General features: G+C 30.2%; 43 protein-coding genes (2 of these 43 cut by a window edge). 28 read left to right on the plus strand and 15 right to left on the minus strand.

Going from position 1 to position 57,671, the window contains the following annotated elements; genetic code table 11:
* The 3 genes from OD91_RS02085 to OD91_RS02095 form a co-directional block, all read left to right on the plus strand.
* Nucleotides 1–837: the 3' portion of a phosphoethanolamine transferase gene (locus tag OD91_RS02085; protein WP_144894747.1), read on the plus strand. Its footprint begins 855 nt before the window's first position; the window shows 837 of its 1,692 coding nt (coding positions 856–1,692); its start codon lies off the left edge, out of view; the stop codon is at nt 835–837.
* Complete coding sequence (gene arsC / locus OD91_RS02090; RefSeq protein WP_144894748.1) at nt 834–1,175, plus strand: arsenate reductase (glutaredoxin); 342 nt, start codon at nt 834–836, stop codon at nt 1,173–1,175. Before OD91_RS02085 ends, arsC begins: the two co-directional genes overlap by 4 nt.
* An 84-nt stretch (nt 1,176–1,259) precedes the next feature.
* Complete coding sequence (locus tag OD91_RS02095) at nt 1,260–3,713, plus strand: outer membrane beta-barrel family protein (protein ID WP_144894749.1); 2,454 nt, start codon at nt 1,260–1,262, stop codon at nt 3,711–3,713.
* A 61-nt stretch (nt 3,714–3,774) separates the two neighbouring features.
* Here the strand turns inward: OD91_RS02095 and OD91_RS13415 are convergent, their stop codons facing one another.
* Nucleotides 3,775–3,948, minus strand: coding sequence for a hypothetical protein (locus tag OD91_RS13415; RefSeq protein WP_186434377.1), 174 nt, complete (start codon nt 3,946–3,948; stop codon nt 3,775–3,777).
* 157 nt (nt 3,949–4,105) lie between these two features.
* Between OD91_RS13415 and fumC the strand changes: the two genes are divergently transcribed.
* Nucleotides 4,106–5,506, plus strand: a complete 1,401-nt coding sequence (gene fumC / locus OD91_RS02100; RefSeq protein WP_144894750.1) for a class II fumarate hydratase — start codon at nt 4,106–4,108, stop codon at nt 5,504–5,506.
* An 89-nt stretch (nt 5,507–5,595) separates the two neighbouring features.
* Complete coding sequence (hutI, locus tag OD91_RS02105) at nt 5,596–6,831, plus strand: imidazolonepropionase (protein WP_144894751.1); 1,236 nt, start codon at nt 5,596–5,598, stop codon at nt 6,829–6,831.
* Here hutI and OD91_RS02110 read toward each other — a convergent pair.
* The 3 genes from OD91_RS02110 to OD91_RS02120 are packed head-to-tail and all read right to left on the minus strand — an operon-like array spanning nt 6,824 to nt 10,684.
* Nucleotides 6,824–7,402 (minus strand): sugar transferase, encoded by a 579-nt coding sequence (locus tag OD91_RS02110; RefSeq protein WP_144894752.1) that lies wholly within the window; start codon nt 7,400–7,402, stop codon nt 6,824–6,826. The two genes, hutI and OD91_RS02110, sit on opposite strands and share 8 nt — an antisense overlap.
* The gene (locus OD91_RS02115; protein ID WP_144894753.1) at nt 7,402–9,873 is read right to left on the minus strand and encodes a polysaccharide biosynthesis tyrosine autokinase; all 2,472 of its coding nucleotides are present in this window, start codon (nt 9,871–9,873) and stop codon (nt 7,402–7,404) included. The genes OD91_RS02110 and OD91_RS02115 overlap by 1 nt, the downstream gene beginning before the upstream one ends.
* Before the next feature lie 4 nt (nt 9,874–9,877).
* Nucleotides 9,878–10,684 carry a polysaccharide biosynthesis/export family protein gene (locus OD91_RS02120; protein ID WP_144894754.1) on the minus strand — a complete coding sequence of 269 codons (807 nt, stop codon included), beginning with the start codon at nt 10,682–10,684 and terminating at the stop codon, nt 9,878–9,880.
* Between the two features lie 88 nt (nt 10,685–10,772).
* Here OD91_RS02120 and OD91_RS02125 point away from each other — a divergent pair, with 88 nt between their 5' ends.
* The 4 genes from OD91_RS02125 to secA all read left to right on the plus strand — a co-directional run bounded on the left by OD91_RS02125 (nt 10,773) and on the right by secA (nt 16,028).
* Nucleotides 10,773–11,552: an O-methyltransferase gene (locus tag OD91_RS02125; protein ID WP_144894755.1), complete on the plus strand. Its 780-nt coding sequence runs from the start codon at nt 10,773–10,775 to the stop codon at nt 11,550–11,552.
* A gap of 96 nt (nt 11,553–11,648) precedes the next feature.
* Nucleotides 11,649–12,224, plus strand: a complete 576-nt coding sequence (locus OD91_RS02130; RefSeq protein WP_144894756.1) for a cob(I)yrinic acid a,c-diamide adenosyltransferase — start codon at nt 11,649–11,651, stop codon at nt 12,222–12,224.
* A gap of 89 nt (nt 12,225–12,313) precedes the next feature.
* Nucleotides 12,314–12,535 carry a DUF2795 domain-containing protein gene (locus tag OD91_RS02135; protein ID WP_036785931.1) on the plus strand — a complete coding sequence of 74 codons (222 nt, stop codon included), beginning with the start codon at nt 12,314–12,316 and terminating at the stop codon, nt 12,533–12,535.
* Between the two features lie 163 nt (nt 12,536–12,698).
* On the plus strand, nt 12,699–16,028 hold the full coding sequence (gene secA, locus OD91_RS02140; RefSeq protein WP_144894757.1) for a preprotein translocase subunit SecA: 3,330 nt from the start codon (nt 12,699–12,701) through the stop codon (nt 16,026–16,028).
* A 77-nt stretch (nt 16,029–16,105) separates the two neighbouring features.
* On the opposite strand, the gene OD91_RS02145 is transcribed toward secA, so the two are convergent.
* Nucleotides 16,106–17,548: a glyceraldehyde-3-phosphate dehydrogenase gene (locus OD91_RS02145; RefSeq protein WP_144894758.1), complete on the minus strand. Its 1,443-nt coding sequence runs from the start codon at nt 17,546–17,548 to the stop codon at nt 16,106–16,108.
* 143 nt (nt 17,549–17,691) lie between these two features.
* On the minus strand, nt 17,692–19,065 hold the full coding sequence (locus OD91_RS02150; protein WP_144894759.1) for a S1C family serine protease: 1,374 nt from the start codon (nt 19,063–19,065) through the stop codon (nt 17,692–17,694).
* A gap of 131 nt (nt 19,066–19,196) precedes the next feature.
* On the opposite strand from OD91_RS02150, the gene dapF reads away from it, so the two are divergent.
* The 6 genes from dapF (at nt 19,197) to OD91_RS02180 (ending at nt 23,565) form a co-directional block, all read left to right on the plus strand.
* The gene (gene dapF, locus OD91_RS02155; RefSeq protein WP_144894760.1) at nt 19,197–19,973 is read left to right on the plus strand and encodes a diaminopimelate epimerase; all 777 of its coding nucleotides are present in this window, start codon (nt 19,197–19,199) and stop codon (nt 19,971–19,973) included.
* Nucleotides 19,974–19,999: 26 nt separating this feature from the next.
* Entirely contained in the window at nt 20,000–20,416 is a 417-nt protein-coding gene (locus tag OD91_RS02160) for a GxxExxY protein (protein ID WP_144894761.1), read from the plus strand.
* A gap of 11 nt (nt 20,417–20,427) precedes the next feature.
* Nucleotides 20,428–20,949, plus strand: a complete 522-nt coding sequence (locus OD91_RS02165) for a GNAT family N-acetyltransferase (RefSeq protein WP_144896907.1) — start codon at nt 20,428–20,430, stop codon at nt 20,947–20,949.
* On the plus strand, nt 20,942–21,970 hold the full coding sequence (mltG, locus tag OD91_RS02170; protein ID WP_144894762.1) for an endolytic transglycosylase MltG: 1,029 nt from the start codon (nt 20,942–20,944) through the stop codon (nt 21,968–21,970). Before OD91_RS02165 ends, mltG begins: the two co-directional genes overlap by 8 nt.
* A 4-nt stretch (nt 21,971–21,974) precedes the next feature.
* A complete protein-coding gene (locus OD91_RS02175; RefSeq protein ID WP_255513142.1) occupies nt 21,975–22,907 on the plus strand; it encodes a DUF2279 domain-containing protein in 933 nt (310 codons plus the stop codon).
* 76 nt (nt 22,908–22,983) lie between these two features.
* Nucleotides 22,984–23,565, plus strand: coding sequence for a peptidoglycan-binding protein LysM (locus OD91_RS02180; RefSeq protein WP_144894763.1), 582 nt, complete (start codon nt 22,984–22,986; stop codon nt 23,563–23,565).
* Here the strand turns inward: OD91_RS02180 and OD91_RS02185 are convergent, their stop codons facing one another.
* From OD91_RS02185 to dnaA, 3 genes are read right to left on the minus strand one after another with little or no spacing between them, the layout of a single operon-like run.
* Nucleotides 23,566–24,270, minus strand: coding sequence for an SAM-dependent methyltransferase (locus OD91_RS02185; RefSeq protein ID WP_144894764.1), 705 nt, complete (start codon nt 24,268–24,270; stop codon nt 23,566–23,568).
* Complete coding sequence (locus tag OD91_RS02190) at nt 24,260–24,721, minus strand: low molecular weight protein-tyrosine-phosphatase (RefSeq protein WP_144894765.1); 462 nt, start codon at nt 24,719–24,721, stop codon at nt 24,260–24,262. Before OD91_RS02190 ends, OD91_RS02185 begins: the two co-directional genes overlap by 11 nt.
* Before the next feature lie 10 nt (nt 24,722–24,731).
* Nucleotides 24,732–26,159 carry a chromosomal replication initiator protein DnaA gene (gene dnaA / locus OD91_RS02195; RefSeq protein ID WP_144894766.1) on the minus strand — a complete coding sequence of 476 codons (1,428 nt, stop codon included), beginning with the start codon at nt 26,157–26,159 and terminating at the stop codon, nt 24,732–24,734.
* Nucleotides 26,160–26,331: 172 nt separating this feature from the next.
* Here dnaA and OD91_RS02200 point away from each other — a divergent pair, with 172 nt between their 5' ends.
* Nucleotides 26,332–26,730, plus strand: a complete 399-nt coding sequence (locus OD91_RS02200) for a thioesterase family protein (protein ID WP_144894767.1) — start codon at nt 26,332–26,334, stop codon at nt 26,728–26,730.
* Between the two features lie 48 nt (nt 26,731–26,778).
* On the opposite strand, the gene OD91_RS02205 is transcribed toward OD91_RS02200, so the two are convergent.
* The 6 genes from OD91_RS02205 to OD91_RS02230 all read right to left on the minus strand — a co-directional run bounded on the left by OD91_RS02205 (nt 26,779) and on the right by OD91_RS02230 (nt 32,099).
* Nucleotides 26,779–28,350, minus strand: coding sequence for a PQQ-dependent sugar dehydrogenase (locus OD91_RS02205; RefSeq protein WP_144894768.1), 1,572 nt, complete (start codon nt 28,348–28,350; stop codon nt 26,779–26,781).
* 100 nt (nt 28,351–28,450) lie between these two features.
* Entirely contained in the window at nt 28,451–29,062 is a 612-nt protein-coding gene (locus tag OD91_RS02210) for a YigZ family protein (protein ID WP_144894769.1), read from the minus strand.
* 3 nt (nt 29,063–29,065) lie between these two features.
* Entirely contained in the window at nt 29,066–29,926 is an 861-nt protein-coding gene (locus OD91_RS02215) for an EamA family transporter (protein WP_144894770.1), read from the minus strand.
* On the minus strand, nt 29,923–30,534 hold the full coding sequence (locus OD91_RS02220; protein ID WP_144894771.1) for an HAD-IA family hydrolase: 612 nt from the start codon (nt 30,532–30,534) through the stop codon (nt 29,923–29,925). Before OD91_RS02220 ends, OD91_RS02215 begins: the two co-directional genes overlap by 4 nt.
* The gene (gene ribD / locus OD91_RS02225; protein ID WP_255513143.1) at nt 30,527–31,633 is read right to left on the minus strand and encodes a bifunctional diaminohydroxyphosphoribosylaminopyrimidine deaminase/5-amino-6-(5-phosphoribosylamino)uracil reductase RibD; all 1,107 of its coding nucleotides are present in this window, start codon (nt 31,631–31,633) and stop codon (nt 30,527–30,529) included. The genes OD91_RS02220 and ribD overlap by 8 nt, the downstream gene beginning before the upstream one ends.
* A 7-nt stretch (nt 31,634–31,640) precedes the next feature.
* Entirely contained in the window at nt 31,641–32,099 is a 459-nt protein-coding gene (locus tag OD91_RS02230; protein WP_144894772.1) for an LEA type 2 family protein, read from the minus strand.
* A 54-nt stretch (nt 32,100–32,153) separates the two neighbouring features.
* On the opposite strand from OD91_RS02230, the gene OD91_RS02235 reads away from it, so the two are divergent.
* The 12 genes from OD91_RS02235 to OD91_RS02290 form a co-directional block, all read left to right on the plus strand.
* Nucleotides 32,154–32,645: a GNAT family N-acetyltransferase gene (locus tag OD91_RS02235; protein ID WP_144894773.1), complete on the plus strand. Its 492-nt coding sequence runs from the start codon at nt 32,154–32,156 to the stop codon at nt 32,643–32,645.
* Nucleotides 32,642–33,604 carry a peptide chain release factor N(5)-glutamine methyltransferase gene (gene prmC, locus OD91_RS02240; RefSeq protein WP_144894774.1) on the plus strand — a complete coding sequence of 321 codons (963 nt, stop codon included), beginning with the start codon at nt 32,642–32,644 and terminating at the stop codon, nt 33,602–33,604. The genes OD91_RS02235 and prmC overlap by 4 nt, the downstream gene beginning before the upstream one ends.
* Before the next feature lie 183 nt (nt 33,605–33,787).
* On the plus strand, nt 33,788–35,236 hold the full coding sequence (locus OD91_RS02245; RefSeq protein WP_144894775.1) for a LuxR C-terminal-related transcriptional regulator: 1,449 nt from the start codon (nt 33,788–33,790) through the stop codon (nt 35,234–35,236).
* A gap of 432 nt (nt 35,237–35,668) precedes the next feature.
* A complete protein-coding gene (locus tag OD91_RS02250; protein ID WP_144894776.1) occupies nt 35,669–43,603 on the plus strand; it encodes a LamG-like jellyroll fold domain-containing protein in 7,935 nt (2,644 codons plus the stop codon).
* Between the two features lie 631 nt (nt 43,604–44,234).
* The gene (locus tag OD91_RS02255; RefSeq protein ID WP_144894777.1) at nt 44,235–49,016 is read left to right on the plus strand and encodes a T9SS type A sorting domain-containing protein; all 4,782 of its coding nucleotides are present in this window, start codon (nt 44,235–44,237) and stop codon (nt 49,014–49,016) included.
* 124 nt (nt 49,017–49,140) lie between these two features.
* Entirely contained in the window at nt 49,141–50,697 is a 1,557-nt protein-coding gene (locus tag OD91_RS02260) for an NAD(P)/FAD-dependent oxidoreductase (protein ID WP_144894778.1), read from the plus strand.
* Between the two features lie 42 nt (nt 50,698–50,739).
* Nucleotides 50,740–51,345 (plus strand): hypothetical protein, encoded by a 606-nt coding sequence (locus tag OD91_RS02265; RefSeq protein ID WP_144894779.1) that lies wholly within the window; start codon nt 50,740–50,742, stop codon nt 51,343–51,345.
* A gap of 59 nt (nt 51,346–51,404) precedes the next feature.
* Nucleotides 51,405–52,850, plus strand: a complete 1,446-nt coding sequence (locus tag OD91_RS02270; protein WP_144894780.1) for an energy transducer TonB — start codon at nt 51,405–51,407, stop codon at nt 52,848–52,850.
* A 38-nt stretch (nt 52,851–52,888) separates the two neighbouring features.
* Nucleotides 52,889–53,572 (plus strand): tRNA (guanosine(37)-N1)-methyltransferase TrmD, encoded by a 684-nt coding sequence (gene trmD, locus OD91_RS02275; protein WP_144894781.1) that lies wholly within the window; start codon nt 52,889–52,891, stop codon nt 53,570–53,572.
* Nucleotides 53,565–55,046: a glycosyltransferase family 39 protein gene (locus tag OD91_RS02280; protein ID WP_144894782.1), complete on the plus strand. Its 1,482-nt coding sequence runs from the start codon at nt 53,565–53,567 to the stop codon at nt 55,044–55,046. Before trmD ends, OD91_RS02280 begins: the two co-directional genes overlap by 8 nt.
* A gap of 105 nt (nt 55,047–55,151) precedes the next feature.
* Nucleotides 55,152–55,502, plus strand: a complete 351-nt coding sequence (rplS, locus tag OD91_RS02285) for a 50S ribosomal protein L19 (RefSeq protein ID WP_144894783.1) — start codon at nt 55,152–55,154, stop codon at nt 55,500–55,502.
* 844 nt (nt 55,503–56,346) lie between these two features.
* A protein-coding gene (locus OD91_RS02290; protein ID WP_144894784.1) for an NADP-dependent isocitrate dehydrogenase crosses the window boundary here: on the plus strand, nt 56,347–57,671 show its 5' portion. 895 nt of this gene lie beyond the right edge of the window; 1,325 of the gene's 2,220 nt are visible here — the first part of the coding sequence; it begins with the start codon at nt 56,347–56,349; its stop codon lies off the right edge, out of view.

The following is a 57,671-nucleotide window of genomic DNA, read 5'->3' on the forward strand; positions in this document are numbered from 1 at the left end:
ATTCCATTTATGGTTACAAGGGCTACCCCAAGTAATTTGAATCCAAAATTTAATGAACCAGCAATTTTAAATGGTTTTAAAGAAGCAGGATTTAAGACTTATTGGTTAAGTAATCAAGCAATTGGAGTTGGAAGTGTTTTTGGCTTTTATTCTAGTCTAGCTGATGTTTATAAAAATACTTCTGCATCTTTAGATGTAGCAAATTATGATGAAAAGTTATTTCCAGAACTAAAAAATGTATTAGAAGATTCAACTAGTTCTAAAAAATTTATTGTAATTCACCTTTTAGGTAGTCATTTTAGATATAACTACAGATATCCAAAACAATTTAATTTCTTTAATCCTTCAATGTCGAAGGGATTATCTATACAAAACAGTAGTAGTATTTCTAAAAAAAATGAACTCATAAATAGCTATGATAATTCAATTTTGTATACAGATTATGTTATTAATAATTTCATAAATCAATTAAAACAACAAAATGCAGTTTCTTACTTATATTACATTTCTGATCATGGAGAAAATTTATATGATGATGACAGAAATAAACTTTTACACGGTTTTAACAAGCCAACAAAATATGAAATTGATATACCATTAGTTATTTGGTTATCAAAAAAATACAAAAATCAATATAAAGAAAAAGCGTTTCAATTATTATTTAATAAAAATAGTCAAATATCAACAGTTAATACGTTTCACACTTTGCTAAATATGTCTAATATAAAATATAGGACTGAAGATTTAAAACAAAGTTTTGCTAACAAAATGTTTGATTCTATTCAATCAAGATATTTTTATACTGCTGATAAAAACATAATAAAATTAGATAAATGATAAAAATATACCACAATCCACGTTGTTCAAAGTCTAGACAAGGTTTAGCTGTTATAGAAGAATCTGGTAAAGAATTTGAAATTGTAAAATATTTAGAAAATAATCTAACGGAAAAAGAATTAGCTAAAATTCTACAATTGCTAAACATTTCTCCTATTCAACTTGTTAGGAAAAATGAAAAAATCTGGAAAGAAAATTATAAAGGAAAAGAATTAAGTGATTCACAAATCATTAATTCAATGATTGAAAATCCAAAATTAATTGAACGTCCTATAGTTATTAATAAAGACAAAGCTGCAATCGGAAGACCATTAGAAAACATTATTGCTATTTTATAATTTTTCTTTAACAAAACATTAACTTAATGCTATTAAACTTAATAGGAAGTTTGTTGTCTTAACTCGAAGAATAATTCAATTTAAATGAGAAAAATAATATCCCTCCTACTTTTGTTATGCACTTTAGTTGCATTCGGACAAAGACCACAAAAACCAATGGTTACTATTACTGGGAAAGTAATAGATAAACTAAGCAATCAGCCTTTAGAATACGCAACTGTAGTTTTAAAAAATAGTAGAACAAAAAAAGTTAGTGGTGGAATTACTAATGAAAAAGGAGTATTTTCCATAAAAACATCGAAAGGTATTTACGATATAAGTTTTGAATTCATTTCATTCAAGACCAAAAAATTACCTAAAACAAAAATTTTAAGTGATAAAAATTTCGGTACTATTATTTTAGCTGAAGATTCAGAAAGTCTTGATGAAATAAGTATTATTGCAGAAAAGTCTACTGTAGAAATTCGCTTAGACAAAAAGATTTATAATGTTGGTAAGGACATGACAGTTAAAGGTGGAACTGCTTCTGATGTACTAGATAATGTTCCTTCAGTAAATGTAGATGTTGATGGCGCTGTAAGTCTTCGTGGAAATGAAAACGTTAGAATTCTTATCGACGGAAAACCTTCTGCTTTAGCTGGTTTAGGAGGAACTGATGCACTACGAAATTTACCCGCAGATGCTATAGAAAAAGTAGAAGTTATTACCTCACCATCCGCTAGATACGATGCAGAAGGAACGGCAGGAATATTAAATATCATTCTTAGAAAAGGAAAAATAACAGGGTTTAATGGTTCTGTAAATGTTTCAGTAGGAAATCCCGATATGTTTAGAATTGCTCCAAATTTGAATTTCAGAACTAAAAAAATAAATCTATTTTCTAACATTGGCTATTCGTACAGAAATGGTCCTGGAAATGCAGATATAGATATCACTAATTTTAATAATGGTGTTATTACTGATTTTAGAACTGAAGACAGAATTTACCAGCGAAAGAGAAATGGTTTTAATGGTTCTTTAGGACTAGAATATTATCTTACTAAAAACAGTTCAATTACTGGGCAATTTGTTTACAGAAACTCAGATGGAGATGATTTAGCAACAAATTTTATTCAGAATTTAGATCCTAATAAAACGATACTTGAAACTTTTAATAGGGTTGAAAATGAGTTGGAAGATGATATTACAAAACAATATTCTATAAACTACACCAACAATTTTAAACAGAAAGGAAAAAAGTTGACAATTGATTTGCAATATAGTGACAGTAACGAAAGTGAGCTTGCTACAATTACAAGTAATGCTGTATTAGCAGAAAACAATTCGCAAATTACAACAGAAAAAAGAACATTGTTTCAGATAGATTATGTGCTACCTATTGGAGAAGATAGTCAGTTTGAAATTGGACAACGTACTAATTTAGAAGATGTTTCATCTGATTTTAGAGTAAGAGATAGCAATGGAAATCCATTTGTTTTTGATCCTTCAAATAACATTAATTTTAAACAGAATATCTATGCGTTTTATGCGCAATATGGTAGTAAAATTAATAAGTTCTCATATTTATTAGGATTACGTTCGGAAACAACAAATTTCGATTTACTACTAATTAACACTAACGAACTTTCTAAAAAGAATTACACAGAATTTTTTCCTACTGTAAACTTTGGATATGAAATTAATGATTCAGATAATTTAACATTCGGTATTAGCAGACGATTAAGAAGACCAAGATCTTGGTTTTTAAATCCTTTCGAAACACGTAATTCTGATACGTATATATTTAAAGGAAATCCAGATTTAAATCCAACTTTCACAAGTTCTTTTGATTTAGGATATACTACAAAAATCAATAAACTAACGTTAAATTCATCAATCTATTATCAACGGTCTAAAAATAACTTTCAGTTTGTAACTAGGGAAGAAATTAGGGATATTGGAGGTGTAAATACTCCTGTACAGCTTAGACAACCCATAAATTTATCTTCCGAAGATAGATATGGTTTTGAATTTACGTCAAATTATAACCCTTCCAGAAAAGTAAGATTAACTGGTAGTTTTAATTTTTTCAACTTTAAAACTGACGGAGATTTCACTTATACTAATTCTATTGGACAAGTTAAAACTCAAAATTTTGACGCTAAAAACAGTAGTTGGTTTACACGATTTAATGCAAGAATAACGCTGCCTGCTAAAATACAATGGCAAACAAGTTTTATGTTTCGTGGATCGCAAGAAACAGCACAGAGCAATCGAAAAGGTGTGCCTTCTATTAGTTTAGCTTTAAGCAAAGATCTATTTAAAGAAAAAGCTTCTTTAGTTTTAAATGTAAGTGATTTATTAAATTCTAGAAAAAGAATTTCTGAGACTTTTATTCCAGATAGAGATAATCCAAATAGTATTACAAACCAAGAATTTCAATGGAGACAGCGTCAAATAACGTTAAGTTTTACTTATAGATTTAATCAAAAGAAAAAAAGAGAACGCTCGAGAGGAAGAAATTATGATGATGGAGGTGGCGGAGAATTTGGAGGCTAAAAATAATATCAACAAAAAAAGGATCGCAATTGCGATCCTTTTTTATTTTATGTTGTAAAAACTACTTTCCTTGAGCAGCTTTTTTAGCTTCTTTTTTTAATTTCCAATTTTCCCAAATAGTTCCACCAATCCAATATGGAACTACAAATGTTAATAAGAATATTAACAACCAAAATCCTGTTGTAAAAATAAACATGAATAATACTAATCCTGAAAATTCTGAAAAATCTAACATTTGTTTCTCTTTGTAAAAATTATAACGCAAAAATAATACATATTTTCAATTCTAACTATCAAAACAAAAATTATTTCAACAACAATAAAGTTGATTTTGTTAATAACCGATTGTGCTAGATTTTGTAAATTTGAAACTTCTAAATTCATTCAATAAAATGACTAAATACAGAATAGAAAAAGACACCATGGGACAAGTTAATGTTCCTGCTGATAAATATTGGGGAGCTCAAACAGAACGTTCTCGTAATAATTTTAAAATTGGACCTTCTGGTTCTATGCCATTAGAAGTGGTCTACGGCTTTGCATGCCTTAAGAAAGCTGCTGCATTTACAAATTGTGAATTAGGTGTTTTATCTTCAGAAAAAAGAGATTTAATTGCTCAAGTTTGTGATGAAATTTTAGAAGGAAAATTAGATGATCAGTTTCCGTTAGTTATTTGGCAAACAGGTTCTGGTACGCAATCTAACATGAATGTAAATGAAGTAATTGCCAATAGAGCTCATGAAATTGCTGGAAAAGTAATTGGAGAAGGCGATAAAACCATTCAACCCAATGATGATGTAAACAAATCACAATCATCAAATGATACCTTTCCAACAGGAATGCATATTGCTGCTTATAAAAAAATTGTAGAAAACACAATTCCTGGAATTGAGCAATTAAGAAATACTTTAAAAGCAAAATCAGAAGCATTTAAAGACGTTGTAAAAATTGGACGTACACATTTAATGGATGCTACTCCCCTAACCTTAGGGCAAGAATTTTCTGGATATGTAGCGCAATTAAACTTCGGATTAAAAGCATTAAAAAATACTTTAGAACATTTATCTCAATTAGCTTTGGGAGGGACTGCAGTTGGAACTGGATTAAATACACCTGCTGGATATGATGTTTTAGTAGCAAAATATATTGCAGAATTTACTGAATTACCTTTTGTTACTGCCGAAAATAAATTTGAAGCATTAGCAGCACATGATGCTTTGGTAGAAACTCACGGAGCATTAAAACAAATAGCTGTTTCTTTAAATAAAATTGCAAACGACATTCGATTAATGGCTTCTGGACCTCGTTCTGGTATTGGAGAATTAATTATTCCTGCCAATGAACCTGGATCGTCTATTATGCCTGGAAAAGTAAATCCTACGCAGGCAGAAGCAATTACAATGGTTTGTGCGCAAGTGATGGGAAATGATGTTGCAGTTACTGTTGGTGGAACTCAAGGACATTATGAATTAAATGTTTTTAAACCAATGATGGCGGCTAATGTGTTACAATCTGCACAATTAATTGGTGATGCTTGTGTTTCTTTTGATGAAAATTGTGCTGCTGGAATTGAGCCAAACCATACTAGAATAATTGAGTTAGTAAATAATTCGTTAATGTTAGTTACTGCTTTAAATACTAAAATTGGGTATTATAAAGCTGCTGAAATAGCTAATACTGCACACACAAACGGAACAACCTTAAAAGAAGAAGCTGTTCGTTTAGGATATGTAACTTCAGAACAATATGATGATTGGGTAAAACCAGAAGATATGACAGGAAGTTTAAAATAAACTTTTACAGAATAAAATTGAAAACCATTTTAAATTTATTTAAAGTGGTTTTTTTTTTGCTTAATTTTGATGTAACTCAAAACTAAATAATGACAACAATATTCATCAACATAAAAGAATTAATTCAGGTTAGAGATATTAGTATAAAAAAAGTTTCCGGTAAAGAAATGAGTGATTTACCAAGCATAAAGGATGCTTTTTTAGTAATTAAAAAAGATGTTATTATTGAATTTGGCACTATGAAAGATGTATCTTTTTCGGCAGATAAAACAATAGATTGTTCAGGTAAAATAATTTTACCGACTTGGTGCGATTCACACACACATATTGTCTATGCTGGTAATAGAGAGCAGGAGTTTGTTGATAGAATTAAAGGTTTAACTTATGAGGAAATTGCAAATAATGGTGGCGGAATTCTAAATTCTGCTAAAAAATTACAAGAAATTTCTGAAGATGAATTATATACACAATCTGCAAAACGACTAGAAGAAGTTATGACTATGGGTACTGGCGCAGTAGAAATTAAATCAGGTTATGGATTAACTGTTGAGGCTGAATTAAAGATGTTGAGAGTCATAAAAAAACTCAAAGAAAATTATTCCATTCCGATTAAAGCAACATTTTTGGGAGCGCATGCGTTTCCTCAAGAATACAAAAATAATAAAGAAGCCTATATCAATTTAATAATTGAAGAAATGCTTCCTAGAATTGTCAAAGAGAATTTAGCTGAGTTTATTGATGCTTTTTGTGAAACTGGTTATTTTTCTGTTGATGATACTGATAAAATTTTGACTGCAGGAAAAAAATATGGATTAATACCTAAAGTACACGTAAATCAATTTACAAGTATTGGAGGTGTACAAATTAGTGTAAAACACAAGGCGTTATCTATAGATCATTTAGAAATTATGACTGATAAAGATATTGATAGTTTAAAAAACACTGAAACAATGCCTGTAGCATTGCCATCATGTTCTTACTTTTTAGGTATTCCTTATACTCCTGCTAGAAAAATTATTGGTGCTAATTTACCTTTAGCTTTAGCTACTGATTTTAATCCAGGCTCTACTCCTTCTGGGAATATGAATTTTGTAGTAGCAACAGCATGTATAAAAATGAAAATGACTCCGGAAGAAGTAATTAATGCCGCAACTATAAACGGAGCTTACGCCATGAATTTATCGGATAAAGTCGGATCGATAACTAAAGGGAAAAAAGCTAATTTTATTATTACAAAAGAAATTCCTTCTTATGGTTTTATCCCCTATAGTTTTGGATCTAATTTAATAGATGAAGTATATATTTCTGGAGAAAAGGTTAATTGAAAATAATTTTTATCGTTTTTAAGATAATCTTAAAGTCGTTTTTTAAACTCCAATTTTGAACGTACTCTTTATTTAATTCCACTTTTTTAGGCCAAAGAACTTCATCATTATATTTTAATGGATTTTCTTGTTTACTCAATAAACTTTCTTCATCAGAAAAAAATAATGCAGCTGGAGATGTTAAACCAGGTTTTACAGATAAAATAATTCTATCTTCGCCTTGTAATTCATCAGCATAACCTTTAATATCAGGTCTCGGACCAACAATACTCATCTGTCCAAATAGTACATTAAATAATTGTGGAAATTCGTCTAACTTTGTTATTCTAAGGAATTTTCCAAAAGAAGAAATAGAATCTTCTTTTCCTAACTTCATCGTTTTAATCTTAAAAATGGTAAAAACAACACCTTTCTCTCCTACTCTTTTTTGAAAGAAAATTCCAAATTCATTATTAATAATCGTAGAAAGTAAAACTAATATTGAAATTGGTATAATTAAAAGGGTAATTCCAGATAAAGAAAAGATGATATCAATAAATCTTTTAATAACTTTTTGCTTTACAGAAAGCATTATTTCTTAGGCTTAAAAAATCCTAAAACTTTAGAAAACATTGATTTTTTGACTTCATTTTCATGATATCCATTACCATATTTCCCATAACCATATCCGTAGCCATAACCATATCCGTAGCCATAACCATATCCGTAACCATATTTACTTTTAATAGAGAAATCATTTAAAACATAACTAATATTAGAGACTTCTTTATTACTATATTTATCATCAATCATTTTCATCATTCCTTTTTCAGAATAGCCTTGACGGATTACATAAATGATTGCATCTGAATATTTAAATAATTCCAAAGCATCAGAAACCAAACCAATAGGCGGTGTATCTATAATTACGTAATCATAGTTTTCTTTTAAATGCTTCATCATATTATCTGCATTCTTATTTAAAAGCAATTCAGATGGGTTTGGTGGAATTGGCCCAGATAATATAATGTCTAAATTAGGAACTTTTGTTTTACTAGTAACCTCATCAATCGTTTTTTGATTAATTAAATAATTAACAACCCCAACATCATTGGTTAAATCGAAATCTGAATAAATTTTTGGTTTTCTTAAATCTAACCCTACTAAAATAACTTTTTTTCCACTCAAAGCAAATACAGTTGCCATATTAATAGAAATCATCGTTTTCCCTTCTCCGCTTACAGAAGAAGTCAATACCAACGTTTTAGAATCATTTTTAGCTTCATCATTACTTTTAAAAAGAAACTGAATATTAGACCTTAAGGCTCTAAAAGATTCAGCCACAGAAGATTTAGGTCGTTCGAAAACAGCTAAATTATTTTTTCCTGTATTTCTACCAATCACCCCTAAAACAGGAATTCTATAATTGTTTTCAATTTCTTCTACTGTATGTATTTTATTGTCTAATAACTCTCTTATTACAATATAAACTAGAGGCAGAATTACACCGAATATTAACGCTAGAATATAATTAAATTGAGTTTGAGGATAAATAGCTCCTTGTCCTAAATCTTTTGCGGTATCAATGACCTTTACATCAGATACATTTGCTTTTATCGCGGTTCCAGCCTCATATCCTTTCTGTTTTAAATAATTATAATTAAGTTCTGATAAAGCAAAATTTCTTTGAAACTTGATTAAACCTTGTTCTTTTCTTGGGAGTTGTTTTAGTTTAGAATTTGAATCAGAAAGCCTTCTATTTAATCTAGTTTCTTTTCCTTTAATATTACTCCTTAAATCATTAATATTTTCTAATAATACACTTCGAGAAATATTAATATCATTTTTTAGTTTTTTTATTGAAGGATGATTATCTGTTACAGATAACTTAGCTCTTTCTAAAAGTGCAGAATGCTGAATTAAATTATTTACTTCAGTTGGAATTTTAGGATCAATAACGTCTAAAATGGCAGGTGCAGGAATAACCTGATCATATTTACTATTATTCTTTAAATAGGTTTCTAAACTATTATAATATCCCATTGCTTCAGAAAGCCTTCTTTTTTCATCATCGTATTTAGTTACTTCTTCAAATATTTTACCACCTTCTGCCGATAAATCAAAAATGTTATTTTTTTGTCTATATGCTCCTAAATCTTTTTCATACCCATCCAGCTTCCTTGATTCTTCCCTAAATAAGGTATCTATATAATCTCTAGTACTTACAGCATATTCTATCTTTTGAGCTTTTTTATCTCTAATTAAAACTTGAACTGTTTCATTAAGGTAATCAACAATTCTATTTTTATTAGAACCCTGTTTCTGAAGCTTTAACATAGATGCTCCACTAGCAATATCAGTTACTCTTAAATACCTATTACTACCAACGGTTCCATCAAAACTTTTAAAACGAATTAAATACTCCTCACCAATTTCAAGTGATTTTTTAGTCTTTACTGTAAAATTTATATGTTCTGTATTAATAGACTCATTAATATAAAAATCTTGAGAAAAAGTTGGTGTCTCTGATTTTACATAAGCTACTGAATCTTTATCGTAAATTATAAGTGGATTTGATGATTCTGTATTAAAATCAAATGAAAGATTAAATTTATTAAAATCTATTGCTTTAATTTTAATTAACTTATTATATAATTGCGGTTTATCTGTCTGTAAATCAATTTTAAAGGGAGTTTTGCCATAAACATCTTCTTGCCTATACTTTCCTTCTTTAAGATAATCTATATAAAACTGTAAACTTCTTACAACTTTTTCATTATGTGTTCTTGAAGTTAAAATTATTTTAGAAGTTTCTACCAAATCACTTGCACCACCCCAATTAAAAGCAATATTAGTTCCTGTAGAAAATAAAGGATTGTTTTCTTCCTTTACTGAAATTGTAGTATCTAAACTAAATATTCTTTGCTGATATCCATTTACAAATTTGGCAATCATAAAAGCAATAAATAACGCTATTGCGAAAAGCTTCCAATAAGCAATAACCTTATATACATAAGACTTTAAATCTATACTTACATTATTGTTATTATTGTTAGTACTCATATAATTATAAATTTCTAACTAATAAAATTGTTGAAGTTACTAATGAAAACACTGACAATAAAGTGGTTAAACTTTGTAAACCAGTTGTTCCAGTTCCTAAAGACTTTTGTTTTATAGGCGTGACATTTATTATATCATTAGGTTTAATATAAAACAAATCTGAATCTAAAGCATCTACTTTTGTTAAGTCAATCGTAAAAACTTTATTTCCTTCTATAGATTTTCTATAAATCTTAACTTCTTTTCGGTTCCCTACTAAAGTAATATCACCAGAAAAAGCAATGGCATCAAAAATAGTTACATGATTTTGGTAAATAACTTTTGGACCAGGATTCTCAATCTCTCCAATTACATTGAATTTAATTCCAGCCAGTTTTACTGTCACAAAAACATCGTTTTTATCTTTAAACATTTTCCACAGCTCTTTTTCTAGTTTCTTTCTAACTTCTACTGTGGTATAACCTAAAACATTCATCTCTCCCAAATACGGCAATCTAATATTACCTTTATTATCTACTGAATACCCTCTTAAATAACCTTCTCCACTATTAAATGATTGATTACCTCCATTTCCTCCAGAATTATTCTGAGTATTACTGTTCTTTGAAAACATTTTCACTAAATCTTCATCAACAGCATTTATCTCTATAAATATAGCATCTTCAACCTGCAATCTATATGGGGTATTATTTAATTTACGAATTTCTCTTTCATTTTGTGGAGTTCCTTGTAAATATGTCAAATCTTTATTGGGTACACAACCAACAAAAACAGACAAAAGAAGCACAAGCAATACTATTTTTTTCATCATTAAGAAAAAGGATTAATTACACAAATATACTTTTTATGACTGTATTAGTATAATTTTTATTTTAATTTCGTTTTTATTATCAAAATTGATGTTTTACCAACACATTCAGTATTTAAAATTTTTAACAAAATCTACCAATCAACATGGGGTACACTCTCCATTTGTTTATAATTTAGTAACTCTATCTTTATATAAAAAAACGGATGCAAAAACTTTAAATGAGCATACATTATTTAAAAAAGGACTTTTAAATAATAAAAACTTCATCAATGTAACAGATTTTGGTTCGGGTTCAAAAATATTTAAAAGTGAAAAAAGACAGGTTTCTAAAATTGCGAAAATTGCAGGAATTTCAAATAAAAAAACTCAATTATTAATTAAATTAATAACATATTTTAAACCTGAAAACGTTTTAGAAATTGGTACTTCTCTCGGAATTGGTACAACTGCAATTCATTTAGCTAATCCAAAAAACAATATTATAACTTTAGAAGGTTGCCCTGAAACAAGTAAGGTTGCTAAAAATCAATTTGAAAAATTCGAGTATAAAAACATTGATTTAATAACTGGCGATTTTTCTCAAACGCTACCAGAAGTTACAAAAGACAAAATGTTTGATTGTATTTACTTTGATGGAAATCATACTAAAAAAGCAACGCTACATTATTTCAATGAATGCATAAAAACAACTAATAATTACTCTTTCTTCATTTTTGATGATATTTATTGGAACTCAGAAATGCAGGAAGCATGGAAAGAAATAAAAAATCATCCAAAGGTAACTGTTACTGTGGATGTTTTTTATTTTGGAGTTGTTTTCTTCAGAAAAGAACAAGCCAAAGAACATTTTAAAGTTAGAGTTTTATAAAATAGGGAACTGTTTATTCGTTTAATTGTAAAAAGGCAAACTCTGCAACTTTGAAACTTTGTAACTTTGTAACTTTGCTACTTTACAACTCATAAAATGAAAATATATACTAAAACAGGAGATAAAGGAACCACTGCATTATTTGGAGGAACACGAGTAAAAAAACATCATTTACGTATAGAAAGTTACGGAACCGTTGATGAATTGAATTCTTATATTGGGTTAATAAAAGATCAGGATATAAGTTCTGAAATTAAAAATTCATTATTAAAAATTCAAAATGAACTTTTTACTTTAGGAGCCATGTTGGCAACTCCACCAGAAAAAGAAACCTTAAAAAACGGAAAAAAACGATTAAACATTCCTAAAGTTGAAGAAAATTCAATTCAATTTTTAGAAAATGAAATCGACAAAATGAATGAAGAACTTCCTCAAATGACTCATTTTATACTTCCTGGAGGACATCAAACGGTGTCATTCTGTCACATCGCTAGATGTGTTTGCAGACGTGCTGAACGTTTATCTGTCGCTCTAAATGATAGCGAAACTGTAAATGAAGATATATTAATCTATTTAAACCGACTTTCTGACTATCTTTTTGTGTTGGCACGAAAATTGTCTAAAGACTTATCAGTAGAGGAAATCAAATGGATTCCTAAGAAAAATAAGTAAGTTCTTTCTTTATTGATTTTATATTTCTTAAAAAAGACTTGCATAATTCAGCAAAAAAATTATTTTTGCACAAAATTAAACAGTAAGAAATGTATTGGACACTAGAATTAGCATCTTATTTAGCAGATGCACCCTGGCCAGCAACAAAAGATGAGTTAATAGATTACGCTATTAGAACAGGAGCTCCATTAGAAGTTGTAGAAAACCTACAAGATATCGAGGATGAAGGAGACTCATATGACTCAATCATAGAGATTTGGCCAGACTATCCGACCGAAGATGATTATCTTTGGAACGAAGATGAATATTAAAAACAATAATTAAAAAATATAAAAGTCTCAATTGAGGCTTTTTTTTTGGTATTTTTAAAAATTAAATAAAAAGAAAAATAGGCTAGCAAACATTCTTGTTAATTAGCTGAATAACAATATTATAAGTCAATTTTTAAAATTGATAAAATAGCATACTTGAAAAATGAGCATACTAAATTCAATCATCAAAGTTTTTGTTGGAGATAAACAAAAAAAAGATCTTAAAATATTACAACCAATAGTTGAAAAAGTAAACACCTTTGAAACTACCATTAGAAGTTTATCTAACGATGAATTACGTGCGAAAACTGGAGAATTTAAAAATAAATTAAAAGAGGCTACCAAAGAAATAGATGATAAAGTATCTACTTTAGAAGAAGAAGCAAAAACTGCAAATATTGATCGACAAGAAGATATTTATGCAGAAATTGATACTTTAAAAGATGATGCCTATAAAATTTCTGAAGAAATTTTAGACAGCATAATGCCAGAAGCTTTTGCTGTTATTAAAGAAACTGCAAAACGTTTTGTAGATAATGTAGAAGTTGAAGTTACCGCTACTCCTTTAGATAGAGAATTATCAGGAGTCCATGAGCACGTTTCTCTTGATGGTGATTTAGCATATTGGGCAAACTCTTGGGATGCCGCAGGAAAACCTATTACATGGGATATGATCCATTATGATGTGCAGTTAATTGGTGGTTCTGTTTTACATCAAGGAAAAATTGCTGAGATGATGACTGGTGAAGGAAAAACGTTAGTTTCTACCCTACCCGTTTACTTAAATGCATTGACTGGAAATGGAGTGCATGTAGTAACCGTAAATGATTATTTAGCAAAACGTGATAAAGCATGGATGGCTCCTATTTTTGAGTTCCATGGATTAAGTACAGACTGTATCGATTATCACCAACCCAATTCAGACGCACGTAGAAAAGCCTATAATGCAGATATTACTTACGGAACAAACAATGAATTTGGATTCGATTATTTGCGTGATAATATGGCGAATTCTAAAGAAGATTTAGTACAAAGAGCTCCAAATTATGCAATTATTGATGAGGTAGATTCAGTATTAATTGATGATGCTAGAACGCCTTTAATAATTTCTGGGCCAATACCACAAGGAGATAGACACGAATTTAACGATTTAAAACCATTAGTAAACGAAATTGTTTCACTGCAAAGTAAGCATTTAGTGAGTGTTTTAGCTGAAGCTAAAAAATTAATTGCAGATGGAAATACTAAAGACGGAGGATTCTTATTATTAAGAGTTTTTAGAGGTTTACCTAAAAATAAAGCTTTAATTAAGTTTTTATCTCAAGAAGGTATAAAACAAACGTTACAAAAAACCGAGAATTTTTATATGGCAGACAACAATAAGTTGATGCCAGAAGTAGATGAAGATTTGTACTTTGTTATAGAAGAAAAAAATAATCAAATTGATTTAACTGATAAGGGAATTGCACATTTATCTGAAAAAACAGGAAATGAAACTTTCTTTGTATTACCAGATATTGGTGTGAAAATTGGTGAAATTGATACAGCTGAAACCACTCCAGAAGAAAAAGCTGCTGAGAAAGAAGAATTATACAAAGACTTCAGCATTAAAAGTGAACGTATTCATACCATGAATCAACTTTTAAAAGCATATACGGTTTTTGAAAAAGATGTGGAGTATGTTGTGATGGAGAACAAAGTAATGATTGTTGACGAACAAACTGGTCGTATTATGGACGGTCGTCGTTATTCAGATGGATTACATCAAGCAATTGAAGCAAAAGAAGATGTTAAGATTGAAGATGCAACACAAACTTTTGCTACCGTAACGTTACAAAATTACTTTAGAATGTATCGTAAGTTATCTGGAATGACAGGTACTGCAATTACTGAAGCTGGTGAATTATGGGAAATTTACAAATTAGATGTTGTAGAAATTCCAACTAACAAACCAATTCAGAGAGACGATAAAGAAGATTTAGTCTATAAAACTGCTCGTGAAAAATATAATGCAGTTATTGAAGATATTGTAAAACTTGTTGATGAAAAACGTCCAGTTTTAGTAGGTACAACTTCTGTAGAGATATCAGAATTATTAGGTAGAATGTTACAAATGCGTAAAATTCCACATAATATTTTAAATGCAAAATTACACAAACGTGAAGCTGATGTTGTTGCCGAAGCAGGTAAACCAGGTGTTGTAACTATTGCAACAAATATGGCAGGTCGTGGAACAGATATTAAATTATCTGACGACGTAAAAGATGCTGGTGGATTAGCAATTGTTGGTACAGAAAGGCATGATTCAAGACGTGTAGACAGGCAGCTACGTGGTAGAGCCGGTAGACAAGGAGATGTTGGGTCAACGCAGTTTTATGTTGCCTTAGACGATAATTTAATGCGTTTATTTGGTTCTGATAGAATTGCAAAAATGATGGATAGAATGGGATTAAAAGATGGTGAAGTTATTCAGCATTCTATGATTTCTAAATCTATTGAACGTGCGCAAAAGAAAGTTGAAGAAAATAACTTTGGAACAAGAAAACGTTTGTTAGAATATGATGACATCATGAATTCTCAACGTGAATTTGTGTACAAAAGAAGACGTAACGCTCTAGATGGTAAACGTCTACAAGTTGATATTGCGAACATGATTTATGAAACATGTGAATCTATTATCAATCAAAATAAATTAAATAAAGATTTTCAGAACTTTGAATTTGAGTTAATTCGTTTTTCTTCGATGACCTCTCCTTTTTCTGAAGAAGAATTTGAGCAATTATCTGAAAAAGAAATTACAGACAAATTATACGATATTGTTACAGAACATTATAAAAATAAAATCGAAAGAAATGCTGTTTTAGCATATCCTGTTATTAAAGATGTTTATGAAAATGAAGGTGACAAATATGAGCGAATTGTAGTTCCGTTTACAGATGGCGTAAAATCTTTACAAGTTGTTACTAACTTAAAAGATGCCTATGAAAGTGAAGGGAAATCGTTAATTACAGATTTTGAGAAAAACATCACCTTAGCAATTATTGATGAAAATTGGAAAGATCATTTACGTAAAATGGATGAATTAAAACATTCTGTACAAAATGCATCGTATGAACAAAAAGACCCGTTATTAATCTATAAGTTTGAAGCTTTTGAATTATTTAAAGTTACTGTAGATCAGATAAATAAAGAGGTGTTGTCGTTCTTATTTAAAGGTGAATTACCATCGCAAGATTCTAGTCAAATTTCTGAAGCGCGTCAGCAAAAAAGAGAAAAATTGAATACCAGTAAAGCGGATGTTCAAAATTCTACAGAACAAGCTATTCAGAATTCTAGACAACAAGAACCAGTTGAAACTATAGTTCGTGAACAACCAAAAATTGGTAGAAACGAACGTGTTACTATTAAAAATGTAATGAGCGGTGAGGAAAAAGAAGTGAAATTTAAACAAGCCATCCCTTTAATTGAAAAAGGTGAATGGGTTTTGAAATAAAAACTAATATTATACTATTACAATTTTTCAGAGATTACTTTATTATAAATTGAAGTAATCTCTGGGAGTATTAAATTCTAATAATACGTATACCTTCTCACTTTTGCAATATGTTTTGCTAATCGCATTACTTGATGCGAGTATCCGTATTCGTTATCATACCAAACATAAATTACAATCGTATTTCCATCTGTAATGGTTGCTTTACTATCAAAAATTGAAGGTGCTGTTGTTCCAATAATATCGGAAGAAACTAATTCGTTATCGATTGAATATTTTATTTGTTCTACCAAATCGCCTTCTAAAGCATATTTCTTTATGATTGAATTTATATTATCTACGGTTACATTTTGATGTAATTGTAAATTTAAAATAGCTAGAGATCCATTTGGCACTGGAACTCTAATTGCGTTAGATGTCAATTTACCTTCTAAAGCGGGTAATGCTTTTGCTACTGCTTTTCCTGCTCCAGTTTCTGTAATCACCATATTTAAAGCAGCAGCTCTACCTCTACGGTATTTACTATGCATATTATCTACTAAATTCTGATCATTAGTATACGCATGGATGGTTTCTAAATGCCCTTTTTTAATTCCAAAATTATCTTCTAACACCTTTAAAATTGGTGTAATCGCATTTGTTGTACAAGAAGCTGCAGAGAAAATATCAACATTGTCTGGATTATTATCTAAATGATTTACTCCATGAACAATATTTGGAATTCCTTTCCCTGGTGCTGTTAATAAAACCTTACTAGCTCCATTTGGAACTAAATGTCTTGACAATGCTTCTTTATCTCTAAAAGCTCCTGTATTATCAATAATTAACGCATCATTAATTCCGTATGTTGTATAATCAATATCTTCTGGTTGATTTGCAGAAATCATATATACAGTAGTTCCGTTTATGATTAATGCATTATTTTCTACATCAGTTTGTACGGTTCCTAAAAAATCTCCATGTACAGAATCGATACTTAATAAAGAAGCTCTTTTTTCTAACACAGTAGCATCAATTTTACCACGAGTCACTACCGCTCTTAAACGCAATTGAGACCCCTTCCCCATTTTAATCATAAGTTCGCGAGCTAACAAACGTCCGATTCTACCAAAACCATACAATACAACATCTTTTGGCTCAACGTTTTTAGTAGTATCAATATTTTTTAGTTGCTTTTTCACAAAATCAACTTTATCAGTACAGTTTGAAGGATTTAAATAGCATTCGTAAGCCAACTTACCAATATCTAATTTTGAAGCTGGCAATTCTATTTGCTGAACAGCTTGTGCAATTTCTAACGCATCTTGAATTGTAATTGGTTTTGCAACAAATTCTTTTGCGTAATTAATTAAGTTTAAAACTTCACTAGCTCTTTTGTCTACCAAAGGGTTTCTAAACAACACCAACTCAATTGACTTATCATACCACAAATCATGTATGATATTGATAAACTCAACTGTATCGCGTCTAGTTTGTGCTTGATTAACAACTTCTTTTTCGTAATTTATAATTGTTGACATACTAAAATTTTAAAATATCTATTATTTTTTTTGCAAAAGTATATCTTTTTTTTGATTCACGAAATCGATTTCGTTAAATATTTTATTCATAAAAAAACCTCAACTAAAAGTTGAGGTTTTTAAATTTTAAAAAAATATATTTTCTATCTAAAACGGAATCTTTCACGCTCTCCTTCTAAATTAATCATTTCAATTAAAACACTATATCTATTACTAGATAAATTATCTAATTGTTTAACAGCAATTGAAGCTTTACTAATTTTTTTATCATTGATTTTAGTAATAATAAACCCTTTTAAAGTGTTTTTTGCATTCGTATCATTTCCTGTTCTAATTATCTTCACACCGTTAGATATTCCAAACTTTTTTAGTTCTTTTGTTGTAAGATCTTTTAGCTCCCATTGAAACTCTGTAGAAATAAAACGGGCAGTTCTTTTTATCAATTTAACTCTCTTTGTTAAAGCATCTCCATCTCTATCAACTGTAACATTTACATAATCTCCCGGTCTTTTTGCAGTCAATTGCCCAGTAAGTTCCGAAAATTTAGAAATTTTCACATCATTAATTTTTTTAATGATATCACCATCCTTTAAGCCCGCTTTCTTAGCATTACTTTCTTCAGATATTTCTCTAATAATTACGCCTTCAATTTCATCTTTTACCTCTGGTGAAAAACCAATAATAGCATCTTGTACACTACCAAACTCTAATAAATCATCTACAATCTTTCTTGCAATATTAGAAGGAACTGCAAAGGAATATCCGATAAAAGAACCTGTTTTAGAAGTAATTGCAGTATTAATTCCAATTAATTCTCCACGAGTATTCACCAAGGCTCCACCACTATTTCCTGGATTTACAGCAGCATCTGTTTGGATAAATGAATCTACCGTTCTATTACCTTCTAAATCTCTTCCCTTTGCACTTACAATTCCTGCAGTTACTGTAGAAGTTAAATTATAAGGATTCCCTACTGCTAATACCCACTCTCCTATTTTTACGGTATCAGAGTTTGCGAAAGGAATATAAGGCAACTTATTATCTGCATTAATTTTTAACAAAGCGATATCATTTTTTTCATCAGTTCCAATTAACTCCGCTTTATATTTCTTTTGATTATTTAAAGTAATTTCTAATTCTGATGCATTTGCAATTACATGATTATTGGTAATAATATATCCATCTGGAGAAATAATAACACCACTACCTGTACCTACCTGTTTTCTTGAACCATTTCCATAAAACAAATCTGACCAAGAAGAAACAGAAGAACTAGTAGCTGTATTTTTAACATGAACTACGGTATTAACCGTTTTTTCTGCAGCTTTTGTAAAATCTGTAGATGTAAGCGGTTTGGTAACTTCATTAATTGCTGGTTTAAAATTAGTTTGCCAAGTTTGCATTGGCTGTTCAACTTGTTTTTTAACAATAACAGGTTCATTAAATAATTTAAAACCTCCAAGAGCAATTACACCTCCTAAAATAGCCATTCCTAAATATCCAAAAGCTTTCTTCATATTCATAATTTAATTTATAACTCAAATATACAATTTTAACATTTTCGCAAAATCTGTTTAACTAGTTTTTAACTGACTTTAACCACTTTTTAACAGTGTAAGTTTGTCATTGAAATTAGTACCTTTGCTTTATGAATTTAACTTTTCATAAATATCAAGGGACTGGAAACGATTTTGTTATGTTTGATAATAGAACAAAAACCTTTCCTAAACAAAACGTAGAAATCATTTCTAAATTATGTGATAGACGTTTTGGTGTTGGTGCCGATGGTGTTATTTTGATTGAAGATGATGAGAATCATGATTTTAAAATGATTTATTTTAATGCAGATGGGAGTCAGACTTTTTGTGGAAATGGAGGAAGATGTGCTGTCGCTTTTGCAAAAAAAATAGAAATTATTCATAACAAAACTAATTTTATAGCTTTTGATGGTTCACATTTTGCTGAGATAAATGAAGATATCGTTTCTCTACAAATGATAGATGTTGATGAAATACAAGTCAATAAAAATTCTGTATTTACTTATACTGGGACGCAACATCATGTTGAATTGGTTAATGATTTAGATAATTTTCCTGTTTTTGAAAAAGGTAGAGAAATTAGAAATCAATATAAAGCTCCAGGAAGTAATGTTAATTTTGTTGAACAAATTAATCATGAAACTTTTAGAGTTAGAACCTACGAAAAAGGAGTCGAAAATGAAACATTAGCTTGTGGAACTGGCGTAACCGCAGTTGCAATAGCTATGCATAAAACTAAAAAAACATCTAGTAATTTAATTTCATTACCTGTTGAAGGTGGAAAATTAGAAGTTTCATTTACTGAAGAAAATGGTATCTATAAAAATGTATTTTTAAAAGGACCAGCAACTTTTGTATATAGCGGTAAAATTAATCTGACCACATAGAGACATAAAAAAGAATAGAACCTTCATTGAAAGTAACTAAAAAATATCTTGACGAATTAACTTATGCTTTTATAGGATGCTGTATTAATGTTCATAAAGAATTGGGCCCTGGATTATTAGAGAATGTTTATCATCAATGTTTAATTGAAGAATTAAAATATGAGCAAATTTCTTTTTCATCAGAATTAGAAGTATCTGTAAATTATAGAGGCAAAGAAATTAATTCTAAATTAAGAGCTGATTTATTTATTGAAAACTGTTTGGTTGTTGAATTAAAATCTGTAAAAGAAATTCAACCTATATTTGAAGTACAATTATTAACATATATGCATTTGTTAAAAGCTCCTAAAGGAATTATTGTAAACTTTAATTGTTTAAATATATTTAAAGGAGGACAAAAAACTTTTGTAAATGATATTTTTAGCGAACTACCAGAAAAATAACTATGTTTCCTATGTCTCTATGTGGTCAGATAATTAATTTACGTGCTTTAGAACCCCAAGATTTAGATTTTCTATATCAAATAGAAAACAATGAGTCTTTTTGGCAAGTAAGTCATACACAAACTCCATTTTCAAAATACATTCTAAAACAATATTTAGAAAATGCTCATTTAGATATTTTTGAAGCGAAACAATTACGTTTAGTTATTGAAGAAAAAAGCAGTAATAAATCAATTGGAATGATCGATTTATTTGATTTTAACCCACAACATAAACGTGCTGGTATAGGAATTTTAATTCACCCAGATTCACAACAAAAAGGATTTGCAACAGAAGCTTTATCATTATTAATTGAGTATAGTTTTACACATTTAAACCTACATCAATTGTATGCCAATATTACTTCTAACAATACAAAGAGCATACAATTATTTACAAATCAAAAATTCAAACAAGTAGGTGTTAAAAAAGATTGGATTTTTAACAAAGGAATTTATAAAGACGAAATTTTATTTCAATTAATTCATGAATAAAAAAATTCTTTACATAGCGGCAGCAATACTTTTTTTAGTATCTGCAATTATTGGTTTTAACTATTATCAAAAAATATTTGGAAAGACCATTACTAAAAAAGGTGCTATTTTTATTGGTAGTAATTATCATTTAATGGATGTAAAAAAAATATTAACTGAGTTTACTACTAAACCAGAAGACTTCTTTTATGTAGCAGAAAAGAAAAAATTTACCAAACCAAAAGCTGGTAAATATGTTTTAAAAGAAGGAATGTCGATGAATGACGTTGTTAATCTTTTACGAAGTGGGAATCAAACACCAGTAAAAATTTCTTTTAATAATCAAGACACCTTAGAAAAATTGGCTGGTAGAATTGCGGAACAGTTAGAAATCGATTCAATTACTTTTTTAAAAGTAATTAAGAACCCCCAGTTTTTAGAAAAAAACAACTTCTCCAAAAAATCTGTTTTAGGAATGTTTATTCCAAATAGTTATGAATTCTACTGGAATACATCAGCAGAAAAATTTAGAGATAAAATGCTACGTGAATACAAACGTTTTTGGAATTCTGATAGATTGGAAAAAGCAAAGAAACTAAAGTTATCTCAAGAAGAAGTTATTACGTTAGCTTCCATTGTACAAAAAGAAACAGCAAAAAAAATAGAGAGACCAATTGTAGCCGGTTTATATTTAAATCGTTTAAAAAGTGGATGGCCATTACAAGCTGACCCAACTATTATTTATTGTGTCAAAGAAATAAAAGGGCAAGATTATGTAGTAAAAAGAGTCTTAACCAAAGATTTAGAAATCAAATCACCTTATAACACATATAAAAACAGAGGTTTACCACCAACATTAATTGCTATGCCAGATATTTCTGCGATTGATGGTGTTTTAAATGCTAAAAAACACAACTACTTATACATGTGTGCTAGTGTAGATAATATTGGTTATCACGCCTTTTCAAGCTCTTTACGCCAACATAACAATAACGCAGCTAAATATCATTTTTGGTTAAATAAACGAAGAATAAATCGTTAGTAAAATGATTGAAATAAAGAAAAAAAAGATGCTATTCTCGAGAAATCGAGAAGTTATTTTCTTACTACTTTTCTTTTTTTCATTTACTTTTTATGGCCAAAACTCAACTTTTTGGAAGAAATCTGACACACTAAACAAAAAAAGAAGAAATGCTGTTATTATTTCTGAAAGCATTTTAGGTTTAGGAACTTTAGTTGCGCTTGATCAATTGTGGTACGCGGATTTTCCTCGCTCGGGTTTTCATTTTATTAATGATAATAACGAATGGAAACAGCTTGATAAAGTTGGACACATGATGACTTCATATTATATAGGAAGAGCCGGTATGGAGGTTTTACATTGGTCTGGAGTGAAGAAAAAAGACCAACTAATTTATGGAGCTACCTTAGGTTTTACATTTTTAACTGCCATTGAAGTATTAGATGGGTTTTCTAAACGTTGGGGCGCATCTTTTGGAGATATTTTGGCAAATGCTGGAGGAACAGGATTATTAGTAGGACAAGAATTAATTTGGAAAGAACAACGAATTACTATGAAATATTCGTTCCACCAAACTGAATTTTCTCAGCGAAGACCCAATGTTTTAGGTAAAAACTTCATTGAACAATCTTTAAAAGATTATAACGGGCAAACTTATTGGTTATCAGCAAATATCTGGTCTTTCAACAAGAATAGTAATTTTCCGAAATGGTTAAATATTGCTTTTGGTTATGGCGCAGATGGGATGTTATACGGAACAGAATCAGTTACAAACTTAATTTCACAAGATCCTTTTAGACAATATTATCTAAGTTTGGATCTAGATTTAACAAAAATTAATACAAAATCAAAATTTCTAAAATCTGTGTTTTCTGTTATCAATTTTATAAAAATTCCAGCTCCTACCTTAGAAATTGACAGTAAAGGTCGATTTAAATTTCATTATCTGTATTTCTAACACATTTAATCACTCTGATTATCAGTAGTTTATTTTTTTTACAATATCTTTGCAACAGCAAAACAGAGAATTTTAAATTATTAAAAAAGTATTTTTAATAGCAATTATTTTTGTTTTTACTGGCTTTACATCCCTCAGTAAATATAACAAACCCCCATCAGAATTGGTGACTAACCCAATTTATAATGATGTAGAAATTCCTTATTTAAAAAATGATTTTGTTGGTTTTAAAGAAGCTGTCGCTTTTAAAGAATCTCAAGGAAAATATAACGTAGTTAATACATTAGGTTATTTAGGGAAATATCAATTTGGTAGAACTACTTTAGAACGGTTTAATATCTATAATACCCATTATTTTTTACAAAATCCAGAATTACAAGAAAAAGCATTTATTGCTTTGTGTAAAGTAAATAAATGGATTTTACGAAAAGATATAATTCGATCAGTTGGCAAAATCATTAACGGGATTAAAATTACAGAATCAGGTATTATTGCTGCCGCACATTTAAGTGGCGCAGGAAATGTAAAAAAATACTTGAGATCTAATGGTACTCAAAAATTTTCTGATGCTTATGGAGCCTCTATTCAATTATATCTGAGAAAATTTGCTGGTTATGATGTTTCTGAAATTGTAGCAGACCGAAAACCAATATTATAATTACTTCTGAATTATAAAAATTGCAGGTTTTTTATGTAAATCTGGATTTTCCGATTTCCAATCTTTTATCGATAATGTTTTAATATATTCTGATGATAAAGTTAAATCTACAGCAATACAAAGTTGTGTATTTGGTGTTAAACCAGCTTTTAAATCAGTAAACATTTTTTCGTTTCTATAGGGAGTTTCAATAAATATTTGCGACTGATTTCTATCTTTTGATAAACGTTCTAAATCTTTAATAGCTCTTTTTCTATCTGATTTATCAATTGGTAAATACCCGTTAAAAGCAAAATTTTGTCCGTTTAAGCCAGAACTCATTAATGCCATTAAAATAGACGAAGGCCCTACAAGTGGAATTACTTGTATGTTCTTTTCATGCGCTAATTTTACAATCACAGCTCCTGGATCTGCAACTGCAGGAACACCAGCTTCAGAAAGTAAACCAACATTAACTCCTTCATTACAAATATCTAGGTAAGTACTTGTTTCAATATCTTCTGCATACTTATCAAGCAGCATTATTTTTAAAGAAGATTGCTCTTTTCTAGAAGTAATTTTTTTTATAAAACGTCTTGCAGATTTTTCGTTTTCAACAATAAAAACATCAACCTCTTCAATTACTTTTTTTACAGATATTGGCATTACCTCAAGAGGCTCTGTATTTCCTAATGTTGTTGGGATTAAATAAAGTTTACCTTTCATTGTCTAATGTATTTACAACTATTTCACACGCTTCCTCTAGCATTCTATACACATTTTCAAAACCTTCTTTTCCGCCATAATAAGGGTCTGGAACACTATTGTTTTGATCTGGATACACTTCATTTAAAATCATCTTCACTTTGCAAGTATCAGCCTCACCTCTAGATAACGTCAAAATATTATAATAATTACTTTCGTCCATTGTATAAATAATGTCAAAAGCATCAAAATCATTTACAGTGAATTTTCTAGCTCTCTGATTGGTTATATTGATGTTATATTTTCTAGCCACTTCAATTGAACGCTCATCTGGTAGTTTACCTACATGATATGCAGCAGTTCCAGCTGAATCTACTGTTATCTTTTCTGGATTCACTTTAGATTCTAAAATACCATGTGCTAATGGAGAACGACAAATATTCCCCAAACAGACCATTAAAATGCGTTTCATAATGAGAAGTTTAGAACGTCAACTTCTTGGTTAAGTCTTCTACGTACTTTCTGAATTGCTTATCAGTTTCAGTTAAATTATCTACTGTTTTACAAGCATGTAAAACGGTTGCATGATCTCTCTGACCAATCTGATTTCCAATACTTGCCAACGATGTTTTAGTTAATCGTTTTGCAAAAAACATAGCTAATTGACGTGCTTGTACAATATGACGTTTTCTTGTTTTAGATTGTAATGTTGCAACATCCATATCAAAATATTTTGATACTTCTTTTTGTATAAAATCTATAGAAACTTCTTTCTTAGTGTTTTTTACAAATTTATCTACAATCTGTTTTGCTAATTCTATCGTATATTCTCTTCTGTTAAAAGAAGCTTGTGCAATCATAGAAATTACAACACCTTCTAACTCACGTACATTAGATTTAATATTTTTAGCAATATATTCTATAATATCTTCTGGCATTTCTACACCATCTCTAAACAATTTGTTTTCAAGAATAGAAATTCTAGTTTCATAATCTGGTGCTTGCAATTCTGCCGATAATCCCCATTTAAAACGAGATAATAAACGTTGTTCGATATCTTGCATATCAACAGGCGCTTTATCAGACGTTAAAATAACTTGCTTCCCATTTTGATGTAAATGATTAAATATATGGAAGAATACATCTTGTGTACCAGCTTTACCCGATAAGAATTGAACATCATCAATAATTAACACGTCAATCATTTGATAGAAATGAATAAAATCATTTCTAGTATTCGATTTTACAGAATCTATAAATTGCTGGGTAAATTTTTCTGAAGAAATATATAATACAGTTTTGTCTGGATATTTATCTTTTATATCTACACCAATAGCATGTGCTAAATGTGTTTTTCCTAAACCAACACCTCCATAAATTAATAATGGATTAAAAGAAGTTCCACCTGGTTTATTTGCTACTGCCATACCAGCAGAACGCGCTAAACGGTTTGAATCTCCTTCAACAAAATTTACAAAATTATAGGTTGGATTTAATTGTGATTCTATTTTAACTTTTTGCAATCCTGGAATTACAAAAGGGTTTCTAAGTTCTCTTTTATTAGTATCCAAAGGAACCGTAACCTTTTGAGGTTTTAATGGATTTCTATTTGAACTTGGAATTTTTACTGTCTGTGGTCTATTACTACTATACGTATTTTCCATACGCACATCGTAAATCAATTTTGCATCTTCACCCAATTGTCTAACCAACGCAACTCTAAGCAATTTAATATAATGCTCTTCTAACCATTCATAAAAAAACTTACTAGGAACTTGAATTGTTAACGCTTCACCTGATAACTTAACAGGTTTGATAGGTTCAAACCAAGTTTTATATGCTTGAGGTTTTATATTGTCCTTTATAAAAGACAAGCATTCGTTCCAAACTGATTCAGCAGTTTTAGCCATGTATAGATTGACAGATATTTTTGGTTAATGTTTGGTTATTCTGGACTCTTTTCTACCTTTTTCTTAAGCCTTACAAAAGTGTGAATAATTTTTAGTATAAAAAAATGATTTCGCTATTGATTATTAACTTTTTTTTTCGTACAATCTGAGCTAATAAAACCAACAATATTATATGCTAGAGCACAACTCCTCATTTAGAGTGCGTTACGGAGAAACAGACCAAATGGGTGTTGTTTATCATGGTAATTATGCACAATATTTTGAACTAGGTAGAACCGAATTATTACGTTCTTTAGGGATTACTTACAAAGATATGGAATTAGGCGGAATTATGCTACCCGTAATTTCGTTAAATTTTCAATTTAAAAAGTCATCTTTTTATGATGAAATTTTAACAATAAAAACTATACTAAAAAAAAAACCAGGTGTAAAAATTGAATTTGATGTTGAAATTAAAAATGAAAAACAAGAAATTGTAACCACCGGAAATGCTGTTTTAGTTTTTATGGATATGAAAAAGAAAAAACCTATGCGTTGTCCTGATTATTTATTAGAGAAATTAAATTTTTAGAAATTTCGCAAACTCTTTAACCTAAATACTGTTTTTTATACTTTAAAATTAGTTTTTTATAAATTTAAGAGTGTATGTTCTATCCTTAAAAATTAAATGCACAAAATGAATTCCGTTTGAAAAATTTGATACATCTATATCATAGTTTGAATCAAATTTTACTTCAATTGATTTCCCTAATAAATTTGAAATCTTAAAACCTTTTAACTCATTATACTTTTCAAGACCTTTAACTTTTAATCTATTTTTAGTTGGATTAGGGAATAATTTAACTTTAAGAGGCAAAGTATTATAATCTTCGGTAGAAGTTGTTTCATTGTAGGTATAACCTATTATTTTATCTCCTCTATTTACACCTCTATTATTTATCAAATAGATTGTTTTCCCATCGTTGGATACCGCAACATCTCTTAATCTCCCATTCAACCCTTGATCGGCTCCAAAGAATTTTTTAGGGTTTGGATTTGATGCTGTTGACGGAACTAGTTCACCATTAGCTTGAAGTTTAAATTGATACACTTCTCTATCTGTTGACACCCCATCTTTAAGAGTTACAACTAACAAACTATTGTTCCATTCTGGAATACCATTACTACCATAATAAGTTCCACCAGATGGCGCAACTGTACACCAATCTAACCAATAAGATGAAGTACTTGGCGTATTACACCAAGCAAATAAAGGCTCTACCAAAGCATCATTTGTAATTGATGCGTTTGGAACATAGTTAGCTACATAAGTAGCTTCTCCAGAAAAACTATTATCGTCATGATAACCACGAACATCCTTCCATCCATAATTCATCCCTTTTTGCAAAACATTTATTTCATCATCTGTTCTGTCTCCATGTTCGATATCGTAAACTAAATCTAAATTTGGATTATACATTAATCCTTGAGGATTTCTATGTCCGCGAGTAAAGAATGAATTTCCTGCAATCGGATTATCAGAAGGAATTGTTCCATCCATATTAAATCTGTGAATTTTTCCGTTCTGAGTTGTTACGTCTTGAGTAAAATTATTAGGATTAGTAGATTGAGGATTGTAACAATCAGGATTATTATCTTCTGATCTACCCAAATCTCCAACTGATAAATAAAGATATGATTTGTTTTGTTGTTTTACCGCTAACAACCTACCTCCTAAATGATCATAACCGTTACTAATATCATTTACAATATTAGTATTGCTAACTACTGTATCAGAAGAATTGTCCCATTTTAATCGCTTAATTCTAAATTTTGTACTTGGATCATTTGTTGTACCACTATTATATGAGTACACATAATAAATATAAGAATTAGCTGAATTTAGAAAATCAGGATCTAACGCTAATCCTAGAGTTCCAAATCCAATCGCTTTATTACAAAAAGGCGAATCTTCTTTATCATCTCCTCTAAAATAATCTGGTGCTGTATAAACAATTTGTTTCTCACCGTTTGATGGATTTACTCTAACGACTTTACCTCCAGATTCAGTTAACCACAAGAAATTATCTGGGCCATATGTTATTTCCCAAGGTGAGGCTAATTGCGTTGATAATTCGAATCGAAAAAAAGTTTGAGATTGTACTGAAAAAAATACAGAAAATAAGATTCCTGATAATAAAGCATGTTTCATAGTAGTTTTTTGTTGTTTGGTTATTATAATTATATGATGAATTACTTAATTAAATTCAAAATAACAATCTAATATACTGAATTTTAGAACAGTAAAAAACCTAAGACAATTTTTTTATTTCAACTTTATATAAATTTTCGAAGATTTGAAAAATTGTAGTTGCTTCTTTTTTTCTAACAGAAATTGTGTATTCACAATTAAGTTCTAGTTTTTGATTGATTATTTTTAAGTTTTTCTCTTTAACAACTCTCATCACTTTATTCATTAAATCATACCCAAAAGTGAGTTTAAAATGAATATCAATCGTTTTTTCTATTATTTCTGAAGCTTCCAAAGCTAACTGTGCAGAATTCTTATATGCATTTATCAATCCTCCAACACCTAGTTTTGTCCCACCAAAATAACGAACTGAAACAATTAATATGTTTGTTACTTCGAAAGATTGAATTTGTCCGTAAATAGGCATACCCGCAGAATTATTAGGTTCGCCATCATCATTTGCTCTAAATCGTATTTTTTCTACTCCAAATTGCCAAGCATAACAAAAATGACGTGCTGAGTGATGTTTCTTTTTTAATAGCTCTAAACAAGTTTTTACATCTTCTTCATTTAAAACTGGAAACGAATATCCAAAAAACTTACTATTCCTGTCTTTAAACAGCGTTTCTTCAGAAGGTTTATCAATGGTTTTATAGGCGTCGTTTACTTCCATACTCTACGCAAAAGAAACTAATAAAATACTAATGATTGCCAAAGCGAAACCTACCCAATTTTTTTTGATGAGTTTTTCTTTAAAAAACAACAAGGCAAAAACTGTTGTTAACACAACAATCCCAACATTATTAATTGTAAACAACGTAGAACTATCTATGTCAGTCTTAAAGGCTTTTAATAAAAGCTCCATAGAATAATAATTAGGAACTCCTAATAAAATTCCTCCAAGAATATTTTTCCAATGAAACTTAAATTTTCCTTTTATTATTTGAAAAAGCACTACCAATAAACCTAAAACAAATGCACAACCAAAAATAGTTGCTAAAAATAACGGTTCCTCTCCTTTTAAAACCGAAGTAGTTTCCACATATTTTAATCCAGTATCTAAAACCCCAGAACCAATAAAAAGCAACAATGGAAATAATAAATTTTTAAACTTAACAGGGGTCGTATCACTTTTTGCAGACGACAAATACACCGCAAATAAAGCAATTACAATACCTACAATTTTTACAAAACCAACGTCTTCATTATAGACAATGATTCCAAAAATTACTGGGATCACTACAGACATTTTTCCTGAAACAGATGCAACCGACAAACCATTTCTTTGAGCAGTAATTCCCATCACATTAAAAATTGAAATAAATAAAAAACCTAAACAAAAAGCTCCAAAAAACCAATTTTGCTGTGGTATCTCAACTATAGAAACCGAAGTATTTGATGTAAATAATCCATAGAGCAAAGCGATGGCATAATTAACCACAATAGCCTGTAATGTGTTAATTTTAAAAACATCAAATAATTTAAAAATAACGAATAATAAACTTGATACAAGGATACTTAACGCAAGATATATCATAGCTTAAATTCTTTTCTAGTAAATAAATTTACGACATCTTCTGTCTTGGGATTTAAATTCCAAATAGGCATTCCTAATGCTTTTGCAGTGTCAGTATTTTCTTTGGTATCATCAATAAAAATAGTTTCTTCAATTTTTAAATTGTTTTCCTTTAAAACAAAATGGAAAATATCTGCATTCGGTTTTCTCATGTTTATTTCATGAGATAAATAAAATTGCTCAAAACATTTTTTAAACTCATTATACAACTCTTTTCCCCAATTATTCTGAATCCAAGAAATATGTAAATCATTGGTGTTGCTTAACAAAAACAATCTATACTTTTTATTGTTAGATAACTCCTTAATAAAATCTAATCTATGTTTTGGTAGATCTCGCAAAATTGAATTCCAAGCGTTGATTAAATTTGATTTTGAAACTTTAAATTCCATATTAAAAAAATCAACAAACTCAGCAGTTGATAATAATCCTTGTTCATATTGATTACAAACTTCCATCATTTGATCAGAAATTCCTGGAACACCTAATTTTGCTAACTCTTTAAGCGGAGCTTGTTTATCTAAATTGATGAATATGTCACCAAAATCAAAAATGATATTTTTAATCATTCTTATAAATTTTTAAATCATCATTCATTATTTTTTCTTCTGATAGTAGTTTGCCGGAAAAATCTGGCGCTTCTACTCCACTTTTAAAATGAGCATCACCAACAAAAACCCTAGCTTCATCCCATAAATTTTCATTAATAAATGTTTGTAGAGTTAATGCACCACCTTCAATAATTACTGATTGAATTTTATGTTTATGTAAAACATCACAGATTTGTTTGGCAATGTTATTTGTAAAGTTTATTTCTTCATACAAGATTTGAGACTTCTCTCCTATCGACTCTGCTCGAGATAACATACTCGAAGTGACATTTTGTAAACTTTCATCTTTTGTCTTTTTACTTTCATCATTCACCTCAGTTATGACAATCGTCTTAACAGTTTGGTCAAAAACATGTAAGTTGGCAGGAATTCTTAATGTTCTATCTAACACAATTCTAATTGGATTTTCGCCCGACCAACTTCTAATATTTAATTTAGGATTATCAGCAATAGCAGTATTTGCACCCACTAAAATAGCATGTTCTTCAGAACGCCATTTATGCACTAATTGTTGAGAATATTGATTTGAAATCCATACAGGTTTTTGTTCATCCTTTTTAAACGGCGCAATAAATCCATCTTTGGTTTCAGCCCATTTTAAAATAATATAAGGTCTTTTTTTATCTTGAACCGTAAAAAAACGTTTGTGATGTTCTCTACATGCTTCTTCTAAAACTCCTACGATTACATTTATTCCTGCATTTTTAAGACGTTCAATTCCTTTTCCTGCAACTAAACTATTAGAATCCACAGTTCCAATAACTACATTTTTAAGTTGATGTTTTATTAGTAAGTCTGCACAAGGTGGCGTTTTACCAAAATGAGAACATGGTTCTAACGTAACATAAATAGTAGCTTCTTTTAAAAGTGTTTTATTTTCTACCGAATTTATAGCATTTACCTCTGCATGATTTCCACCATAAGACGATGTAAATCCTTCTCCAATTATTTCATCATCATAAACAATTATTGCTCCAACTGATGGATTTGGACGCGTTGTTCCAATACCGTTTTTAGCAATTTGCAAGCAACGTTTTATGTAAAAATCGTGATTCAAAAAAAAACTATAATTTTATTTCTTCTATTTTATCTATTGGATATACTTTAGAAAAACCAAGTACTTTGTATTTTAAATCACCTTTAAACTGAACTTTTATCGACTTGTTTAAAAATGTATTTAATAATCCACCTAAGATTCCATTTTTATTATTTTCAAAAATTCGATTTGAAGGAATTACTACTTTCAAAGGAATAGCAAATTCTTGCCTAGCAGGCACTTTAAATTCTTCAGAAGAAACTTGCGCTAATTCAGCACCATTAACAATCACTTTAATCTCATCGGTAGAAATTTTTCCACCAATATCATTCGGATTTTTAAAGTAAGCGTTAGCACTTAATCGGATTGTATCTAATTTTAAAGAAACAACTTTTACATCATCAACTTTAATAAAGACAGGTTTTTTCTTTACCGAACAGCTAGAAATCAATAAAATAATAAAGCCAAAAATTATGCGATTTTTCATATAACTATTCTTTAAAAATTAGGTAACTTGCTTATACAAAAATAGTGTATTAGAATGACTCCATCAGAATTTATTATTAGAGAAATTCAACCGAAAGATAATGCTGAATTAGCGATTGTAATTCGTGAGGTTTTGGTTGAACTTGGTGTTCCAAAAGTAGGCACTGCTTATGAAGATGAGGCTACTGACAATATGTTTGAAAATTATCAAAAAAACACCTCAACCTACTTTGTAGTTGAACATAAAAACAACATTGTTGGTGGTGGAGGAATTTCTCAGCTAGATAACTTTGAGGGAAAAACCTGCGAACTTCAAAAAATGTATTTCTTACCTTCAATTAGAGGGAAAGGGTTAGGAAGTAAATTAATTACAACTTGTTTAAAAAAAGCCAAAGAGTTTGGTTTTGAAAATTGTTATTTAGAAACCATGCCGTATATGACCGCTGCAAAAGCGCTGTACAAAAAAAATGGTTTTATTAACTTAGAAAAACCTGTAGGAAATACTGGTCACTATTCATGTAATGTTTGGATGATAAAAAAACTATGATTTTAAAAGAATTTAGAGTTTTTTTTCGTGATGAACTCTCATCAAAATATCCTAAAACCGAAATTGATGCATTCTTCTTTTTATTGATAGATGAAAAATTAGGACTTCAAAAAGTTGACACGGTTATAAAACCTGATTTTTTAATTTCTGATGAAAAATTTGACGATTTAAAAACGATTATAAAAAGACTACAAAACGAAGAACCCATCCAATATATTTTAGGTAAAACCGAATTTTACGGATTGCCTTTTTCTGTAAATAAACACACGTTAATTCCAAGACCCGAAACAGAAGAATTGGTAGAGTGGATTATTGATGAAGTTAAGGAGAGAAAAGGGGAAAGGGAAAATGGAAAAGAGAATTCTACATTAACCCACAACCCTTCATCTTTAACCCTATTAGATATTGGTACTGGCTCAGGCTGTATACCTATTTCATTAGCAAAAAACTTAAATAACGTGTCGATTTCTGCAATTGACATTTCTAAAGATGCTATAAAAGTTGCTGAAAAAAATGCAATATTAAATGAAGTAAATATCAATTTTATTCAGGCTGATATTTTAAAAATTGATTCTCTTGATGTCATTGCGAATGAAATGAAGCAATCTCATAAAAAAAAAATTACCTCGTTGAAAACTCCTGGCAGTGACGTGAAATTTGACATTATAGTTTCAAATCCTCCTTATGTAAGAGAATTAGAAAAAGTGGAAATAAAAAACAATGTTTTACAAAACGAACCTCATCTAGCTTTATTTGTTGAAAATGATGATCCATTAATATTCTACAATAAAATCGCTGACCTAGCAAAAAAACATCTTTCTACCAACGGAATACTTTTCTTCGAAATCAATCAATATTTAGGAAAAAAAACTACTGAGTTGTTAGAAAAAAAAGGGTTTAAAAATATTGAATTAAAGAAAGACTATTTTGGGAATGATAGAATGATAAAAGTTTATTAAAAGTTAAATTGTTAAAATTAGCATATGTTATTTTTTTAAGTATTTTTACAGTAACCAAAACTAACTAATCATATGAAACCTAAACTTTATTAAGAACTGCATTTTAAATATCTTATTCCCTCAATTTTATATTTTATTTCACAATAATTAGATTTTACATTAACCAAACTTACTAAATCTACTATGTTTAATAAACATTTTAAAGCTTTTAGCTTTTTTATGGTTCTTTGCATTGTTTTATTAAATAAAACTTATGCAATAGAGACTATAAAAAGTGACTCTATAAATTACACTCTTACTTTTTTTAAAGAAAAATCTCCAACCTCACTTAAAGAGGTTTTAATTAAAGAATTTAAAAAAGTACCAAAAAGCAATAATTTTGGATATAAAAATGGTAGCTACTGGTATAAATTAGAAATTCAAAAAGCAACATACAACAAAGATTATATTATATATGTTCCAACTCATAACATTGAAAAAATTGAACTTTTTAAACTTAACGGAGACAAATTAGAATACATTGGTAAGTCTGGTAATAGTGTACAGCAAAATGATCTTCATTTCAATTTTAAATTCCCAGCTTTTAAATTGAATGAAAAAGAAAAATTTACCTATTATTTAAAAGTAGATTTTCCAAAAGAAGGGAACTTCCCTTTAAAAATAGTTTCAGAGAAAAATTTTTTATCTGACAAACTAAATAAACAATCTCTTATAAGTTTTTTCTATGGCACTTGTATATTAATACTTATTTTAAATTTATTATTCTACTTCAAGTACAAAAGTAAAATCTACCTATATTATATTGGTTTTCTTTTTCCAGTAATGATAAATTTAATGTTAATTGACGGCTCTTTAATTAACATTTTTAGAGGTAATCAATTCTATTATTTAATAGAAATAGGTTCTCATTTAGTCATGAATGTATATTTGATTCTTTTTTCTCTTAATTTTTTAGAATTGAATAAAAGAGTGCCAAAATTTTCAAAACTCTCAATACTTTCCCCTATAATAGTTGCCATTTTATACCTTCTTTACTTAATTTCCAACAATTATATATTAGTAGTTTTAGGAGACACTATTGGGCTTATTATTTTTCCAATACTTTGGTTTCTAGGCTTATTCTATATCAGAAAAGCAAAATACGCAAAGTATTATGTAATTGGTTATTTTTTTTTAATACCTATTGGAGTTTATTACCTCTTAGGTTTAGGATATGGAGAATGGTATGTTGATGGAGAAGGCACATTTATAAAAGTAGCAAGTTGGCTTGATATGATTGCTTTTACTTTTGCTATTAACTATAGATTTAAAATAAGAAGTCAAGAAAAACAAAAGATAATAGAAGAGTTAAAAGAAAAACTTAATTTAAACAATACTCAAATTTCTAAAAATAAAGAAATAGACCCCTATTTTATTTTACTTAAAAAGAATGATTATACTTCTGAAGCTTTAACACTTAAGGAAATTGAAATTTTAAAACTCCTAATTAAAGGCAACAGTAATAATGAAATCGGGAATAAATTATTTATATCAAACAACACCGTTAAATATCATATTAGAAATATTTACCAAAAAGTAAACGTTAAAAGTAGAGAGAGTTTAAAAGAAAAAATATCCGCCTCAATAACCTAAAAACAAGTGCTTTATACTTTCGGGTGGGAAAAACTACCCTACCATACTTAGGTGAATACATTTAGTTTAAATAGATTTACTGCAACCAAAAAACTAACTACTATTTCTATGATACTACTTAACTATTATTACACATAAAATTCAAATAAACTTGTACTTACAATGCATAGGTATAAATACCTGATTTTTAATTAGGCTGTTTTTTTACTAAAAATTGTATGTGATTTTACATCACCAAACAAACAAAAACTAACCAAAGTTATCCCTATACTGCTTTATAAAAACAATTTTATAATGTATTTATAACTCTCTATTCTAAGAGAACAACAAAACACAAATTTTCACGAATTAACACATGTCAATTTTAACAAATTGATAGTATAGTTCTATTATAAACACTCAACTAAAACTAATAACTAAACATAACCGAAAATGAAAAACAACTACTCAAAATTTATTTTAAAAACACTATTGCTATTTGCAATACTGTTTGGGCTTGAAACATATGCTCAACAAAACATTATAGCTCAAACACAAAACATAACAGTTCAATTAGATGCAAATGGAGAAGCAATAATAACACCGCAACAAATTAATAATGGTTCAACAGCTACTACAGGTATACAAAGTCTTAATTTAGATACTTCAGATTTTAATTGTACTGACATTAATGGTGATAGAAATTTTTCTTATTTATTAGATGGTGAAACTGACGCAACTGGTGATGAAATTTTAGTAGATGACACAAATTTAACAACATTAACAACGCAAACAATTGAAGCTTGGATCCGCCCAGCAACCGGTGCTAGTGATAATGATGTTTTGGTAGCTGTAAGAAATAATATTCATAATTCTAGATTTAGCATACACATTAATGCTGATACTAATACTATTGGAATATTTAATTCTACTAATTGGCAAACAATTACAACAATTATTAATGCTAATCAGTGGTATCATATCGCTTTGGTTATGAATTCAACCAAGACTTTAGTTTATCTTGATGGTGCTTTCGAAGGGGAAATTAGTACGGGAATTAATACAAGTCTTGGAGCAAATGCGCCTTTATCTATTGGTTCTCCAAACGATACTGGTTGGTATTCTGAAAAATGGGAAGGAAATATTGATGACTTAAGAATATGGAATGATGAAAGAACAGCATTAGAAATAGCTAATAATAGAAACATCGAATTAGTAGGAAACGAGGCAGGTTTAGTTGGTTACTTCGATTTTAATGAAGGTACTGGAAATACAATTACTAATCTTGCAGGTACAGTAAATGGTACTGCAAATAATTCTCAAAATGCAAATTGGTCTACAGATTCACCAATTGAAAGCAATGGAAACACTGTTAATTTAACAGTAACTGATGTAAATGGTAATTCTGCAACAACTCCTGCAAATGTTATTGTTGTAGATAATATTGCACCCATTGCACCAACTTTAGCAGATGTAACTGGAGAGTGTTCTGCAACTGTTACTGCACCAACAACAACTGATAATTGTGCAGGTACAATTACAGGTACAACCACAGATTCTTTAACATACACAACTCAAGGAACTCATATAATTACATGGAATTTTGATGATGGTAATGGAAATAGCACTACAGCATCTCAAAATGTAATTATTAGTGATTCTACTCCACCAACAGCAATAACAAATAACATTAGTGTAAACTTAGATGCAAACGGAAATGCAAGTATTACGCCACAACAAATAGACAATGGTTCTAGTGATGCTTGTGGTATTTCTTCAATTAGTTGTTCTAGAGTTGGAGGTTCTGGAAATGGATTAACAAATTTTTTAAACGGAACATTAAATAATGGAACAGCAGATATAATAGAATATTCTAATTCTAATGCACCAAACTACAGAACTTCCTTTGGGACAACCTGTAATGAAGCTTGGTTTGCAAGAGGTATGTTATGTGATCTTGCTCCAAATCAAAATGATCCAGATAATAGTTCTAGGCAAGACAATAATGCAGGTGCTACTTGGAGAAATACAAGTCCAGGTAATAGTTATGGGAGATTAGTTATAGATTTAGGAAGTTCTCAAACTATAAATGCAATGAGTATATTTCAAATGTTCTCAGATGGAAAAACAACTCATATTGAAGCGTTTGCTTATAATGGTAATTTAGAAAATCCTAACAGTTCTTCTCCAGGTTGGAATCAATTATTCCCATCAACATCTGTTGGTGCCGGTGTGTTAAATGGTACTACAGTAAGTAGTCCTTTAAAAACTACATTCCAAAGTACAAATACTCGATTTATAAAGTTATATGCTAAAAATGATGGGTCATTAGGCTTTTCAGGTTATATTGAACTTAGACAGGTAAAGGTATTTAACACAAATGAAAGTAATGCTTGTGATTTTAATTGTGATGATTTAGGTGAAAACAATGTTACACTAACAGTTGAAGATAAAAATGGAAATATTTCTACTAAGGATGCTATTGTAACTATTATTGACGCAATTGCTCCTGCTTTAGAAGCTACTCCTGCTGATCTAACTGTTGAATGTCACTCAATACCAGATGTAGCTACTATTTCTGCAACCGACAATTGTGATTCAAACATATCAGTTAATTTTACAGAACAAAGAGCAGATGGATTCTCTAATGATAACTATACGTTAACAAGAACTTGGTCTGCCACAGATCAAAGTGGTAATACGGTTTCTGAATCTCAAGTTATTACTGTACAAGATGTTACTCCGCCAACTATAGTTGGTCAAAACATATCAGTAACATTAACCGCTTCTGGTACCGTTTCTATAATACCACAGAATGTTTTAAATAATGGCTCTGATACTTGTAGTACAGTTTCTTACACTATTAGCCAAAACACTTTTGGCGCAACAGATGCTATCAATAGTCCTGTTACAATTCAGTTAATAGGAACTGATGAAAGTGGAAATGCAACAACAATTCCTGTTCAAGTAACAGTAATTGATCCAGTACCCGTTGTAATTACACAAAACATCGTTATTCAATTAGATGATAATGGAACTGTTGTGATAGATCCTTTACAAATTGATAATGGATCTTCTTCCGCAGTTGGAATTGGAAGTTTATCTCTTGATATTTCAGCGTTTAACTGTGAAGACATTAATAACCCAGTTACTGTTACGTTAACAGTTACTAGCACTTTAGGTTCTAGCTCAACTGGCACAGCAATTGTTACAGTACAAGATACTATTGCACCAATCGCGCCTATTCTATCTGATATTTTAGGTGAATGTTCTGCTACAGCAACAACACCAACTACAACAGATAATTGCGCTGGTTCTATAACGGGTACAACTACTGACTCTTTAGAATATACAATACAAGGAACTCATACAATTACTTGGTCTTTTGATGATGGTAATGGAAATACAACTACAGCAACACAAAATGTAATTGTAAATGATACAACAGCTCCAATAGCTATAACAAAAAATATTACTATTCCATTAGATGCTAGCGGAAATGCTATTATTACTCCTCAAATGATTAATAATGGTTCTTCTGATAACTGTGAAATTGATAGTATTACTTTAGATAATACAGTTTTTGATTGTAGTAATGTAGATAGTAGTGCTCAATGTAATGCTGGAACAGCATTAGACCTTGGAGCTGATAACGATTACGTACGGATCGGAGATCCATTTCATGAATTTAGTAATCAGATTACTGTCTCCTGGTGGGTTAACTTCCAAGGCAACAGTGCTTGGATGACGCAATCTACTTTTGGAATGAGTAGTAATAACACCAATGTTTGGAATATGCACGCTAGCGGTGCGAATGGTATTACTTGGTACATCAATGACAATGGTGCCTATAGAGCAGTATCACTTAATACTACAGCTGGCTGGCATTTGATTACTGGTGTAGCAGATACTACTTCAACTCGACTTTATCTTGATGGAAATTTAGCTAGTACTGATACAGGTATTAACAATATTAGAGTTAATGCCAATAGTGAAATTGCAATTGGAATTGATGGGAGAATCCCTAGTAGGAATAGGAATTTTCAGACAGACGAAGTATTAATATATAATAGAGCTTTGAGTGAAACTGAGATCCAAGACTTACTTATGAATTGTCCAGATATATCAGATAATTCATTGGTAGGATATTGGGCAATGAATGAAGGAAGTGGAAACACGATTGAAGATCAATCTATAACAGGAGCGAATGGTGTTCTAATAAATATGACCGATGCTGATTGGGTAACCTCGGGAATCAATAATATTGGTGCTGGTTCTAGCAATGAAGTTACTTTAACCGTAACAGATGTAAATGGAAATTCTTCTACAGCAATAGCTAATGTTACTGTAAATGATATTACAGCACCTACTTTAAACGATGTTCCTGCTAATGTAACTGTAGAATGTGACGCTATACCAAATGCAGCTACTATTTCTGCATCTGATAATTGCGGCAATCCAACAATAACTTTTGTTGAAGAAAGAATTGATGGTAAATCTAATGATAACTATACATTGAATAGAACTTGGACTGCTACAGATCAAAGTGAAAATTCAGTATCTCATACTCAAATTATTACTGTACAAGATACTACTGCACCTTTTTTCGATGCAACACCTGTTGATATAACTGTTGAATGTGAAACTGTACCAGCTGCAGCTACTATTTCTGCATCTGATAATTGCGGCAATCCAACAATAACTTTTGTTGAAGAAAGAATTGATGGTATTTCTAATGATAACTATACGTTAACTAGAACTTGGACTGCTACAGATCTAAGTGGTAATACGGTTTCTGAATCTCAAATTATTACTGTGCAAGATGTTACTGCACCAACAGTTGTTGGACAAAACATTTCAGTTACATTAACTTCTACTGGTACAGTTTCTATTGTACCAGAAAATGTATTGGATAATGGTTCAGATAACTGTGGAACTGTAACATATTCAGTTTCTCAAGATACTTTTGGAGCAACCGATGCAGTTAACAGTCCAGTAACGGTTCAATTAACAGGAACTGATGCAAGTGGAAACGCAACAACTGTACCTGTATTAGTTACAGTAATTGATCCTGTACCTGTTGTAATTACACAAAACATCGTTGTTCAATTAGATGATAATGGAACTGTTGTGATAGATCCTTCACAAATTGATAATGGATCTTCTTCCGCAGTTGGAATTGGAAGTTTATCTCTTGATATTTCAGCGTTTAACTGTGAAGACATTAATAACCCAGTTACTGTTACGTTAACAGTTACTAGCACTTTAGGTTCTAGCTCAACTGGCACAGCAATTGTTACAGTACAAGATACTATTGCACCAATCGCGCCTATTCTATCTGATATTTTAGGTGAATGTTCTGCTACAGCAACAACACCAACTACTACAGATAATTGCGCTGGTTCTATAACAGGGACAACTACTGACTATTTGGAATATACAGCTCAAGGAATTCATGTAATTACTTGGTCTTTTGATGATGGTAATGGAAATATTGCAACAGCTACTCAAAATGTAATTGTAATTGATGTAACAGCACCAACAGCTATTGCACAAGACATCTCTATCAATTTAGATGATAATGGAAACGCTACAATTACTCCACAACAAATTGATAATGATTCTAATGACGCTTGTGGAATTGCAAGCACCTCTCTAGATAAAAATTCTTTTGACTGCTCAAACGTAGGTTCTTCAGCTAGTTCTTCTTCTTTTTCTTTTGATGGAATAGCGAATGCAAATGGTGATGAAATTTTAGTAAATGACACTAGTTTCTCTACATTAACAGCACAAACTATAGAAGCTTGGATTCGTCCTGCCTCTGGATCAAATGGTAATGAAAGTTGGTTAGCAATCAGAGATAGAGTTGGTAATTCAAGATATAGTATTCATACAAACCCTAGCGCTAATACTATTGGTGTCTATAATAGTACACATGGTTATAGAACAATTTCAATTTCTACAGGTATAAATGCAAATCAATGGTATCATGTTGCAATGGTAATGAATACTACTAGAACTTTAGTTTATGTTAATGGTACTTTGGCTGGGCAAATAGCCGCAGGAATAAGTACTAATCATGGAGCTAATGTACCTCTATCTATCGGTTCTCCTAATGATGCAAGTTATTATGGTGAAAAGTGGCAAGGAGATATGGATGATCTTAGAGTATGGAACACTGAAAGAACAGCAACAGAAATAGCAGACAATAGAAACAATGAACTTACTGGAAATGAAGTAGGTCTTGTTGGTTATTTTAACTTTAATGAGGGTTCTGGAAATTCTGTTGATAATCTTGCAGGAACTATTAACGGTACTGCAAACAATTCTCAAACTGAAAATTGGATAGATGAATCACCTATTAGTGGAAGTACTGGAAACATGGTTACGTTAACAGTAACTGATGTAAATGGAAATTCTTCTACAGCAACAGCTAATGTTACTGTAGTTGATAACATTTCACCAGAAATATCTGATCCAGCCGACATTAATGTTTTTGCAACAAGTGCAGCAGGAGCGGTTGTAAATTATAACACACCTATAGGAACAGATAATTGTACTGTAACAACAGCCTTGACTGCTGGTTTAGCAGACGGAGAAACTTTCCCTATTGGAACAACAGTTGTTTCATATACTGCAACTGATGGATCTGGCAATACTGCTACTGCAACATTCAATGTTATTGTAACTGGATTACCACCAGAAATTGTAGTTCCTGAAGATATTACTGTAAATAATGATTCTGGAGAATGTGGTGCCATTGTAAATTATGCTGCTACAGAAACTGTTGGTATACCTGCTTCAACTATTACGTATGATATAGAACCAGGTAGTTTCTTTGCTGAAGGAACAGTTACTGTAACTGCAACTGCAACCAATCCAGTAGGTACTTCTACAAAAACCTTTACAGTTACTGTAAATGATAATCAATTACCAAGTGTTTTAACTCAAAACTTAATTATCAATTTAGATGCAAATGGAAATTCAACGATTACACCACAACAAATAGATAATGGTTCTTCAGACAATTGTGGAATCGCTTCTATTTCTTTAGACAATGACACGTTTAATTGTAGTAATGTAAGTACAAATACTGTTACTTTAACAGTTACTGATGTAAATGGAAATAGTAATTCTTTAACAGCTAATGTTACTGTAAATGATGTAACTGCTCCAAATGTAATTACTCAAAACATAATAATTGAGTTAGATGAAAACGGTGAAGCTTCAATCACTCCTGCTGATATTGATAATAATTCAACAGATGCCTGCGGTATTGAATCGTACTCTTTAGACAAAGATTCTTTTGATTGTTCTAATACTGGAGATAATACGGTGGTTTTAACGGTTACGGATGTAAACGGAAATGATGCATCTTTAAGCGCAACTGTTACGGTACAAGATAACATTGCTCCTACTGTAATTACTCAAAGTTATTCAATTGATTTAACGAATGGAGTTGCAGATATTATTCCAAGTAATATTGATGGTGGAACTTTTGATAATTGTGATTTTACACTTTCAATTGATAGGGATCACTTTACCTGTGATGATATAGGAGATCATGTGGTTACTTTAACCGCTACAGATGCTTCTGGTAACTCAAGTTCAGAAACTGCAATCGTTTCTATTCTTGGTAATGTACCAACAATAGGTATTAATGATTTTAATATAGTACAAACTCAAAAGAAAAATACTATTTTCTTAGGTTTTGGACCTCAAAGTATTAATCTATCTACAGTTGTTGATGGTGGAAGTGGATTTACATATGAATGGACAACTTCTACAGGAGAAGTAGTTTCTAACCAAGCAAATCCAACTATTAATCCAACAGTAAGTACAACTTACTATGTAACTGTTACCAATGCTAATGGATGTACTGCTTCAACTTCAATTTATGTTTGTGTTATTGATGCTAGAGCTTATGATAGAAAAGGTAGATACAAAGGAAAAGTATTAGTATGTCACCATACAAATGGTAAAAAAGGAACCAAGCATGTTATGATTAGCATTAGTAAAAATGCTGTTATGCAACATTTAACTAAACATGGTATAGGAACAGATCATGCAGATAGTTTAGGTGCTTGTAATGCTCAGTGTGTAACAAATCAAACTATTTTAGCAAGAACTAAAACTATTAATTTAAGTTCTGTAACTACATATCCAAATCCTTCAAATGGAATTTTTGAAGTGAGGTTAAGTAAAGCTGAAGATAATACTCGTTTATTACTTTTTGATTTAACTGGTAAACTTATTCTTCATAAAACTATTAGTACTAAAAAAGCTAGTATGGGAAGTAATAACTTACCGTCTGGTGTATACATTCTTAAAGTTATTTACAACGATAGTATTAGTACTAAAAAACTAATAATAGAAAAAGGAAAATAAAAATCGTTTTGACAAATCTTAGGGGGATTGTCTAAATGTAAAACAGGTTAAGAAAATTCTTAACCTGTTTTTTTTATGCGTATTAATACGTGTTTCTATCTATTATTTTGACTTTTAAACAATTATACATTACATTAGCTATACCAAACATTTAAATACTAACCAAAGTTATCCCTATATACTTTATAAAAACTACTTTATGATGTATACACTACTATTCTAAGAAAAGTAATTCTCAACAATTTTACCGTATCTAATATTATTGGACTATCTGTTAAATTCTAAATACAAAAAATTTAATGATACTAAATACAATATAAGAAAAACATTGTTTTTACTAAAATACTTATCTAAATACTAGGTTCGTATAATTTTTCGCACTCAATCACCTCATAAATAAATTACAGGGTCTTATGAATAAAAAAGTTGTGTCTATGACATTTTTTTCACTCTCTATTCATTAACTTTTTATTTTTGAATTGAAAAAAGTGACTTGAAAAAATCACTTAAATTAACTAATAACAATTAATACAATTATATTTTTTATGACATAACAATTTTATTAAAATAAATTTTTGAAAAAGATTACAAACCATTACTTATTAAAATATTTTAACCAAAATTTTATATTATGAATAAACTACTACTAAAAAAAGCATTTAACCATTGCTTTATCAAACAGAAAAAATATTTACCGTTTTTATTTGCGATATTTATTTCGACACAATTTTTAAATTCTCAAGTAACAATTTCACCTTGGGAAATAAACCAAGGAGCAGGTATTTTTACTCATTTTAATCCTAGCCATGGGCATCCAAGCGCTTATGCTCTAGCTAATATTCCTACAAGCAACAATCCTAATTGGAGTGCAGCACCTACGGATGCTAACGGAGCAATACAATACTCTGTTACATCAATTTTAACCAATTGCAGACAACAATTAAATTTCACTTACTTTCAGACATCTATAAATATACCTTCTGCATTTAATGTTAACGATTTAAATGTTAGTTTTTCTGCTGCAGATGATGGTGCAAGAGCATACATTTTTAATTCAGACCATCCTAATGGAGCATTTATAGGTCAAATTCAAGGAGTACCTGTAACGGCAAATTACGCTTCTTTGTCTAAAGCTGGAGAGTTAAACAGATTAGTAATTGTTCAATTTGACGATTGCCCTACAGGAAATAACCTTACTGGTGCACAAGTAAGAGTAAATGGTCAAACCGCACCAATAAGCAATGTTTCTATTACTGCAAATAAAGCTTCTTGCCCTTCTAAAACAGATGGTTCTGCAACAGCAAATTCTTCTGGCGGACAACCACCTTATACCTATGCATGGAGTAACGGTCAAACTACTCAGACAGCAACAAACTTAAGCCCAGGTAGCTATACGGTTACTGCTAGAGATGCAAACGGAACAACCTCTTCAGCATCAACTGTAGTTGGAAGTGCTACTGGAGCTGATAAAGATGGTGATGGAATTATAGATTCTTGTGATTTAGATGATGATAATGATGGTGTTTTAGATACTGATGAATGTTTGGATTCAAATTTTTTCTGGTCTAGTGCACCTACAGTTAATGGAAAAACAGCTACAGGAATGATAAATGGTATAGGGTATACTTATACTTCGACTGTAAATGTTAGAAGCACTAGCAACATGTTTTCCCACAGTACATTTCCAGCTTCATACAATGTACCAAATGCTAATCCAACTATTCAAAATATTGAACCTAGTTCTAATACACTTACTTTTGATCAACCAATGACAAATCCTGTATTGGTTTTTTCTTCAATTGGAGGCGGCCCTATTTCGGTCCCTATTAATTTTAGTGCTCCAGTAGATGTCTTATGGTCAACTCATGTAGGTAATGGATCATCATTTGTACAGAATTCTCCGACTCAAATTACAGGAAAAGAAGCATATACTATTGTAAGAATGAATGGTACTTTTTCAAGTATTTCTTTCGATTACTTAATCTATGAAAATTATGTGAATTTTGCCTTTGGTGCAGATTTCTTTGAATTTTGTGATACTGATGGTGATGGAATAGATGATGTTTTTGATACCGATTCTGACAATGATGGTTGTCCTGATGCTATAGAAGCTGGTCATTTAGACAATGATAATAATGGTGTTTTAGGATCATCTCCAGTAGCAGTTGATGCTAACGGATTAGTCTTAAATCAAGGAGGGTATTCTGGAACAACTGCTTTAGTTATTGATGATCAACAAAATGGTTGTAATGAACCACCTGTTGCATCCTGTAAAAATATCACAGTATCTGCAGATGAAAATTGTTCAGCAAGTATTCTATACACAGACATAGATAATGGTTCCTCAGATCCTGATGGAGATGTTTTAACCTATTCTTTAAGTACTAATGGTCCATTTACTTTAGGTACACACAGTGTAACTTTAACAGTAACAGATCCTAGTGGAGAAAGTAGTTCATGTACTACAACTATAACTGTTGAAGACACAACGGCTCCAGTTACGCCAACTTTAGCTGATATTTTAGGTGAATGTTCCGCGACTGCTACCACACCAACTACTACAGATAATTGTGCTGGTACAATAACGGGAACAACTAATGATTCTTTAGAATATAAAACTCAAGGAAATCACCAAATTACTTGGTCTTTTGATGATGGTAATGGAAACATTGCAACAGCCACACAAAATGTAATTGTTAGTGATGTAACAGCTCCAACAGTTATTACACAAGACATTTCTATTGATTTAGATGCAAATGGTAATGCCATTATTACTCCACAACAAATAGACAATGGTTCTAATGATGCATGTGGAATTGAAAGTATCACTTTAGACAATAATTCTTTTGATTGTTCTAATGTTGGAGGTGGAAATACCGAAAATCAATTAGCATACATGAGTCAAACTAACCAAGGATGGCAGAATTGGACTGGTGAATTAGGGTTAGATTTCGACCTAACTTCTAACTTAACCATAAATACACTTGGAGCTTTTGATCATAATTCTGATGGAATTAACGGTGGTATTAATGGCGGTATACGAGTTGCTATTTTTAATAGAAACACCCAAACAATTGTTCAAGGTTTAGATATAACTATAGCTGGTTCTGGAGATCCTTTAGTTGATAATTTTAGAATAAGAGCTATAAGTCCAGTAGTATTAGGTACTGGTCAGTATACTATTGTAGCTAAAGGTTATGGTAATAATGAACTAAATGGTAATTATTATACAACTGGAACAACAGATAATGCAGATGGTACAATTCAATTTGTTGGTGGAGGAAGATATGCTTATGGAGACAATTCAAATAACATTAACTACCCAACTGTTCTTGATGGCGGCCCTGAAAATAGATATATGGCTGGTACTTTCGGCTTTGCAACAGGAACTGGAAATATAGTTACACTTACAGTTACAGACACAAATGGTAATATTTCTACAGCTACAGCAAATGTTTCTGTAAACGATGTTACTGCTCCAAGTGTAGTTACTCAAAACATCTCTATTGATTTAGATGCTATCGGAAATGCTTCTATTACACCAGCTGATATAGACAATGGTTCTACTGATGCATGTGGAATAGCAAGTTTAACTTTAGACAATGATACTTTTGATTGCTCTAATGTTGGTGATAATACAGTTATATTAACTGTAACTGATGTAAACGGAAACGTTGCTTCTTTACCTGCAACTGTTACTGTAAACGATGTTACTGTTCCAAGTGTAATCACTCAAAATATTTCAATAGATTTAGATACTAATGGAAACGCTTCTATTACAACTACTGATATTGATAACGGTTCTAGTGACGCTTGCGGAATAGCAAGTTTAACTTTAGACAATGATTCGTTTGATTGTTCTAATGTTGGTGCTAATACAGTTACTTTAACTGCTAAAGATGTAAACGGAAACGCTGCTTCTTTAACTGCAACAGTTACTGTAAACGATGTTACTGCTCCAAGTATAGTTACACAAAACATCTCTATTGATTTAGATGCGAATGGTAATACTTCTATTACTCCTGCGGATATTGATAACGGTTCTAATGACGCTTGTGGAATAGCAAGTTTAACTTTAGACAATGATACTTTTGACTGTTCTAATGTTGGCGCTAATACAGTTACCTTAACAGCTACAGATGTAAACGAAAACGCTGCTTCTTTAACTGCAACGGTTACAGTAAATGATGTTACTTTACCAAATGTAATCACACAAAACATTACAATTGAATTAGATGAAAATGGTGAAGCTTCAATCACTACTGCTGATATAGACAACGGATCTAATGATGCCTGTGGTATTGAATCATATGCTTTAGACAATGATTCTTTTGATTGTTCTAATACTGGAGATAATACGGTGGTTTTAACGGTTACTGATGTAAACGGAAACAATGCTTCTTTAACTGCTACAGTTACTGTTCAAGACAACATTGCTCCTACTGTAATTACTCAAAGTTATTCAATTGATTTAGCTAATGGGGTTGCAGATATTACTCCAAGTAATATTGATGGTGGAACTTTTGATAATTGTGATTTTACACTTTCAATTGATAGAGATCATTTTACCTGTGATGATATAGGAGATCATGTGGTTACTTTAACCGCTACAGATGCTTCTGGTAACTCAAGTTCAGAAACTGCAATCGTTTCTATTCTTGGTGATGTACCAACAATAGGTATCAATGATTTTAATACAGTACAAACTCAAAAGAAAAATACTATTTTCTTAGGTTTTGGACCTCAAAGTATTAATCTATCTACAGTTGTTGATGGTGGAAGTGGATTTACATATGAATGGGCAACTTCTACAGGAGAAGTAATATCTAACCAAGCAAATCCAACTATTAATCCAACAGTAAGTACAACTTACTATGTAACTGTTACCAATGCTAATGGATGTACTGCTTCAACTTCAATTTATGTTTGTGTTATTGATGCTAGAGCTTATGATAGAAAAGGTAGATACAAAGGAAAAGTATTAGTATGTCACCATACAAATGGTAAAAAAGGAACCAAGCATGTTATGATTAGCATTAGTAAAAATGCTGTTATGCAACATTTAACTAAACATGGTATAGGAACAGATCATGCAGATAGTTTAGGTGCTTGTAATGCTCAGTGTGTAACAAATCAAACTATTTTAGCAAGAACTAAAACTATTAATTTAAGTTCTGTAACTACATATCCAAATCCTTCAAGTGGAATTTTTGAAGTGAGGTTAAGTAAAGCTGAAGATAATACTCGTTTATTACTTTTTGATTTAACTGGTAAACTTATTCTTCATAAAACTATTAGTACTAAAAAAGCTAGTATGGGAAGTAATAACTTACCGTCTGGTGTATACATTCTTAAAGTTATTTACAACGATAGTATTAGTACTAAAAAACTAATAATAGAAAAAGGAAAATAAAAATCGTTTTGACAAATCTTAGGGGGATTGTCTAAATGTAAAACAGGTTAAGAAATTTCTTAACCTGTTTTTTTTATGCTTTTAATATTACAAATAAAGATTCTTATTTAACTACTTTTGCGCTATGGTTAAAGAGATTCAACTTAGAGTAAATTTAATAGAAGAAAAAAAGGAAGGTACTTTACTTTTTAAAGCTTCTAAATTCCTTAAAGTTGATAAAACCGAAATTACAGCAGTTAAAGTCTTACGAAAATCGATTGACGCTCGTAAGAAAGATATCATCTTTAATTATAAAGTTGCCGTATATATTAATGAACAACTTCCTGAAAAATCTGATTATATTTTTGAATATAAAGATGTTTCTAATGCCAAAGAAATACATATTGTAGGTTTTGGTCCTGCTGGTATGTATGCTGCCTTACGGTGTATAGAATTAGGCTACAAACCTGTAGTTTTAGAACGCGGAAAAAATGTACAAGATAGACGTAGGGATTTACGCGCTATAAATCAAGAACATTTTGTGAACGAAGATTCTAATTATTGTTTTGGCGAAGGTGGCGCAGGCACGTATTCTGACGGTAAATTATACACTCGATCTTTAAAACGTGGTGATGTACGACGTATTTTTGAAAACCTAGTTTTTCATGGTGCTAGTGAACAAATTTTAGTAGATGCACATCCGCATATTGGAACCAATAAATTACCCAAAATCATTCAGAATATTCGAGAAAACATTTTAAAATATGGTGGAGAAATTCATTTTGACACGCGTGTTACAGACTTTATCATTAAGAATAATAAACTACAAGCAATTCAATTAAATGATTCAAAAGAAATGGCTGTCAATTCAGTTATTTTAGCAACGGGGCATTCTGCAAGAGATATTTACGAATTATTACACAGAAAAAACATTGCTTTAAAAGCGAAGTCTTTTGCCATGGGAGTTCGTGTAGAGCATCCTCAAGAAATCATCGATCAAATACAATATAGTTGTGATGGAAAAAGAGATGATTTATTACCAGCAGCGGCTTACAGTTTAGTTCAACAAGTAAACAACAGAGGAGTTTATTCTTTTTGCATGTGTCCTGGCGGATTTATAGTTCCTGCTGCAACTGCAAATGGTGAAGTTGTTGTAAACGGAATGTCGCCAAGTAGAAGAAATAATAGATTTGCAAACTCAGGAATTGTAGTCGAATTAGATATTGATAACGATTTTAAGAAATACGAAAAATTTGGCGCGTTAAAAGGATTAGAATTTCAAAAAGATTTAGAGAAAATTGCGTTTTATGCGGGCGGAAGAAGTCAAGTAGCTCCTGCGCAACGATTAGTCGATTTTGTAGAAGGTAAACTTTCATCAGATTTAAACGACACTTCCTATCAACCCGGATTAAAGTCTGCTCCCCTACACTCTTTATTACCTAAAATAATTGGAAGCAGATTGCGAAAAGGTTTTGCGGCTTTTGGCAAAAAAATGCACGGATATTATACCAATGAAGCAAATATTGTAGGGGTTGAATCTAGAACCTCCTCTCCCGTTAACATTCCAAGAAAAGAGAATTTAGAACACCCAGAAATTGAAGGTTTATTTCCTTGTGGCGAAGGCGGAGGTTATGCAGGTGGTATAATTTCTGCTGCTATGGATGGGGAACGTTGTGCAGAGGCGGTAGTTAATCTATTATAATTTATTTGGTTTAATGTTAATTTTCAGATAGTTTTGTTTCCTATGAAAAAGAAGCTATTATTTTTAATATGTATCCTAATTTATACTATTTCACATTCTCAACATTTAAAAGTTGATTTAATTTTTAATGATGGGCAAGTACTTGAAGGTTTTGGCATGGTTACCAAAAATGGTAAGATAAAATTTAGAATTTCAACAGAAGATGAGCCAGATACTTGGACTTTCTTAATGGTTAAAGGAGTTACTTTCTATCATTATGAGAAAGTAATAAATTTTGAATATATAAAAACAAATAAAAGACAGAAACCTTTACTTCTTGAGGTAGTTTCTTATGGTAAAGTTAATTTATATATTAAAAGTAAAAAACCTGTTTACATCGAGATTAAAAACTTAAACCTTAATCTTAATAACAACATCAGTGTAAACCCTTTTTTTATATTAAGCCTTCTTGAGAATAATGAAACATTGTATGTTAAAAGAGAAAATGAAGAAATCGCAACAAAATTAAGTGGTCGTTTTAGGAAAAAATCTCTCTTATACTTTAAAGATTGTCCTGAGGTAATAGAAATATTTTCTACCAAAGAATATTTAAAATATAAAATTATTGATATAGTAAATGAGTATAATTTTTATTGCTCTAATGATTAACTTTTCAAAATACAAAAACAAACATTTTTAATACCTTAGACAAAAATTAAAAAAACACTATGAAATCTTCTATTACATTTTTCTTTCTTTTCTTAATTTCTTTTAGTTTTTCACAGGAAAACTTTGATTATCAAAAATACTCAAATCCAGATCCTGAAAATGAATTATCAATATATTTTAAGAAACATATTCCTGAACAATTATTAACAAATATAACTTACTCTAAAAATAAATCTAATTTAATTGTCTCTTTTTACATCAATAAAGAAGGTATTCCATATAATGTTAACATCAATTCATCTAGAAACAGTAAACTAAATAAAATATTAAGAAAGAAAGTAGAGAGTTATCCATTTAATAAAATGGATATCAAACTCGATACTAGTAAAAAATATTCTTTTCAAATAATTTCAAAAAACGAAAATATTAATCGAATAAACTGTAGTTCTAAATTAATTATTGAATCTGCACCAATTTGTAACAATTGTAATGATTTAAATTTTTATCAAGATATAGTAAGATGTGTAGAAGATAAAATAAAGAATCATTTTATTAATTCTATTGACTTTTCAATTTCGAGTAATTTTAAAAATCAAGAAAAATTAAACATACATTTAGAGTTATCATTAGATAATAACGGTACTCTAAATTTAGATAAAATTAAAAAAGCTGATGAGATTTTTTATTCCGAAATAAACAGCTCTGTAAAAAGTTTCCCTAAATTAATTGCCTCAAGCTCAATAAATAATACATTTAAAAAATTTAAACACAATATATATTTAAATTTTAATAAAGGTAAAAAACCAAAGTTTGACAAACCAATCTTTAATAATTTTGATAGTATTTTTAAACCTAATTCAGAAAACAACTTAGCTTCTTATTTTTCAAAAAACTTAAATGCTACAGAATTACAAAATGCCAATTTAAATAGAGTAAATAAAAAACTATCTATATTTTTTGAAATTAATAAAAAAAACAAACTTCATAATATAAGAACTAATTCTCGTTCTAATATATTAGAGCAAAAGATAATTTCTTTATTTAAAAATTTTAACATTGAAGAACTTAATCTTGTCGACAAGCATCATTTTAATAGTTATTTCACACCTATAATTGTATTTGAAAATGAAAAAAACATCATAAAAACAAATAGTATTATTGGTTATAATCGTATTCCAATTTTTCCAAAATGCAGGAAATCGAAAGATCTTGTTAATGCAAAAAAATGCTTTAACACCAATATTCAAAAGCATTTTAGCAAAAATTTCAATTCGAGATTACCTAATAATCTAGGGTTAAGTCCTGGTAGGAAAAGAGTTTTTATATCTTTTACAATAAACAAAAAAGGTTTTGTTTCTAAAGTTAATGTTAGAGCACCACATCCTAAATTAAAAAAAGAGATCATAAGAGTAATAAAAAAGTTACCGCGTGTAAAACCTGCTATTTTTGGAAGAAAATTAGCTAACATTAAATATTCTATTCCTTTTACTTTAATCGTAGAATAAAAAAAAGTAAAACCAACAATTTTGATACCTTTGCAACTATGCGAATAGATATTATTTCCGTTGCTCCAGACTTACTAGAAAGTCCGTTTAATCATTCTATTATAAAAAGAGCACAAGACAAAGGCTTGGCAGAAATTGTGGTACACGATTTACGCACCTACGGTTTAGGAAATTACAAACAAATAGATGATACGCAGTTTGGTGGTGGTGCTGGTATGGTTTTAATGATTGAACCAATTTCTAATTGTATTAAAAAGTTGCAAACAGAAAGGAAATACGATGAAATAATCTATATGACTCCAGATGCAAAAACCTTAAATCAAGCTACCGCAAATACGCTTTCGTTACAAGAAAACATCTTAATTCTTACGGGTCATTATAAAGGTGTTGATCAACGGATTAGAGACAAATATATTACCAAAGAAATATCTATTGGTGATTATGTTTTAACAGGTGGTGAATTAGCCGCAGCAGTTTTAGTGGATGCAGTTGTTCGATTAATTCCTGGTGTTATTGGTGATGAGCAATCTGCATTGACAGATTCTTTTCAAGACAATTTATTATCGCCTCCTGTATTTACAAGACCTTCGAATTTTGAAGGTATGAAAGTCCCAGAGATTTTATTATCGGGTAATTTTCCAAAAATTGACGATTGGCGTTCAGAAAAAGCTTTTGAAAGAACGCAACAAATAAGACCTGATTTATTAAAAGATAATGAATAAAGTGACATCTTTTATAAATAACAACAAAGCCATTTCTTGGGTTTTAGGATTCCAACTTTTCAGATTGATATTACTTCCCTTTATGGGATTAATGCCACAAGATGCTTATTATTACTTATACGGACAGAATTTATCGTTATCTTATTTTGATCACCCAGGAATGATTGGCTATTTACTAAGAATCTTTTCAGAGATTTTTGGACAATCTGTATTTGTAATAAAATTCACTGATTTTGTAATAACCTCGTTAACCATTTTAAGCTTTTACAAATTAGCTTCTTATTTTTTATCCAAACAAAAATTAGAAAGAGCAATTGTTTTAATTGCCTCTACCTTATTTATCTCAATTTTATCGTTTAATTCCACACCAGATGTTCCGTTATTATTATTCTGGACTCTAAGTTTAATCTGCTTATTTAAAGCAATTTTTGAAGAAAAAAAGTGGTTTTGGATTTTAGGCGGAATTGCCATGGGATTAGCATTCAATAGTAAGTATACAGCACTTTTATTACAAATCGGATTGATAGCTTTTGTCATCTTTTCTAATAAATACCGAAAATTATTACTTTCTCCTTGGCTCTGGATTTCGCTACTTATATCTGTTGCAGTTATGTTTCCAGTTTGGTGGTGGAATTATCAAAATGAATTTGCCTCATTTGCTTTTCAGTCATCCAACAGAACAAGCTCCATCTCAGAATTTAATATTTCTCCAAAGAAATTTTTCGGTGCCATCGGGCATCAGATGGTCTTATTAGTGCCTATATTATTTTTAGTTTTTATCACGTTTACTTTTAAATATATAAAACGAGCACTTTTAACCTTTAAAATTCCACAAGCAAAGACCTTATTTTTATTAGCATTCTTTATTCCAACTTTTGTTGGATTCTTTGCCATCACTCCTATTTACTGGGTAAAACTTAACTGGATGATGCCTTCTTATATTACAGGAATCATTATAGCAGCTATGTTTATTAGTAGAAAATTGATAAAATTACAGTTGATTTTCTCAGTCGTTTTGCACCTTGTCATTGCTGTACAAATACTGTTTTACATCATTCCTATAAAAAGTGATGATACCTGGGTTGGTTGGAAAGAATTAGCTATTGAAACAGAGAAATTACAAGAACAATATCCTAATACATTTGTTTTTTCTGAAGATAATTACAAAACTGCTGCAGCATTAAACTTTTTTATGAATGATAAAGTGTATGCACAGAATATTATTGGCTTACCAGCTTTACATTTTGACTATCTAGGCGATGATTTATCGATTCTAAACGCTAAAAACGGATTATTTATAGACTCAGACAAACGTTTTAAAGACAACAATAAAAAAGGAGAATCTCACCATTTATTAACTAATTATTTTGATAACATTACTGAATTAGAACCGATTATAATAAAAGTGAATAATAAAGAAGTCCGTAAGTTTTGGGTTTTCTACTGTACTAATTATCAATCAAAAAATAATTAGATTTAGTTTTATCAACAAAAAAAAAGCACTAAATTTGCACTCGCTAAAATAACCTCTGACGAAAATCGTGAATGTTGCTTTACAAAAACTATAAATTATTAAAAGATGGAATCTTTAGTAAAATTTGTTCAAGACGAATTTGTAACAAAAAAAGAATTTGCAGAATTTGCAGCTGGTGATACAATCACAGTTTATTACGAAATTAAAGAAGGAAACAAAACTAGAACTCAGTTTTTTAGAGGAGTTGTAATTCAAAGAAGAGGAAGTGGATCTTCAGAAACATTCACTATTAGAAAAATGTCTGGTACAATTGGTGTAGAGCGTATCTTCCCAGTAAATTTACCAGCAATCCAAAAAATTGAAGTAAACAAAAGAGGTAAAGTACGTAGAGCACGTATCTTTTACTTTAGAGGTCTTACTGGTAAAAAAGCAAGAATTAAAGAAAAAAGAGGATAGGAAAAACTTCTTAATTCATATATATAAAGCATCGTACATTGTACGGTGCTTTTTTAATTAACAAATGTTAATAAGCTATGTTGATACATTGTTGATTTTAAACTACTTAAAAAGTTTGTGCTTTTTATAATCTATTCTATATTTGGAATAGAATTTACAACGTAAGTGCTATTAAAACCGAAAGGGTATTACTACATAAACAAAATGTAAATTGATAAAGTAACGTTCTTTATTTACTGGTTTTCAAACAAAATCTATAAACTTTGTTACACTTCTGTATGTTGATATTACAAAATTTAGGTAAGTTATTTAAGTGCTCTAGTCACTAAAATAATATACTTAACTGGGAGTAATAATTAACTGAAGGATAAAAAGAGTAAGTGCGAATGCTTGAAAAAGCAAACAAACTCATCTTTGGTATACTTGAAAAAGTATACTCATCTAAAAGATTTATGTTAGAAATCAGACGAAACATTAATAAAGTTTGTCAACAGAATGTTAGCAAGCAAGGATGTTTCAACTGGAATAGAAAAACGTAATTTCTTCTTTGTAAGAAATATAAAGTGTAACTTTATTTGAACCTGTAGCAATACAAGTCAGTATGAAAGACTATTTCAAAAAAGCCATATCTAAACAAGTAATTGTTAGGTGTGGCTTTTATTCTTACTAATAATTCCTCAAAAAAGCTTCTTTTTTTTGTCAAAAACTCAATAAAACCAGCTAATTAATAACACTTTAACAGTTAAAAATTCAGCTTTAATTCATAAATTTGCACCGCTTTATACGAAAAGCATTTCGTAAATAGCAAAAACTATTCTTTTTTTGAACAAAATAAAATGATTTTATGAGCAAAATAGCTAAAATTATATATACAAAAACTGACGAAGCGCCTGCATTGGCAACGCGTTCTTTTTTACCAATTGTAAAAGCATTTACTAAATCATCTAATATAGAAATTGAAACTAAAGATATTTCTTTAGCGGCAAGAATTTTAGCAAACTTTTCTGATTACTTAACAGAAGATCAAAAAGTAGAAGATGCTTTAGCTCAATTAGGAGAATTAGCTAAAAAACCTGAAGCAAACATTATAAAGTTACCTAATATTTCTGCCTCTGTACCACAGTTAGAAGCAGCTATAAAAGAATTACAAGTTTTAGATTATAAAATTCCTGATTTCCCTGAAGAAACAAACTCAGCAGAAGATAAAGCTATTTTAGCTCGTTACAATAAAGTAAAAGGATCTGCTGTAAACCCTGTTTTAAGAGAAGGAAATTCTGACAGAAGAGCACCAAAAGCGGTAAAGAATTACGCGCGTAAAAATCCACACTCTATGGGAGCTTGGAGTGCAGACTCTAAAACTCATGTTGCAACGATGCAAGATGGTGATTTTGCACACAACGAAAAATCTATTACCACTACAGAAGCAACTTCTGTAAACATAATTCATACTGCATCAAACGGAACAAAAACTACTCTTAAAGAAAATATATCTTTATTAGATGGAGAAATTATTGATGCTACGGTAATGAGCAAAAAAGCATTATTAACGTTCTTAGAAACACAAGTTAACGATTCAAACGATAAAGACTTATTACTGTCTTTACACATGAAAGCTACCATGATGAAGGTTTCTGACCCGATTATCTTTGGACATGCAGTTCGTGTATATTTTAAAGATTTATTTGAAAAACACAACGATATTTTTGAAGAAATTGGTGTTGATGTAAATAATGGTTTTGGAAACTTATTAAGTAATCTTGACGAAGTTTCTGAAGATAAAAGAAGAGAAATCTTAGCAGATATTAATATTGTTTTAGAAAACAATCCAGATATCGCCATGGTAAATTCTGATAAAGGAATTACCAATTTACACGTTCCTTCGGATGTAATTATTGATGCTTCTATGCCTGCAATGATTAGAACTTCCGGTCAGATGTGGAACAAAGAAGGAAAATTACAAGATACCAAAGCAATTATTCCTGATAGTTCTTATGCTGGTATTTATACAGCAACTATAGACTTTTGTAAAAAACATGGTGCGTTTGATCCAACAACAATGGGTACAGTTCCTAATGTTGGTTTAATGGCTCAAAAAGCTGAAGAATATGGTTCTCATGATAAAACTTTTGAAATTGCAACGGATGGAAACGTTCAGGTGATTGATGCAAA

The sequence above is a fragment of the Lutibacter sp. Hel_I_33_5 genome (assembly GCF_007827455.1).
In the GTDB taxonomy this organism is placed as follows: Bacteria; Bacteroidota; Bacteroidia; order Flavobacteriales; family Flavobacteriaceae; genus Polaribacter.

Coding starts and splice junctions, on each gene's coding strand:
- arsC (WP_144894748.1), top strand. CDS start 834: ATGATAAAAATATACCACAATCCACGTTGTTCAAAGTCTAGACAAGGT.
- OD91_RS02095 (WP_144894749.1), top strand. CDS start 1,260: ATGAGAAAAATAATATCCCTCCTACTTTTGTTATGCACTTTAGTTGCA.
- OD91_RS13415 (WP_186434377.1), bottom strand. CDS start 3,948: ATGTTAGATTTTTCAGAATTTTCAGGATTAGTATTATTCATGTTTATT.
- fumC (WP_144894750.1), top strand. CDS start 4,106: ATGACTAAATACAGAATAGAAAAAGACACCATGGGACAAGTTAATGTT.
- hutI (WP_144894751.1), top strand. CDS start 5,596: ATGACAACAATATTCATCAACATAAAAGAATTAATTCAGGTTAGAGAT.
- OD91_RS02110 (WP_144894752.1), bottom strand. CDS start 7,402: ATGCTTTCTGTAAAGCAAAAAGTTATTAAAAGATTTATTGATATCATC.
- OD91_RS02115 (WP_144894753.1), bottom strand. CDS start 9,873: ATGAGTACTAACAATAATAACAATAATGTAAGTATAGATTTAAAGTCT.
- OD91_RS02120 (WP_144894754.1), bottom strand. CDS start 10,684: ATGATGAAAAAAATAGTATTGCTTGTGCTTCTTTTGTCTGTTTTTGTT.
- OD91_RS02125 (WP_144894755.1), top strand. CDS start 10,773: ATGTTTTACCAACACATTCAGTATTTAAAATTTTTAACAAAATCTACC.
- OD91_RS02130 (WP_144894756.1), top strand. CDS start 11,649: ATGAAAATATATACTAAAACAGGAGATAAAGGAACCACTGCATTATTT.
- OD91_RS02135 (WP_036785931.1), top strand. CDS start 12,314: ATGTATTGGACACTAGAATTAGCATCTTATTTAGCAGATGCACCCTGG.
- secA (WP_144894757.1), top strand. CDS start 12,699: ATGAGCATACTAAATTCAATCATCAAAGTTTTTGTTGGAGATAAACAA.
- OD91_RS02145 (WP_144894758.1), bottom strand. CDS start 17,548: ATGTCAACAATTATAAATTACGAAAAAGAAGTTGTTAATCAAGCACAA.
- OD91_RS02150 (WP_144894759.1), bottom strand. CDS start 19,065: ATGAAGAAAGCTTTTGGATATTTAGGAATGGCTATTTTAGGAGGTGTA.
- dapF (WP_144894760.1), top strand. CDS start 19,197: ATGAATTTAACTTTTCATAAATATCAAGGGACTGGAAACGATTTTGTT.
- OD91_RS02165 (WP_144896907.1), top strand. CDS start 20,428: ATGTCTCTATGTGGTCAGATAATTAATTTACGTGCTTTAGAACCCCAA.
- mltG (WP_144894762.1), top strand. CDS start 20,942: ATGAATAAAAAAATTCTTTACATAGCGGCAGCAATACTTTTTTTAGTA.
- OD91_RS02175 (WP_255513142.1), top strand. CDS start 21,975: ATGATTGAAATAAAGAAAAAAAAGATGCTATTCTCGAGAAATCGAGAA.
- OD91_RS02185 (WP_144894764.1), bottom strand. CDS start 24,270: ATGAAAGGTAAACTTTATTTAATCCCAACAACATTAGGAAATACAGAG.
- OD91_RS02190 (WP_144894765.1), bottom strand. CDS start 24,721: ATGAAACGCATTTTAATGGTCTGTTTGGGGAATATTTGTCGTTCTCCA.
- dnaA (WP_144894766.1), bottom strand. CDS start 26,159: ATGGCTAAAACTGCTGAATCAGTTTGGAACGAATGCTTGTCTTTTATA.
- OD91_RS02200 (WP_144894767.1), top strand. CDS start 26,332: ATGCTAGAGCACAACTCCTCATTTAGAGTGCGTTACGGAGAAACAGAC.
- OD91_RS02205 (WP_144894768.1), bottom strand. CDS start 28,350: ATGAAACATGCTTTATTATCAGGAATCTTATTTTCTGTATTTTTTTCA.
- OD91_RS02210 (WP_144894769.1), bottom strand. CDS start 29,062: ATGGAAGTAAACGACGCCTATAAAACCATTGATAAACCTTCTGAAGAA.
- OD91_RS02215 (WP_144894770.1), bottom strand. CDS start 29,926: ATGATATATCTTGCGTTAAGTATCCTTGTATCAAGTTTATTATTCGTT.
- OD91_RS02220 (WP_144894771.1), bottom strand. CDS start 30,534: ATGATTAAAAATATCATTTTTGATTTTGGTGACATATTCATCAATTTA.
- OD91_RS02230 (WP_144894772.1), bottom strand. CDS start 32,099: ATGAAAAATCGCATAATTTTTGGCTTTATTATTTTATTGATTTCTAGC.
- OD91_RS02235 (WP_144894773.1), top strand. CDS start 32,154: ATGACTCCATCAGAATTTATTATTAGAGAAATTCAACCGAAAGATAAT.
- prmC (WP_144894774.1), top strand. CDS start 32,642: ATGATTTTAAAAGAATTTAGAGTTTTTTTTCGTGATGAACTCTCATCA.
- OD91_RS02245 (WP_144894775.1), top strand. CDS start 33,788: ATGTTTAATAAACATTTTAAAGCTTTTAGCTTTTTTATGGTTCTTTGC.
- OD91_RS02250 (WP_144894776.1), top strand. CDS start 35,669: ATGAAAAACAACTACTCAAAATTTATTTTAAAAACACTATTGCTATTT.
- OD91_RS02255 (WP_144894777.1), top strand. CDS start 44,235: ATGAATAAACTACTACTAAAAAAAGCATTTAACCATTGCTTTATCAAA.
- OD91_RS02260 (WP_144894778.1), top strand. CDS start 49,141: ATGGTTAAAGAGATTCAACTTAGAGTAAATTTAATAGAAGAAAAAAAG.
- OD91_RS02265 (WP_144894779.1), top strand. CDS start 50,740: ATGAAAAAGAAGCTATTATTTTTAATATGTATCCTAATTTATACTATT.
- OD91_RS02270 (WP_144894780.1), top strand. CDS start 51,405: ATGAAATCTTCTATTACATTTTTCTTTCTTTTCTTAATTTCTTTTAGT.
- trmD (WP_144894781.1), top strand. CDS start 52,889: ATGCGAATAGATATTATTTCCGTTGCTCCAGACTTACTAGAAAGTCCG.
- OD91_RS02280 (WP_144894782.1), top strand. CDS start 53,565: ATGAATAAAGTGACATCTTTTATAAATAACAACAAAGCCATTTCTTGG.
- rplS (WP_144894783.1), top strand. CDS start 55,152: ATGGAATCTTTAGTAAAATTTGTTCAAGACGAATTTGTAACAAAAAAA.